The 57,188-nt window shown below is 40.4% G+C and carries 57 protein-coding genes and 9 pseudogenes (2 of these 66 cut by a window edge); 23 read left to right on the top strand and 43 right to left on the bottom strand.

Annotated elements, in window-relative coordinates; genetic code table 11:
• From ACGHVY_RS20365 to ACGHVY_RS20355, 3 genes and pseudogenes are all read right to left on the bottom strand, one after another.
• Positions 1-322: the start of a tyrosine-type recombinase/integrase gene (locus ACGHVY_RS20365; protein WP_390599543.1), read on the bottom strand. It extends 626 nt beyond the left edge of the window; the window shows 322 of its 948 coding nt (coding positions 1-322); it begins with the start codon at positions 320-322; its stop codon lies beyond the left edge, outside the window.
• Entirely contained in the window at positions 319-1,932 is a 1,614-nt protein-coding gene (locus ACGHVY_RS20360; RefSeq protein ID WP_390599544.1) for a tyrosine-type recombinase/integrase, read from the bottom strand. Before ACGHVY_RS20360 ends, ACGHVY_RS20365 begins: the two co-directional genes overlap by 4 nt.
• 233 nt (positions 1,933-2,165) lie before the next feature.
• Positions 2,166-2,981 (bottom strand): annotated as a pseudogene (locus ACGHVY_RS20355) (PDDEXK nuclease domain-containing protein); the annotation flags it as partial.
• Positions 2,982-3,260: 279 nt separating this feature from the next.
• On the opposite strand from ACGHVY_RS20355, the gene tnpA reads away from it, so the two are divergent.
• The 3 genes from tnpA (at position 3,261) to tnpC (ending at position 5,608) form a co-directional block, all read left to right on the top strand.
• Positions 3,261-3,593 carry an IS66 family insertion sequence element accessory protein TnpA gene (gene tnpA, locus ACGHVY_RS20350; protein WP_195473341.1) on the top strand — a complete coding sequence of 111 codons (333 nt, stop codon included), beginning with the start codon at positions 3,261-3,263 and terminating at the stop codon, positions 3,591-3,593.
• Positions 3,577-3,945 (top strand): IS66 family insertion sequence element accessory protein TnpB, encoded by a 369-nt coding sequence (gene tnpB / locus ACGHVY_RS20345; protein ID WP_390601163.1) that lies wholly within the window; start codon positions 3,577-3,579, stop codon positions 3,943-3,945. The genes tnpA and tnpB overlap by 17 nt, the downstream gene beginning before the upstream one ends.
• A gap of 73 nt (positions 3,946-4,018) precedes the next feature.
• Positions 4,019-5,608 carry an IS66 family transposase gene (gene tnpC / locus ACGHVY_RS20340; protein WP_390601160.1) on the top strand — a complete coding sequence of 530 codons (1,590 nt, stop codon included), beginning with the start codon at positions 4,019-4,021 and terminating at the stop codon, positions 5,606-5,608.
• A gap of 383 nt (positions 5,609-5,991) precedes the next feature.
• Here the strand turns inward: tnpC and ACGHVY_RS20335 are convergent, their stop codons facing one another.
• The 13 genes from ACGHVY_RS20335 to ACGHVY_RS20275 all read right to left on the bottom strand — a co-directional run bounded on the left by ACGHVY_RS20335 (position 5,992) and on the right by ACGHVY_RS20275 (position 15,294).
• Positions 5,992-7,914, bottom strand: coding sequence for an AAA family ATPase (locus tag ACGHVY_RS20335; protein WP_117578801.1), 1,923 nt, complete (start codon positions 7,912-7,914; stop codon positions 5,992-5,994).
• On the bottom strand, positions 7,901-8,428 hold the full coding sequence (locus ACGHVY_RS20330; RefSeq protein ID WP_117578802.1) for an ABC-three component system middle component 5: 528 nt from the start codon (positions 8,426-8,428) through the stop codon (positions 7,901-7,903). Before ACGHVY_RS20330 ends, ACGHVY_RS20335 begins: the two co-directional genes overlap by 14 nt.
• Entirely contained in the window at positions 8,416-8,997 is a 582-nt protein-coding gene (locus tag ACGHVY_RS20325; protein ID WP_007656966.1) for an ABC-three component system protein, read from the bottom strand. The genes ACGHVY_RS20330 and ACGHVY_RS20325 overlap by 13 nt, the downstream gene beginning before the upstream one ends.
• A gap of 4 nt (positions 8,998-9,001) precedes the next feature.
• Entirely contained in the window at positions 9,002-9,193 is a 192-nt protein-coding gene (locus ACGHVY_RS20320) for a hypothetical protein (RefSeq protein ID WP_270669332.1), read from the bottom strand.
• A gap of 109 nt (positions 9,194-9,302) precedes the next feature.
• Positions 9,303-10,262, bottom strand: coding sequence for a DUF5712 family protein (locus ACGHVY_RS20315; protein WP_270669331.1), 960 nt, complete (start codon positions 10,260-10,262; stop codon positions 9,303-9,305).
• Between the two features lie 4 nt (positions 10,263-10,266).
• Complete coding sequence (locus ACGHVY_RS20310; protein WP_270669330.1) at positions 10,267-10,851, bottom strand: BfmA/BtgA family mobilization protein; 585 nt, start codon at positions 10,849-10,851, stop codon at positions 10,267-10,269.
• A gap of 284 nt (positions 10,852-11,135) precedes the next feature.
• Complete coding sequence (locus ACGHVY_RS20305; protein ID WP_022011056.1) at positions 11,136-11,468, bottom strand: helix-turn-helix domain-containing protein; 333 nt, start codon at positions 11,466-11,468, stop codon at positions 11,136-11,138.
• Between the two features lie 161 nt (positions 11,469-11,629).
• Positions 11,630-12,052: a hypothetical protein gene (locus ACGHVY_RS20300; RefSeq protein ID WP_007656975.1), complete on the bottom strand. Its 423-nt coding sequence runs from the start codon at positions 12,050-12,052 to the stop codon at positions 11,630-11,632.
• Positions 12,027-12,260: a hypothetical protein gene (locus tag ACGHVY_RS20295; RefSeq protein ID WP_085978836.1), complete on the bottom strand. Its 234-nt coding sequence runs from the start codon at positions 12,258-12,260 to the stop codon at positions 12,027-12,029. The genes ACGHVY_RS20300 and ACGHVY_RS20295 overlap by 26 nt, the downstream gene beginning before the upstream one ends.
• Before the next feature lie 111 nt (positions 12,261-12,371).
• Positions 12,372-12,818, bottom strand: coding sequence for a hypothetical protein (locus tag ACGHVY_RS20290; RefSeq protein ID WP_270669328.1), 447 nt, complete (start codon positions 12,816-12,818; stop codon positions 12,372-12,374).
• A gap of 254 nt (positions 12,819-13,072) precedes the next feature.
• The gene (locus ACGHVY_RS20285; RefSeq protein WP_270669327.1) at positions 13,073-13,735 is read right to left on the bottom strand and encodes an ABC transporter; all 663 of its coding nucleotides are present in this window, start codon (positions 13,733-13,735) and stop codon (positions 13,073-13,075) included.
• Complete coding sequence (locus ACGHVY_RS20280) at positions 13,732-14,580, bottom strand: ABC transporter ATP-binding protein (RefSeq protein ID WP_057328245.1); 849 nt, start codon at positions 14,578-14,580, stop codon at positions 13,732-13,734. The genes ACGHVY_RS20285 and ACGHVY_RS20280 overlap by 4 nt, the downstream gene beginning before the upstream one ends.
• A 123-nt stretch (positions 14,581-14,703) precedes the next feature.
• Positions 14,704-15,294 carry a TetR/AcrR family transcriptional regulator gene (locus tag ACGHVY_RS20275; protein ID WP_022011030.1) on the bottom strand — a complete coding sequence of 197 codons (591 nt, stop codon included), beginning with the start codon at positions 15,292-15,294 and terminating at the stop codon, positions 14,704-14,706.
• 287 nt (positions 15,295-15,581) lie between these two features.
• On the opposite strand from ACGHVY_RS20275, the gene ACGHVY_RS20270 reads away from it, so the two are divergent.
• Positions 15,582-15,896 carry a helix-turn-helix domain-containing protein gene (locus tag ACGHVY_RS20270; RefSeq protein WP_270669326.1) on the top strand — a complete coding sequence of 105 codons (315 nt, stop codon included), beginning with the start codon at positions 15,582-15,584 and terminating at the stop codon, positions 15,894-15,896.
• A complete protein-coding gene (locus ACGHVY_RS20265; protein ID WP_025835670.1) occupies positions 15,883-16,176 on the top strand; it encodes a DUF3876 domain-containing protein in 294 nt (97 codons plus the stop codon). Before ACGHVY_RS20270 ends, ACGHVY_RS20265 begins: the two co-directional genes overlap by 14 nt.
• 54 nt (positions 16,177-16,230) lie before the next feature.
• On the opposite strand, the gene ACGHVY_RS20260 is transcribed toward ACGHVY_RS20265, so the two are convergent.
• On the bottom strand, positions 16,231-17,898 hold the full coding sequence (locus ACGHVY_RS20260) for an ISL3 family transposase (protein WP_390601151.1): 1,668 nt from the start codon (positions 17,896-17,898) through the stop codon (positions 16,231-16,233).
• A gap of 173 nt (positions 17,899-18,071) precedes the next feature.
• Between ACGHVY_RS20260 and ACGHVY_RS20255 the strand changes: the two genes are divergently transcribed.
• Positions 18,072-18,365 carry a helix-turn-helix domain-containing protein gene (locus tag ACGHVY_RS20255; protein WP_057256668.1) on the top strand — a complete coding sequence of 98 codons (294 nt, stop codon included), beginning with the start codon at positions 18,072-18,074 and terminating at the stop codon, positions 18,363-18,365.
• A 280-nt stretch (positions 18,366-18,645) separates the two neighbouring features.
• On the opposite strand, the gene ACGHVY_RS20250 is transcribed toward ACGHVY_RS20255, so the two are convergent.
• The 3 genes and pseudogenes from ACGHVY_RS20250 to ACGHVY_RS20240 all read right to left on the bottom strand — a co-directional run bounded on the left by ACGHVY_RS20250 (position 18,646) and on the right by ACGHVY_RS20240 (position 20,879).
• On the bottom strand, positions 18,646-19,866 hold the full coding sequence (locus ACGHVY_RS20250) for a site-specific integrase (RefSeq protein WP_025835674.1): 1,221 nt from the start codon (positions 19,864-19,866) through the stop codon (positions 18,646-18,648).
• Between the two features lie 515 nt (positions 19,867-20,381).
• Positions 20,382-20,678, bottom strand: a pseudogene (locus tag ACGHVY_RS20245) (helix-turn-helix domain-containing protein).
• A 3-nt stretch (positions 20,679-20,681) separates the two neighbouring features.
• A complete protein-coding gene (locus ACGHVY_RS20240; RefSeq protein ID WP_211737797.1) occupies positions 20,682-20,879 on the bottom strand; it encodes a helix-turn-helix domain-containing protein in 198 nt (65 codons plus the stop codon).
• 368 nt (positions 20,880-21,247) lie between these two features.
• Here ACGHVY_RS20240 and ACGHVY_RS20235 point away from each other — a divergent pair, with 368 nt between their 5' ends.
• The 6 genes from ACGHVY_RS20235 (at position 21,248) to ACGHVY_RS20210 (ending at position 26,247) form a co-directional block, all read left to right on the top strand.
• Positions 21,248-22,435, top strand: a complete 1,188-nt coding sequence (locus ACGHVY_RS20235) for an ATP/GTP-binding protein (protein WP_390601147.1) — start codon at positions 21,248-21,250, stop codon at positions 22,433-22,435.
• Positions 22,436-22,444: 9 nt separating this feature from the next.
• Complete coding sequence (locus ACGHVY_RS20230) at positions 22,445-23,062, top strand: RloB family protein (protein ID WP_390601145.1); 618 nt, start codon at positions 22,445-22,447, stop codon at positions 23,060-23,062.
• A gap of 464 nt (positions 23,063-23,526) precedes the next feature.
• Entirely contained in the window at positions 23,527-23,847 is a 321-nt protein-coding gene (locus ACGHVY_RS20225; protein ID WP_390601143.1) for a helix-turn-helix domain-containing protein, read from the top strand.
• A gap of 12 nt (positions 23,848-23,859) precedes the next feature.
• On the top strand, positions 23,860-24,207 hold the full coding sequence (locus tag ACGHVY_RS20220; protein ID WP_390601142.1) for a hypothetical protein: 348 nt from the start codon (positions 23,860-23,862) through the stop codon (positions 24,205-24,207).
• A 227-nt stretch (positions 24,208-24,434) separates the two neighbouring features.
• Positions 24,435-25,376: a DNA cytosine methyltransferase gene (locus ACGHVY_RS20215; protein ID WP_390602057.1), complete on the top strand. Its 942-nt coding sequence runs from the start codon at positions 24,435-24,437 to the stop codon at positions 25,374-25,376.
• 97 nt (positions 25,377-25,473) lie between these two features.
• Complete coding sequence (locus tag ACGHVY_RS20210; protein ID WP_390601140.1) at positions 25,474-26,247, top strand: phage antirepressor KilAC domain-containing protein; 774 nt, start codon at positions 25,474-25,476, stop codon at positions 26,245-26,247.
• 77 nt (positions 26,248-26,324) lie between these two features.
• Here ACGHVY_RS20210 and ACGHVY_RS20205 read toward each other — a convergent pair whose 3' ends face one another.
• The 19 genes and pseudogenes from ACGHVY_RS20205 to ACGHVY_RS20115 form a co-directional block, all read right to left on the bottom strand.
• Positions 26,325-26,810: a hypothetical protein gene (locus ACGHVY_RS20205; protein WP_390601138.1), complete on the bottom strand. Its 486-nt coding sequence runs from the start codon at positions 26,808-26,810 to the stop codon at positions 26,325-26,327.
• Positions 26,811-26,821: 11 nt separating this feature from the next.
• Entirely contained in the window at positions 26,822-27,280 is a 459-nt protein-coding gene (locus ACGHVY_RS20200) for a TraQ conjugal transfer family protein (protein ID WP_390601136.1), read from the bottom strand.
• Positions 27,281-27,329: 49 nt separating this feature from the next.
• A complete protein-coding gene (locus ACGHVY_RS20195; RefSeq protein ID WP_390601135.1) occupies positions 27,330-27,812 on the bottom strand; it encodes a hypothetical protein in 483 nt (160 codons plus the stop codon).
• Between the two features lie 7 nt (positions 27,813-27,819).
• Positions 27,820-28,404, bottom strand: coding sequence for a conjugal transfer protein TraO (locus tag ACGHVY_RS20190; RefSeq protein ID WP_390601133.1), 585 nt, complete (start codon positions 28,402-28,404; stop codon positions 27,820-27,822).
• A gap of 2 nt (positions 28,405-28,406) precedes the next feature.
• The gene (gene traN / locus ACGHVY_RS20185; RefSeq protein WP_390601131.1) at positions 28,407-29,306 is read right to left on the bottom strand and encodes a conjugative transposon protein TraN; all 900 of its coding nucleotides are present in this window, start codon (positions 29,304-29,306) and stop codon (positions 28,407-28,409) included.
• A 33-nt stretch (positions 29,307-29,339) separates the two neighbouring features.
• Entirely contained in the window at positions 29,340-30,452 is a 1,113-nt protein-coding gene (gene traM / locus ACGHVY_RS20180) for a conjugative transposon protein TraM (RefSeq protein ID WP_390602056.1), read from the bottom strand.
• On the bottom strand, positions 30,453-30,641 hold the full coding sequence (locus ACGHVY_RS20175; RefSeq protein ID WP_390601130.1) for a hypothetical protein: 189 nt from the start codon (positions 30,639-30,641) through the stop codon (positions 30,453-30,455).
• The gene (locus ACGHVY_RS20170) at positions 30,631-30,906 is read right to left on the bottom strand and encodes a hypothetical protein (protein WP_390601127.1); all 276 of its coding nucleotides are present in this window, start codon (positions 30,904-30,906) and stop codon (positions 30,631-30,633) included. Before ACGHVY_RS20170 ends, ACGHVY_RS20175 begins: the two co-directional genes overlap by 11 nt.
• 13 nt (positions 30,907-30,919) lie before the next feature.
• Positions 30,920-31,543: pseudogene (gene traK, locus ACGHVY_RS20165) on the bottom strand (conjugative transposon protein TraK).
• A 22-nt stretch (positions 31,544-31,565) separates the two neighbouring features.
• Positions 31,566-32,585, bottom strand: a pseudogene (gene traJ, locus ACGHVY_RS20160) (conjugative transposon protein TraJ).
• Between the two features lie 24 nt (positions 32,586-32,609).
• Positions 32,610-33,242 carry a DUF4141 domain-containing protein gene (locus ACGHVY_RS20155; RefSeq protein WP_390601125.1) on the bottom strand — a complete coding sequence of 211 codons (633 nt, stop codon included), beginning with the start codon at positions 33,240-33,242 and terminating at the stop codon, positions 32,610-32,612.
• Positions 33,243-33,260: 18 nt separating this feature from the next.
• Positions 33,261-35,762: pseudogene (locus tag ACGHVY_RS20150) on the bottom strand (TraG family conjugative transposon ATPase).
• On the bottom strand, positions 35,725-36,075 hold the full coding sequence (locus tag ACGHVY_RS20145; RefSeq protein WP_390601122.1) for a DUF4133 domain-containing protein: 351 nt from the start codon (positions 36,073-36,075) through the stop codon (positions 35,725-35,727). The pseudogene ACGHVY_RS20150 and the gene ACGHVY_RS20145 overlap by 38 nt, the downstream one beginning before the upstream one ends.
• Positions 36,076-36,086: 11 nt before the next feature.
• Positions 36,087-36,353, bottom strand: a complete 267-nt coding sequence (locus tag ACGHVY_RS20140; RefSeq protein WP_148365342.1) for a DUF4134 domain-containing protein — start codon at positions 36,351-36,353, stop codon at positions 36,087-36,089.
• Between the two features lie 442 nt (positions 36,354-36,795).
• Positions 36,796-37,548, bottom strand: coding sequence for a hypothetical protein (locus ACGHVY_RS20135; protein ID WP_390601119.1), 753 nt, complete (start codon positions 37,546-37,548; stop codon positions 36,796-36,798).
• Positions 37,549-37,552: 4 nt separating this feature from the next.
• Complete coding sequence (locus ACGHVY_RS20130) at positions 37,553-37,966, bottom strand: DUF3408 domain-containing protein (protein ID WP_390601118.1); 414 nt, start codon at positions 37,964-37,966, stop codon at positions 37,553-37,555.
• Between the two features lie 11 nt (positions 37,967-37,977).
• Positions 37,978-38,757 carry a ParA family protein gene (locus ACGHVY_RS20125; protein WP_390601116.1) on the bottom strand — a complete coding sequence of 260 codons (780 nt, stop codon included), beginning with the start codon at positions 38,755-38,757 and terminating at the stop codon, positions 37,978-37,980.
• A gap of 247 nt (positions 38,758-39,004) precedes the next feature.
• Positions 39,005-39,235: a hypothetical protein gene (locus ACGHVY_RS20120; RefSeq protein WP_390601114.1), complete on the bottom strand. Its 231-nt coding sequence runs from the start codon at positions 39,233-39,235 to the stop codon at positions 39,005-39,007.
• Positions 39,232-40,167: pseudogene (locus ACGHVY_RS20115) on the bottom strand (amidoligase family protein). Before ACGHVY_RS20115 ends, ACGHVY_RS20120 begins: the two are co-directional and overlap by 4 nt.
• A 906-nt stretch (positions 40,168-41,073) precedes the next feature.
• On the opposite strand from ACGHVY_RS20115, the pseudogene ACGHVY_RS20110 reads away from it, so the two are divergent.
• Positions 41,074-42,125 (top strand): annotated as a pseudogene (locus ACGHVY_RS20110) (transposase); the annotation flags it as partial.
• Positions 42,126-42,331: 206 nt separating this feature from the next.
• Here the strand turns inward: ACGHVY_RS20110 and ACGHVY_RS20105 are convergent.
• A complete protein-coding gene (locus ACGHVY_RS20105) occupies positions 42,332-42,625 on the bottom strand; it encodes a hypothetical protein (RefSeq protein ID WP_390602074.1) in 294 nt (97 codons plus the stop codon).
• Between ACGHVY_RS20105 and ACGHVY_RS20100 the strand changes: the two genes are divergently transcribed.
• Positions 42,540-43,124, top strand: coding sequence for a group II intron maturase-specific domain-containing protein (locus tag ACGHVY_RS20100; RefSeq protein ID WP_390601112.1), 585 nt, complete (start codon positions 42,540-42,542; stop codon positions 43,122-43,124). The two genes, ACGHVY_RS20105 and ACGHVY_RS20100, sit on opposite strands and share 86 nt — an antisense overlap.
• Before the next feature lie 85 nt (positions 43,125-43,209).
• Positions 43,210-43,455: pseudogene (locus tag ACGHVY_RS20095) on the top strand (transposase domain-containing protein); the annotation flags it as partial.
• 102 nt (positions 43,456-43,557) lie between these two features.
• Here ACGHVY_RS20095 and ACGHVY_RS20090 read toward each other — a convergent pair.
• The 3 genes and pseudogenes from ACGHVY_RS20090 to ACGHVY_RS20080 all read right to left on the bottom strand — a co-directional run.
• A pseudogene (locus ACGHVY_RS20090) lies at positions 43,558-45,854 on the bottom strand (SusC/RagA family TonB-linked outer membrane protein); the annotation flags it as partial.
• A gap of 275 nt (positions 45,855-46,129) precedes the next feature.
• A complete protein-coding gene (locus ACGHVY_RS20085) occupies positions 46,130-47,689 on the bottom strand; it encodes a thiol-activated cytolysin family protein (protein ID WP_390601110.1) in 1,560 nt (519 codons plus the stop codon).
• A gap of 1,617 nt (positions 47,690-49,306) precedes the next feature.
• On the bottom strand, positions 49,307-50,959 hold the full coding sequence (locus tag ACGHVY_RS20080) for a hypothetical protein (RefSeq protein ID WP_390601109.1): 1,653 nt from the start codon (positions 50,957-50,959) through the stop codon (positions 49,307-49,309).
• Positions 50,960-51,415: 456 nt separating this feature from the next.
• Here ACGHVY_RS20080 and ACGHVY_RS20075 point away from each other — a divergent pair, with 456 nt between their 5' ends.
• From ACGHVY_RS20075 to ACGHVY_RS20040, 8 genes are all read left to right on the top strand, one after another.
• A complete protein-coding gene (locus ACGHVY_RS20075) occupies positions 51,416-52,543 on the top strand; it encodes an OmpA family protein (protein ID WP_390601107.1) in 1,128 nt (375 codons plus the stop codon).
• A gap of 444 nt (positions 52,544-52,987) precedes the next feature.
• Positions 52,988-53,149: a hypothetical protein gene (locus ACGHVY_RS20070; RefSeq protein WP_390601105.1), complete on the top strand. Its 162-nt coding sequence runs from the start codon at positions 52,988-52,990 to the stop codon at positions 53,147-53,149.
• A gap of 356 nt (positions 53,150-53,505) precedes the next feature.
• Complete coding sequence (locus ACGHVY_RS20065; RefSeq protein WP_390601104.1) at positions 53,506-53,628, top strand: transposase; 123 nt, start codon at positions 53,506-53,508, stop codon at positions 53,626-53,628.
• A gap of 21 nt (positions 53,629-53,649) precedes the next feature.
• Positions 53,650-53,826, top strand: a complete 177-nt coding sequence (locus ACGHVY_RS20060) for a hypothetical protein (protein ID WP_390601103.1) — start codon at positions 53,650-53,652, stop codon at positions 53,824-53,826.
• Between the two features lie 15 nt (positions 53,827-53,841).
• Entirely contained in the window at positions 53,842-54,099 is a 258-nt protein-coding gene (locus tag ACGHVY_RS20055) for a transposase (protein WP_390601101.1), read from the top strand.
• Positions 54,100-54,503: 404 nt separating this feature from the next.
• A complete protein-coding gene (locus ACGHVY_RS20050) occupies positions 54,504-55,067 on the top strand; it encodes a DUF3575 domain-containing protein (protein WP_390601098.1) in 564 nt (187 codons plus the stop codon).
• Positions 55,068-55,107: 40 nt separating this feature from the next.
• Positions 55,108-56,826 carry a hypothetical protein gene (locus ACGHVY_RS20045; protein WP_390601096.1) on the top strand — a complete coding sequence of 573 codons (1,719 nt, stop codon included), beginning with the start codon at positions 55,108-55,110 and terminating at the stop codon, positions 56,824-56,826.
• A gap of 120 nt (positions 56,827-56,946) precedes the next feature.
• Positions 56,947-57,188, top strand: partial view of a fimbrial protein gene (locus ACGHVY_RS20040; RefSeq protein WP_390601094.1) — the start only. Its footprint extends 898 nt past the window's final position; the window shows 242 of its 1,140 coding nt (coding positions 1-242); its start codon is at positions 56,947-56,949; the stop codon falls past the right edge of the window.

The following is a 57,188-nucleotide window of genomic DNA, read 5'->3' as shown; positions in this document are numbered from 1 at the left end:
GTTTGCTATAAATATAAGGTGTCATGTGCTCCAAACGCTTGGGCAAGTCTGCGGGAAGGGGTACATTGTTCATTATACCCCGTGACATGGCCCATTGGAACATGCCCTTTAAGGCTGTGTGCCTTATGAACCAGCCGGCAGTGACCGTTCCTGTGGGATAATATAAATAGGGTTCGACCTGTCCTACTGTCAGTTCCGCCGGATTCGTATCGCCACCGATATGCTTCATAAAAGAACGCAATGCTTGCGCGTTTGTCTTGAACTTTTCTCCCAAAGCCCGTCTGTAACTTATATAAAGTTCTGTCATTTCATTCAGTTTCATAGCAAGCCCTCCCAATCCATGTCAGCAACCTTACGTAAGTTCTTAATGTCGACTTTGGCATATATGCGTGTGGTATCAAGCCCGATGTGCCCCAGCAAATCTGCGATTTCTTTCAAGGAATGCCCGGTGTTGATAAGGCGTGTGGCACAAGTATGACGCAGGCTGTGCGGCCCGTAATGGCGCAACTCCAGTCCTTTGCCTTTCAGTTCGTCCCTGACCAGCTTGTATATAGTCGAAGTGGAAAGCTGTTCATGAGGGGCACGTCTGCATAAAAAGAGGTATTCGTTTCCGCTTTTATTAAAGCGTGCCTCTTTGATGTATCTGATAATGGCATCGCCAACGATGGGAAGCAAAGGTAGCACTTGTGGCCTGCAGTTCTTGGCCCGTCTTAAATACAGCGTTTCATTCCGCCAGTCTATATCTTTCAACTTCATGTTTGTCACCTCACTGCAACGAAGGCCATAGACAGTCAAAAGAAGCAATATGGCATAATCCCTGACACCTGTCCCGGCGGCATCCTTTTTGGATTGCAGGATATCTTGAACTGTCTCCCAAGGGACAAACGAAGGCAGGTTTTCATGGGCATATACTCTCGGGGCTTTTAAGCTATACACAAGTCCGGGATTACACAGACCTTTTTTTTCTGCGTATCTGAAAAATCCACGAAGGACAGTGACGGTATCGGCTATCGTTCTTCTGTTACAACCGTCCTCATCATGTCTCTTACGTATATAGTCATCAAGAACTGAAGACGTTATATCTTTCAATCCGTCGACTTTTAAGTTCAGCATCATCGTTTTGAGCTGACTGTATCTGCCTTCGGTGGTGCTTGAAGAATAGCCCTTGTTTTGTTCCAGCCAATCAAGATATTCCATCACATGTTCTTTAAAGGGAAACGCATCATCTTCACATATAAGCTGACCCATATAAGATAACCAACTGGTAGTATATGATATAAAACGTCTTCTGGCGTATTTCCCGGATGCATTTCTTACTCCGGGTTTCTGTACAGTCATCCAACTGTCAGCGGATTCTCGGATATCCTCAATACTGACCATACGTCCGTCCTCAACATGCAGATAGTCAATTAAATGAAGTTGGTATGCGGCTATATCCCGTAGTGTTTGTGTAGCCCCACCTTTGTCTTCCCATATTTGAAGATACTCAGCCCGTTCTTTCAACAAAGGATAGGTGAGATAACGTAACTTATGATGTTTACGGGTAAAAAGGCGGTTCAAAATAATAGCATTATTTGTATAGATGCCATCTAATTTGCCTATGTAGGCAAGCCATAAAAAAGCAATATCCATATATTTTCGAACACTGCCGGGAGCGTTGTCCTTTTTCTTCATCGGATGGTTCTTTTTTGTCTTTGACCATGTGATGGCGGCATCCTTGATGCTGCTGATAGGGACCTGTTCAGAGAAGCCATCTTCAAGCTTGAGGCTTGTGACTATCAGTAGTAGATAATCTGCCAAAGAGAGCAGATAATTATGGCTGTAGTTGCGCTTTTCAGCCATGAAAGCAAGATAGTTTTCACGTTCCTTCAATAAAGGGGCGTCGAGGTGCTTTTGCAAGTACCATTTGCGTCGAATGAGTGTTTCAAGCATAATTCTTCTTTTTGAGGTTAATACTTAGGTTGTTTCCTAAATATGAAGAATTAAGGCGAGTTATATGCTTTTTAGAGCAAGTAGTTTGGTCAAATGGAGACTTTTAGCTTTTTTTGTAGCTAAATTTATGTTGTGTAGAAAATGAAGAGATTGTTTATATACAAAGGATTAGAGTTGGAAGCCAACATAAATGGCTATGCAACATATGAGTTGTTATGTTGTGCACAACATAATAATTCTATAACGACATAAGCTCGTAACGGGATATGATAGAACAAGAGATCGCAGAAATATTCTTTATTATTCAAGTTCAAACAATATTGCTCTCCTACAAAAGCGAAGCCTTTACCCAATTCAAGAAGAAATTGAGTGATGTGCGTGACAAGCTGCTTTTCTATATCTCGTTCCCGTGCTTTTTGAGATACAGATACAAAATCAAACCAATACGGGTCTTTTACTACTTCCTGTGCCATATCTGCTGTTAGAGTAGGTAAGGTCTGCAAGAAGTTGGTTTGTCCTTGTCCGTAATGCTCATAGAATTGTTGCTTCAACTGATTCTCTAAAACGCTTCTACTCCAGCCGTTAGATAGGGTTTGGTGCGCATAAAATAATGCTTCTTCTACGTTTTGGGCTTTGCTAATTATCACCTTTTGATGTCCCCAAGGTATATCGAAGATAATTCTATAGTTATCAGTCACTTGTAATTGTCCCTCAACTTGGGGGACAATTACATTATTGGATGAAAAGTGTATTTTCTCTGCGTAGAACTCATAGAAGTTCTTGCTGTAGTATAGGTTCTGACGGGAAAAGCCCTGCATATCAGGAAACTCATTACGCAAATCTACTGAAAGCTTGTTTATTACCTTATCACCCCAATTCTGTTCTTTTAGTTTTTGAGAGATCATTTGTCCCAACCGCCAATAAAAGTGTATCAACTCTGTATTGGCTGTTTTTATCATTCGTATTTTGGTAGAACGAATTTGCTGCTTGATGGCTTTTAGCCATTCTATATATTCGTTATCTATTGCATTAATAGGATACTCCTTCATGTAACTATGTTTTTTGCAAAGGTAAATAAATATATGGTAATATGTTTTTGAAATACATTCTTTTAGCTGGGTTTTAATGCCTATCCGATTGGGAGACACATATCAACTTTGTAGTGCTGGGAAAATAGACTATTACTTTTTGCTTCATACATTTTATAAACATTCCGTAACTACCCCAGATTTTCGGTAAGCATCCGATAAAGTACCCGTTTTCTCTGTCATATTTTCATAGCACCTTTGCCTGTGCAATATTGCATGAACTTCTAACATATTTTCATTATGACAAAAGAACAATTTACCTCTTTACAGGAACTGCATCGTTTAAGCGGTCTGAGTCTTCTGAAATTTCTGCAACGTGAACATGTCAGTTACTCCACGTACAATTATTGGAAACGTAAATCTTCCAGTGTTCCCGATCACGAGACATCTGCTCCCCAATCAGTCTTAGCCCCCATCAGCCTGAAGTCCCCCTGTATTGCTTCCTCCTCTTCCGTTTCCGGAATGACCCTGTTGTTTCCTAATGGCGTCCGTGCCCATTTGGGTGCCGGTATGGAAGAGGCCGCTTCCCGTTTGATTAACCAATACGCCTGTTGCCATGTTCTGCCTGAATGATACGATGCGGTATTTTCTCTGCCCCGGCAGGACTGATATGCGCAAGGGTATCAGTTCTCTCTGCGGTGTGGTACACGAGCGTATGGGCTGCAGTGTCAGGAATGGTGATGTATTCATCTTCATTGGCAGCAGCCGTAAATTGATGAAGCTTCTCCATGCCGAGGATGGCGGTCTGGTGATGTATGTCAAGCGCCTTGAAGCCGGTCATTTCAAGGTTCCCGAATATGACGAGAAATCGCGCAGCTATCCGATGGAATGGCGCGATCTTGTCATTATGGTGGAAGGAATCCAGGAATCTCCCGGGCAGCGTTTGAGACGTCTGAGGGCGGAACGAAATGTATATACTGTATAAAAATAGATGTCGTATTCCTTGTCTGTCCGGGATATATTTTGTACATTTATAGTGTAATTAAAAGAAACGGATTATGACCCAGGAAGAGATGCTTTCACAGATGAACTCAATGCTGCAGTCCCTGCAGCAGGTGAATGCATCCCAGGCTGAGACCATTATCAGGCTTACCCGGCAGAATGAATCCTTACAGAACCGTCTCAATGAGCTGACGGCTCAAGTCGCATGGCTGAACCGCCAGCTTTTCGGTCACAAGTCAGAGAAACTCCCGTCTCTTGATTCCAACCAGCCTGACCTGTTCGGTGACTTTCTTCCTGATAACGCGGCTGAACTGGAAAAAGCGCGTGAAGTAGCGGTGCAGACAATCACAAAAGAAACGGTGGAGAGCAAGAAACGGGAACGGAATAACCGCAGGATAATGGAAGGCCTTCCCGTACTTGAAAGGGTAATCATCGAGCCGGAAGACATTGACCTGGAACTGTACAGGAAGATTGGTGAGGAAGTGACCCGTGTGGTGGAACATAAGCCCGGACAACTTTATATAAAGGAGATTGTACGGCCCAAGTATGCCCTTAAAGACAACACTTCACTTCCACCGGTCGGCAGAAAAGGAGTGGAGATAGCCGCCATGCCGCTGTTGCCTATATACAAAGGAATAGCGGGACCTACACTTTTGGCGGAGATACTCCTGCAGAAATATGAGTATCATCTTCCCTTCTACCGCCAGGTGAAACAGTTGCATCACCTAGGCTTCAAAGCTAGTGAAAGTACCATAGACGGATGGTTCAAGCCTGCGGTTGAACTTCTCAAGCCACTTTACGAGGTACTCAGGCAGGAAATCATGAAATCCGACTACATACAGGGGGATGAAACGACCGTACCTGTACTGGACAAGACAGGACATCAGACCAACAAGGAATACTTGTGGATGGTCAGGGCGGTAGTCGAACGACTGGTGCTTTTCCATTATGACAAAGGCTCACGGTCAGGTACGGTGATAGGGCAACTGGCTAAAGACTTCAAGGGTTATTTCCAATGTGACGGCTTTGAGGGTTACGAATCGGCTTTCAAGGTCAACCCGAATGTGCGCCTTGTTAACTGCATGGCTCATATACGCAGGTATTTTAAGCAGGCACTTGCTGAAAACAGGCAGATGGCGGAACATGCCTTAAAAGAAATACAGCTTCTATATCGCATAGAACATGACTGTGACCAGAAGCAGCTTACAGAAAATGAACGGATGGGAAAACGTCAGGAACTTGCCAGACCTATTATGGATGCCTTGAAGCTATGGATGGAAACAGAAGGGATAAAATACAGCCCAAACAGCCTGACCGGAAAGGCGATAACCTATGCCTATACCCGCTGGGAGAATATGATGAGGTATCTGCAGGATGGACGTATCCATATTGATAACAATCTGGCGGAAAATGCCATCCGACCAATCACATTGGGTAGAAAGAACTACTTGTTCTGTGGAGACCATCAGGCGGCCGTCAGCATGAGTGTCGTCTGTTCGTTACTGGCTACGTGCAAAGCGCATAAAGTAAATCCGCGCACTTATCTGAATGACGTTATAGCAAGAATGCCATATATGCAGAAGGCAAATTATGAGGAACTGCTACAAATGTTGCCACACAAATGGAAGGAAAAGAATAAAGAATGATGGAGATACAACTATAGATGGCTGCTTACCTGGAAAGGAGATATAGCCATTTTTTATAGTGTACTTTATCGGATGCTTACGATTTTCGGACTGATCCCTTTTTTGTCTTTTAGGCAAGACTGAAACAATAAAAAAAGTCCTACAATACGTTGATATTGTAGGACTTGTCTCTTTTTTATCGCCGTTTGGCTTTGTTCTTATGTGATCCGCATGGGATTCTCCTTACAGAGTTACCACGCTGATATTTAAAACTTTATATTTTTTGCTTCAAGCATATCCCATGATTTATCCCACTAATTTGCTACGTGTTTTTGCGGTAGTTTGCTCATGGAGAATACTGAATACAAAGATAGTGGTTTTCTCTGAACCTTGCAATACTTTAATTAGACAAATTCAGATACATATTTTAGGCTCTTATTTGTTTCTGTATAAAAATCTCCGACACAATAATCAGGAGTGTCAAGTTCTTTGAGTATATGAGATGTAGTATAAATTAGTTGATAGCTTGATTTATCATTTTGCTCAACCATATCAACCAATACACGCTGAAAATTGTGCGCACGTTCTGGCTCTATCCCTTTGTCCTCCATATTATCGCAAAAAATGAAACGAGGATAGCGCATTTGATCAATATGTAATGAAGCTAAAAAGATGGCATATCTAGCAGATGTTTTCAAATAGAAATTAGAACTAGATGAATATCTTTCATTTTTATCCGTAATAAATGCTATATTATTTCTATAATCTATATTAAAAGTATCAGCTTTGAAAAACTCCTCTTGTCTATCTAAATCTTTTTTTAGTAACTTTAATGCAAACTGTTCTATTTCTCGATTCGTTTTTTCTTTGTTTTTTTCTTGTTCTCTATGTAAATGTGTAATAATATATTCGCAATGAACTTTTTCGTCTTTTAGAGATTGTTCTTTCTGCAACAAACTATTATATATTTCTGCATTTTCCAGCATTGTTTTAAATTGAAGAATTTCTCCTTCACATTTTCCTTTTTCAACTAATAAACTCTCAACTCTTTCATTTGCAATAGATTTAACATCTTTAAGACTGTTATTTACTTGTCCTTGTATTTGGAATAGCTTCACTTTTTCCGCTTCATAATAGGCTTTTAAATCTATTAGTTTTCTTTCTTTTATAATTAAGAGATTAGATGATTCTTTTAGCTGGAAACATATCTCTTGTTCTATTTTTTTTGCTTGTGTAATCCCGTAACTCTCATCAACACTCTGTTTGCATAATCTACAAGTCTGTTTGTTATCATGCTTCTCTAAGGGGGATAAACACTCAGGACAATATTCCAAAGAAAATCCCCCAATAAAATCCCTTGTTGCAACAGAGTTTTTGATACTTTTCAATTTTCTTTCTAACTCTATTATAAAATCTTTTGAGTCTTCTATTTCAAATTCGAGATCTCGAATCTGGTCATTCAATTTATTTACAATTGATCTTTGTTGTATTGCTTCTTGATTCAAAACCTCAAATTCTAGTTGTGTCTTTTTTGTAAAACGTATTGATTTCTCTTCATTTTTAAGAGCTTGAATTGTTAAATTGATTTTTTCAATTTCTTTTTCTTTATTTTCTATTTGAGTTCTCACATGACTAGGTATTAGCATGTAAGGAGCGTCTATGAATTTTTTTATAGCTTTTATTTCTTGGCTGAGGTTTATTAATTCTTTATCAATAGCCTCTTTTCTTTGTTTTTTATCATACAATTCCTGATTGTATATCCCTAGTAATAATTCTGCTACAGTTTCTCTGGTTAGCATTGTGTCAAAATGTTCATATAAAAAAAGAGAACTAGTAGGGGATTCTTGATCTATATATATTAATCTAAGAATCTGGTGCATTGTGATATTGCTGTCACCTTTTACTATTGGAATTTCTAAAGTATTAAATAACACGTTAGAGAAACTAATACTGTTAGGAGTAGTATTAAAGCCATATTTTTTCCAATTATCATCAGATACATCTTCCATCTTTCCCCAATGGATATACATTGGTTCCATTCCATTGGCTCTTCCTTCGTCATTGAAATTCAGTTCTCGTTTCAGAACAAGGGTTGCTCCATTAACTTCAACTTCTACTATTACCCGTGAGCATTGCTTTGCTTCTTTTACCCATTCATTAAAGGCTCCACCTAGAGCATAAAACAAGAAGTGAGTTATGGTCGATTTTCCACTACTATTTTTACCTCGAATGATATTAACTCCTTTATGAAAAGTTTCATCATAAGCAACTTTGTTATTTTTCGTATATATGATTAGTCGATTGACAAATAAATTATTGTGCATCATATTTATTTTCAATAAGATTTGTTTTTTCTTTCAACACGCTTAAAGACATTAAATAGTAATGAGAAGTGAGCAACTTAATCGCATTTTGTTCACTAATAGATAAAGGTTCAAATTGGGGAGAATGTTTCTCTATTATCTCCGTTGAAATAGGTGTTACATACCCCGATGTAATATAATCAATATTAATAATGCCATATGATGCTAAGCTTTTTAAAGCCGCCATTTGATATGGCTTTATTTTTTCAAACATTTTACGACTATCAAATATTATCTCATATGAATTTTCTTTTCGGTTTTTAGTTATGAATGTTTTAATATGCTCCTTAATCTCTTTCTCATTTAGTGAAAATTTAATGCGTTGCATTTCTATTGGAAATAGTAAATAGTAATCCCAAATGCGTAAACGCTCGATTTCTACAGACTCCCCACGCTTAAAGTAGGTAAGAAGTTGTATTATTCTATATGCTGTATGGTATAAATCGAAAGCTTGATGATAAATGATCATAATTTCCATTTTATATGGCATCTGCCGGTTAAAAAATAAATCATCCCCTCAATATCTCTGTATGTTAGTCCCATAATGTCATTACACCCTTGTTCCATTATGATTTTCATAATAGGATCAATGATCTCAGAAGAGATAAGTCTTGCTATCTCTTCTTGTGGAGTACTTTTCTTAATTAATGGGTATATTAACCATCTAAATTTATTACATATTATACCTAATATATAAGTATGTATTTCTTGAGCAGGTTCATATAATTGATATCTATATAGTTTTCTTGCATATGCTTCCTTCAGCAAACTAGCATCCTCAAACAAATATTCCAAATCCCCATCCTTTAGTTTTTGTTCTAGCCCAATTGTATCTCTATCTGTTTGATAAAATTTTAATTCCTCTGATATACAATCAGTTTGCTCTTCTTGCTCAAATTTTCTTTTTAGTGAGTCAAAAAGAACTGATAGCTTAGTTTGTGTTACTGGATGATTATGAGTTTCTGTTTTTATATGCACAGAATTATCATCTCCACCCACAAGCTTTCCGCCATTCGTGACTTCTGCATCACGTATAGATACCCCCATTATTCTATGTTGGGTTTATTGTATTATCAGAAATGTGAGTGGAATTGTCATATCCGGCTACGACTTTTCCACTTCCATGAATTGTTACGTTTTTGATATTAACATTCTTGCTCTTGCTTTTTTTGTATGTAAAAATAGCTCCCCCTGCGACTGCAATAGCGACTATACCTGCTATGATTATTTCAAGTGTTTCCATAATGATTATTGTTTTTTGCAAAAATATTAATTAATATTTGAAATATCAACATGTTATACGGTTTTTATGAACATAAGAGTGATAAGTTGGAATATCTTTACTTATTGTATTATAGTCTGCGTCCTTTTTTCTTTTTCTTCTTAGATTTTGGTGTTTGATCCTCGTTGTTGAATGTTAAGTCTATCCTTGATGTTGTTAAGGAAATAACCACATCAGATGTTTGATTATTATTTTGATTGACAGATGTTTCGCATTCTTGTTTGGTGACAATATTCTCATCTGTATTAAAAGCCTTACTATTTTCTTTCTTGTTTTCAGAATTGTTAGAAAGCATATTTTCTTGATTGCTATTCTGGTTGACTTCCATTTTTCTTTCACAGGATTGAATATTTGCCTCTTGTTGTTTAAGTTGCTCTGATATGGAGTTGTTCTTCATTGTGTTGTGATAGTCAAATGATTCAGATTGTTGGCGATTATATCTAAATAGTTTATCAAATCCTCGCTCTGCCTGTTGGAATAGGCTTACACGATCAAAGCCACCTGTTATTGCTCCGTTCTTGGTGTTCTTATGATTAGTCAATGGTGATAGTTTCTTTTTATTGGCTTGGTCTTTTCGGCTCACAATCAAATGACAGTGCATATTTAGTTCATTATCTGAACGACTACGGTCAAAATGGATCTTACCGTAAAACTTTATATCCGAAGCGGATAGCTCTTTATTGAAATTTTTAGCATATTCAGGAATAAATACTTCACGAATATATCTTTTCATTGCTTCGGCTTTTTCCTGCTCTGTGCTACCCATTGCTCTAAGTTCCTTTTCCGATGGGCTGACATGGATAGCATAAAACTTTGCATCCGTTTTTAGGAGTTGTCCGATATTGCTATCTATATCTTTTGTGACCTTTGATTTATAGATGTTATCATCTGCCAGATTGAAAAAGCCTTCGGTATAGATGCCTTTCTCCATCCTTTCTAAATCCTCGTGTTCCATGTAATTAGCTAGCTTTCGGCAGCTCCCGGAATTATTATATGTTCCGTTTGATGGTGGGGCAAGGTCTATGTGCATAATTCTATGTATTTATGAGATTGCTAATTTCAGCTTTCAGGTTCTCTTTGCGTTTGCTATCCATCATTCCGCAAGCGGATAGTTCCGAATAGAGCTGTATCAGGTTCAGTAACTTTTTATAATCCCGTTGATGTATCAGGTAGAGTGCATTGATCTGTTTTGACTGATTGTTAATCACATCGACATGATTGCCGAACTGTTCGCTTAACTTTTTCAGCACGGCTGTTTGTCTTTCCTGACTGGCTTCCAGTTGAGAGAGAATAAGAGCTTCCAGAGTTTTGCCGATAGCATCGAAGCGCAAAGCGATTGAATTTGTTGCCCGTATCATTGGATTCAGTTGCTCTTCCTCATAGTGACGGATGAAACGAATAATATCATCCTGTCTCTTATTTATTTTCGCCAGTTCTGATTTTACAGATTCTGGTGCTTCGGATGGGTTGATATGTGCTTTATCTATATACCCAAACGCCAATTTTACAACTTCACTCTTTTTCAGTGAATAGCGTTTGCATATCTTCTCTACCAAAGCTGCCGTTTCCTTGTCTATGGAAATGGTAGTGAATATCGTTTTTCGACTGCCGTTTGGCATGGTAATTACTTTTTTATAGAAATATGAATAGATAAATATCTGATAATAAGCATTGCAAAGAAAATGCTTATTACAGGTGTCATTACAGCGTGTTCTTGTAACACGCTAAAGCCGAAGGCTTTGCCCCGCAGGGCAAGAGGGAAGAACAGGACTTGTCCAGTTCCCTCTTGCTCGATTTAGTGAAATGGGCTGAACCGATAGGTGAAGCGGTTTCTACTAAATCGGGGTGGTTACACAAAGTGATAGCTTAAACACAAGCTTCTTTCCTCTGCTGCATTTTGCTGTCAGAGTTTGTTTTCTAATTGATTGGCTTTTTCAAACTGTTTATAAGTTTGATAATCGGCTCGTTCACGTACAAAAGCTCTAATATCGCTAGCCCGATAGTAGGTTTTATGCCCAATAGTAAAGTAGGGGAGCTTACCTTTTAGTCGATAGCGTTGTAAAGTTCTGAAAGACACTTTTAACAGAAATGCTAAATCCTGATTATCAAGTAATCGTTCATTTTCTTCTAATACCTGATCGGTATTGATAAGGGATTTTAAGTCTTGTCCTATCTCAGTGAGTTTCTTAGATAGCTTCTCCATCCATTTATCGAAGTTCTCGTTGTCTATATACATTTTGCTTCATTTTTAGTTTAACATTATTGTTCTCAATCGATTGATGAAGCAAAATTCAGTAAAACAATGTAACAGAAAAAGAGGAGTAGTTACCTACTCCCCGAAATGAAAATTTCAAATCTCTGGAAATTAATAGTTTACACAAGTATCTTTTTTGATCTTTATCGGTTCTTACGTTTTCGATCCTCTTTAATGATAGCATTTCGTAAGGCATCCAATGTTTTGGTAAGGTTGTACGGCTTGCGGGTAAATACTTCACCTACCTTATCGTAAATACTTCCGAATTTTAGATTGAAAAGCTGCTCAAAGCCACGAGCTAAACGAACTTCTGGGACAGGTTTTCCATCTTCGCCAACGATTTGCCCCTGTAGAAACAGAGCTAATACGATTTCTGCAATGCCAATAATCCCCAAGTCTTTTGACTTAGGGATTACATATAGGTCGGACTTGAATGCTGTAGGAATAGATAACTTAAATTGTTCTGGATGGTTAATTTTTAAGTTGATTAATTGTAGCTCGGCATCAATTGTCGATAACGCTTTGTGGACATAGAGAATTTTAAGCGCATTTTTCCCCCTGCCCACATTGATATAACTCTTTTAGGGGTACTATCTCAATACGGGTGAGATTTAGCATCCGAAAGATATAGGAATAATCTTCTGAATTGCTAATAGCGACTATGTGCTTGACAAATTCTCCATAGGCATCTTGCATTTCTGTGTTAGTAACTTCTTGTGAAGTTTTAGACAATAGCTCAAAAAACTTCATTTTCAATAACTCATTCATAAGCATAATTTTTAGATAGTGAATAATATTAATTCGTATAATCGTAAATTCAATATGCTTATTTAGGGGGCTATATTTTTATATATTCGGTATTAATAGTATCGATTTTAGAAGAAACTATATTTTTGTGCTGTATCTATTATATAATATGTAAATCAGTCCGCCAGAAAGAAAGGTCGTTGGTAGAATAAACCAATAGTTATTACTTATTAGAAACTTGGCTATCCAAAAAGAAGGGAGAAATGAAAATATATATTGGGTACTATCTGTAATAACAAAAGGTATAATTAGCCCAACCATAACTAAAGCAGATACTTTTGCAAGTGCCATACCTTCCACTTTATTTCCCGCGTATGCCAAAATAATCATAGCAGCCACAACGCTTAGTATTGTAGCCAATATTGATATTATAAATGTAGTCCATAATGACATACCTGATACAGAACAAAAAGAAAGCAGCACAAAAGAAACAATAGCTGCAAATAAAACAGGAATAAGCAATCTTGATATAAGATAACCCTTCTTCCCAAGTGGAGTAATTGTGATATACCTGTTGATTTTCATATCTGTTTCATCTAATACCACTAAGACCGAAGCGAAGCAAATCATGTAAGGACACATAATTGCAAGGAATAAATCCAATATCGGATAATATAGACTGAAATCCTTTAGCATCGGATAATGCTGTACAATTAAGGGGAAAACAAACCTATATATTGCCGCTAATATTAGCGGAATACATATTATTGCAGATAACATACCATCTGAGAATATGTTTCTGATAAACATTTTGAAAGAAATAATATTCTGATTCATAATTATATCGTCATCATTTTTTTTACTGACAGACAAGAAAAAATATACATCGCAATGTACCAAATGCTTATTGCCATTAGAGATATGACACTGATATTTCCAGACATAAGTTCTATCAGACTTATACTTGGATGTAATAGCATAACTCCCGATTTATAGCCCATTGTATAAACAGATATGGGAGCTACGGATATTATTAAAGTGGGAACCATAATCAGCATAAAGTTATTCATGGTTGAAATGAAAGCGGAAAGTGATATTCCAACCAGTGTGAATAATGCTGAACCTAACATAATTCCAACAGCAAGATGTATGTAAGAATGTTCCATGCCTGAGAACAATGCGATGAGAACTCCACTTAGCAAAGAAATTAGTCCAATGGAAATTACCTTTGACAAAATGTATGCGTGTATCGATATGGGCGAAACAGCTAATGCCTGCATTACTTTTTCGCTTTTCTCGAATAATATTATTGCTCCCATAAACATTAATCCGATCAGTACGGGATCTGAAAATATAAGGGTAGTTGTACATAGTTCTTTCCACGGCATAGGAAGAATGCGCAATACTGTAATATACACTAGTGTAAATAACGTATATAGGGCATAAAAACCATATTTGTATTGTTGCCGAATATCGCCTAGTATTAAACTTTTAAACTTCATAGTAATTTCCTCCCTGTTATTTCTGAGAATATATTGTCTAATGTTGGCTCATTGCTATGTATTGATAATAAGGCATTAGCTTGAATCAGAGATTGTAGCTTTTTATCTGTACTTATTTTGTCAAGTGCGATTGTAGTATTTAATTCTTTTTGATTCTCCAAATATGAATATGTTACCTCATTATAACGCCTTGACATGATAAGATTATGAGGAGTGTCCATAGCTTTAATGTTGCCATCAACAATAAATGCTACACGATCACAAAGTTCGGTTGCATCGTGCATATTGTGAGTAGTCAGAATGATTGTTACTCCTTTATTTTTAAGATCAAGAATAATGTTTTTCATCACTTGGGAGTTTGAAGGATCTAAACCAGATGTTGGCTCATCCAAAAATAACACTTTGGGTTGATGAATAATTGATCGGGCAAAGTTTAATCTGGATTTCATACCTTTAGAAAAACCTGCCACTTTCTTATTGGCATGTTGTGAGAGTCCAACCATTTCTAATAATTGTTCGACAGGAATCAGCTTACAGTCATATAAAGAACCAAAGAATTTTAAGTTCTCCAATGCGGTGAATTTCTCATAAAAACTAGGGAATTCAAAATCGACACCAATACTCTCATAGAACTGGTCAGACTTATTTCTAATTTCATTATTATTAATAGAAACACTCCCCTTATATTTAGGGAGCATACCTATTAATATCTTTTGAAGAGTGCTTTTTCCTGCTCCAGAAGGTCCTAAGAAGCCAAATATTTCTCCGCTTCTTACTTGAAAATTCATATTCTCAATAAATGGTAGTTGAGAATAACTAAACGATAAGTTTTTTACTGTAATCATAATTTTTAAATTTTATATCGTATGACTAAAATTGTTTATATAGTCATATTGTAAATTCAAAGTATCGCTATGTAACATATTTGCACATAGTCAGTTGATATTATATAATCTTGTTGTATTGGATTAGTCTTTAAATAGTTGCTGTACTATTCCCCTAACTATAAACTTGAAAACTTCATTGTAAATATCTGTTCCAATTGTTTTCTCGTTTAGAATAGTCAAGAATGCAGCTCTTAAAGCCCCTGCAAATACTTTTGTATCAATTGATTTACTTTCTGGAATAAAATTCAGTAATTCGTTTGCTAACATGACATCATCATCTACGTGTTTTGAAAGTACTTCTTGAGGGAGCTTTCTATTTAGATATTCCACATCACTATTAACGAAGATAGATACAAAGTATGGTTTGTTGTTGATTAGCAAATCAGATATAATATCTGTCAATGTATCAACCGTAATATTATTGGTATGCTTATTTATGGCATTAAGAAATTCTTTTTCCAATTTCTTATGATAGTCTATTATTGTATCGAAAAAAAGAAGTTCTTTTGATGTATAGAATAGATAAAATGCTCCTTTAGAAATATTGGCATATTTAACAAGCTCATCTACAGAAGTTTTACGTACCCCTTGTTGCTGGATAAATAGCAAAGCTCCTTCTTTGAGTTTATCCTTTATAAGTTTTCTTTCGTTGTCATCAAATGCTTTTGCCATACCGTGTGACTATTTTATTATTATTGGTCACTGCAAACATAAGCGTTATTTTTGAATTGACAAAGAAATATCGGTTTATTTTTCTTTGTTTCTATATGATCTGCCTAAATCAATGAGTATTTCGTCTATAAATCATTGTATTATGTTGCCACGATAAGTACATATTAAGTCATTAAGAACTTTACTTCGCCACTTTCGGACAGTTTTGAAAACGGCTCATGATTCTTCTTTTATTTGCCGATGAAAATAAAATCGACACGTTTTATAAACCTTTTAAAATTGAAAGTATGGAAGTAGTAACTATTGAAAAGAGAACCTTTTCGTATGTCTGCGAGAGGTTCACGGAGTTTGTCAAACGGATAGAAAGTTTGTGCAGCACTCATACCCAGAAAGTAGAAAACTGGCTGGATAGTCAGGAAGTGTGCCTGTTGTTAGGCGTTAGTAAGCGAACTTTGCAGTATTACAGAAGTAGCGGAAGATTGGCTTATTCTCAAATTGGTAGTAAGATTTATTATAAGACTTCCGATATTGAAAGAATTATTGCAGACAGTGAAACGCAAAATCAATCACCCAAACACCCCACGTCTTATGAAAAGAATTAAAAAAGATTATCCGTTTTTCAACCTGTTTTCCATTGTTGGCACATGGGAAAGCATTAATCTGAATCCTACGGTTATCATCTATCGGAGCGACAAAGAGTACCTTCTTTCTATTATATATGTATCGGAAACAACCAAACAGGCTTCACCTGCTACTTATGAGATACAGCAAGATGGTAGCCAGTATTTTATTGCCCCTGCATCCAAACGGCTCTATGTAGATTATGATCCGGCAAAAGACGTACTTAACATTTCGTCTTTGGGTCACTATCTGCGTAACTAACCGGCTATCTAGCCATCTTAAAATGGTTCTTCGTCAAATTTGGTGGTACTTCTTCTATTGTGAATAAAGAATCTTGGCTCTCAGTAGTTTAGTTCCTGCCCTATTGTACATCTGTCTTTTTACCGCTTTAATTTTATTCACTGTCCCCTCCAATAATCCGTTACTGAAGGGGATATCAATAGCTGCCTGTACTGCCTCCCAGTCTTTTTCAATACCATATGCAAAGTTCGTCAGTGCCATATTCCGTGTTGCCTTCGCTTTTTCAATCCACTTTCTAATATCCTTATCATAAGTATTCCCATTAATCATATCTCTGAAATTCTGACACACGCTTAAGAGTTCTTTAATCTGTGGTGAGGATTTATACAGTTCCGCTAGTTTAGGATTATCCGATTTTCCCTTTAGAATGTATTTGCGTATCTGATTCTGTGAAACTCTTTGTGTTTTACTTCCGTTTTCAATGCTCTCATTATGCTCCTTGACTTCCTTCCTCTTTTGTTGATACATTTTTCGCAAGCTGGATGTTATCCTTCCAATAAGTGCGCCACTGATTTTACTCCCCATTTTTTGTGCCAATATTTTTCGGGTAATACAGCCCGCACTAATGATTGTAGCCAGTTCGGATACATATTTAAGAGCTGTCTTCTGTTGCTCATTCAAGTATGCCCCTATTCTCCTGTTGTGAATGAGCTTATAAATGTAGCGACTTTTCTTGCCCAAATGTGTGGCTGTCTGCTCAATGGTCATCCCCTGCATTTTTAAGTTCAGGCTTTCCCTGTATATCTTCAATTTTTCTCTGTGTCGGACATCTCCCATGTTAAATATGTCCTGAAGAATTAACGAAGAAGCCGTGTCTCTGTCAGGATATTCGTACTTGAGCTTTTTCTTGGTCTGACGAATCATTTTCTCTATTTCCGGTATCATCGTGTCCGTCATATTCTTGGTTAGATGGAACCGGTCGCAGATTTGTGTAACACCAGGGATTATTCTGTTTATAGCCTCTGTGAAACATCTTCCACGGTCTCTCGTTATATATTGTATCTGAGGATTCCGGGTGAGCCAGTTATCAAGCGCTTCTCCGCTTCTATCCTCTAACAAAGCAATAGGCATGTGTGTCATCTGGTCTACGACCACACTCATATAATCCTTACCTTTTTTATAGGCAAAATCATCAATACCTACATAAATACTTTTATTATGCATAGGATTATGTTGCCCGTACTGTTGTAGGATGCGTAAGCAGGAAGAGCTACTGGCCGTTATATGGAACAGTTGCAAAAGAGAAGAGGCCTTTCGGGAAGTAAGTTCCAAGCTTATCGATCTGATGCGTTCCTCAACAAGATAGCTCCGTCTACCATACCGACGAGCCAGAAAAGACAACGGTTCGCAGAATATTTTTTGCGGACAAGAAACATTGTCACAATAATATTTACCAACCTTGATGACTAACTCCAAACTATGACCGTAAACTTCAAGATCCTGAATATGACGGGAGTAGTAACTGTGCAACCGGTGACTGAAATGTCCGCAATAAGGACAGGAAGCCCCCTTGCCAGCCGTATGTAAAAAGACCGTCAATGAGCCAACAGCTTCAGAGATACCATCTTGTTGCAGATTATCGTAGCCAAGACTGAATCTGAAATCATGGAATAATCCCCTATTTGTAGGAGTATTTTCTTTTTTTGATGTATATTTGTACGTTGTAGATATGGCTTGTTGCATGGTAACTCTTAATGATGTGGTGTCTTTAAAGTTACTAAAAAGCAAACATATCTACAACTTTTTATAGGATTAAGGAAGAAGAAGAGGAAAACCATCGAAATAAAAAAGAGATTACCACCAAATTTGACGAAGAACCCTTAAAATCAATATTTCAATAAAACAATCTTTCAATCATGGAACTAATAAATAAAGATACCCCACAAGTCAAAGAATTTATTTCTTCGCTCGATTCGATGCTGAATGGTATTGAATCTATTGTAAAGCACTACAAGCCCCACCTGAATGGGGAACGCTTTCTTTCTAATAATGAGGTTTCCAAGAAACTGAATGTCAGTTTGCGAACCCTGCAAGAATGGCGAGATATAGGACTAATTCCCTTTATCCAGATAAAAGGTAAAATCATCTACCGTCAGAGTGATATTGATAAACTGCTCCAAAAGCACTACTTTGAAAGTTGGAAAGAGTAACCTGCCAAGCCCAAAACATTGTTTTTCGGAATTTAGTTTGAATCATTGACTTTCCCAGTGAAGTATTTAGTCTGTGCAAGTCTTTAGATGAAAATACGCTCGAACATAGTGAGAGGAAGATTTTCATCTAAACCGAAGGCTCGGACTTGAACAGACTGAATACGGAACTTACCTTTGTCAATACTTCATATTAAGTTTTGAAAAATTTACCTTAAAAAAAGGATTGAGAAAATGAAATTCATTCTTCCCAATCCTTTTTCTATATTGGCTACTACCTTTATTATATAGCTAATTCCGACAGACAGCTATTTACTTTTTGCATATCCTTGAAAATATTCTGATCCAATACCCTTGCATAGTGTTTTGTTACGCTTGTATCTGCATGACCTAACATCTTAGCAACATTCTCCATACTTACGCCATTTGCAAGGCAAATGCTTGTAGCATAGCTATGACGGGCGGTATGTGTGCTAAGATTTTTATGAATTCCGCACACATCGGCAATCTCCTTCAAATAACTGTTCATGCGTTGATTACACAATACAGGTAAAAGTTTTCCGGTACACTCTGCCACATCCTTATATTTATCAAGTATAGAAGCTGCCACAGGCAGCACAGGAATGTTACACATGATTTTTGTCTTTTGCCGGTTCTTCCTTATCCAAAGTTCCCCTTTGTTGTCTTTTACCAAGTGTTCGGGTGATAAATCTTTTACATCGCTGAACGCCAAGCCAGTAAAAATGCAAAAGACAAAAACGTCACGTACCTGTTCTACTCGTTTAATTGTAAACTCTTTGGCGAGAATGATTTTAATCTCGTCCATCGTCAGAAATTCAGGATCGGTTTCTTCCAATTTGAAACGGTAGTAAGCAAACGGATCTTTCTTTATCCAGTCGTTTTCCAAAGCAATACGGATAATTTTCTTTAAGTTTTTCAATCGGGTTATAGCCGAATTCTGTGCACAACCCTTTTCAATCTTCAAAAAAGCATCGAACTTAGAAATGAAGTTGGCTTCCAAGTTGTTCAGAGCAATATCCGATAGCTGGTATTCTTTTTTAATGAATTCTTCCAAATATCGGGTAGTGGTTTCATACCGTTGAACGGTTTTACTAACAAAGTCTTTGCCGATCAGCTTACGACTTTGTTCGTTGTGTTCTCTGAATACTTGCAAAAGGGTTTTGCTTTCTTCATCCACACCATAATACAGTTTTCTCACAAGATCAACGGTGATAACCTTGTCGGAAGTTTCCAGTTCCCTATAAATTTGGTGTATGCGTGAGCGTGTGATTTCCAAGTAGTGGTTCAGTTCCACCGACATACGGTCTTTTCCTTTTGAATTCTCTTTTGCTTGATTCCATAGGTTTACGGGACAACTTCTTTTGATAGAAATATCTACCATACAGCCGTTTACAGTGATTCTCATGCACACAGGTGCTTCTCCGTTCTTTAATAACTTGGCTTTTTTGATAAAGAACAAAACAGAAAATGATTTTCGAGCCATTTTTACATCGTTTTTTAAGTTACAAAACTATGTATTCTCTTCCAAAGTAAGTCTATGCAAAATGTTATGAATCAGTGAGAAAGATGCAAACTCGTGGGACTTTTTAGAACTAAATTTTAGTCCCACGATTTATCCACCGATAATATGCTTGAAACGGCTATTTTCTGCTACCTGCCAGAAAAAAGAAATCCCTGATAATGTCTGATTATCAGGGATTTGCTTGATTTTTCTTTTGTTTTCAGTGATCCGCCTGGGGCTCGAACGCTTTATATTATGCTTCTGTAACCGTTTGATTATCAGTATTTCTAAGACATCAGGTTTGTGAAGTCCTCCGATTTCACCCTGTATTACCTGCTGCATTTTACAGTGGTATTCATCCTTCTATCATATTACAAAGTTACGAAATTTCTATTTGATATGCTAATTTGTGAGCCATTAATTGAACGTAGTACTATTATAATCAGATGAATATTATACATAATACCTTTGATAATATTTCAGACCAGATAGAGAATCTACTCTTGAAAAGCCTTACGATAATTATCTTCCAATAACTTTTCCACATCTGATTCTTTATACAAGATCTTCCCTCCTAACTGATAATAAGGAAGCATTCCATTGTTACGATACTCCTGCAAAGTTCTTCTGCTAATTTTCAATCATTGGGCTAACTCCTTATCTGTAATATATCGCTCTCCATTCAATGGAGGACGGCTATTATCTGTGATCTTGTTCATTTTCACAAGCATACTCTCCAATGCCTTGAAAAAAGCAACAACCTGTTTGTTGTGTTTCATTATAATACCTTCCATGACCTATTGATTTATATTTTTTGATTTTAAAATTTTTTCTTTCCGTTGAAGCCCGACAAAAGTCAATAATGCCTCTACATCCTCCGGTTTATAGAAAATCTTGTGCTGAATTTGTGAATAAGGTAATTTACCGTTATCTCTTAGGGTTTGTAATGTCCGGGGAGAAATATTCAATCTCAAACATACATCTTGGCTATCCATTCATGCACTAAGATTTTTGACATCAACTTTTTGACAAAGCGAATCTACTTGTTTTGTAAAAGCGTTGAATTGATTCATCATCTTTTCAAACAACTTGGTTTCAATGTAAATGACTTCCATAATAATGATATTTTTTAAGTTGCACCACAATTTTGATGCAAGATAGGGCGTATTTGCATGATTTAGATTATAGTGTCATTTATTGTCACGGAAAGTCAGCTCTTTTCATAAAGAATGGAATTGATCAACTGGTGATGATACGAAATTACCCCAAAAGATAAAAAAGTAAAATAAGAGCAAGAAAAGTGTATTTTGCGCAGATTATTTGTTATTTTTGTAGGAAAATTACGAAATGAAAGGATGAATGTATGATTAGAGAACTCAGTATAGAAAATTTTATGTCAATACGAAAAGAGCAGGTGTTATCTTTCGAGGCTACCAAAGACAAGACCTCTCATGAGTTATTGACTATCGAAATCAAACCAGGGATGCGGTTAAATCGTATGCTTATACTTTATGGGGCTAATGCTTCCGGAAAAAGTAATATTCTCTATGCCTATGAAACAATATGGAGAATGTTGGTGTCTCCCTATACTAATAAGCTGCAGGCTATACCTTTTTATCCGTTTGCTTTGGATAAGGATAAAAATACACGATTGTCCGTGTCCTTTTATATAGGGCAAGTACGATACGACTATTCAGTGGAGTATAATAACCGCTATATCATTTCTGAGAAAATGGAATATGCTCCTAATGGAGTATTATCTTTATTTTATAGTCGGAAGTTTGTTCATGAAGATGTAGTACCGGATATTGAATTTGGTCGTACAGTCGGTTTGCATTTGAAAAGTAAGAAAACAATTGTAGACAATACTTTGAATAACCATACTGTACTGTCTACTTTCGCAAAAGTATCTCTAAATGAAGATGCAAAGATATTCCGTGATACCTATAACTGGATTGTTCGGTATGTGCATGGTATGAAGGGAAATACACTTTTGGATATTGCCCAGCAGTTGATTGATAATAAAGAGAAAAAAGATTATTTTATATCGGCTATGCGAAAGGCTGATTTTAATATTTCTAATATAAGTATTGACAATGAAGCAAGAATGCAAAGTGGCAAAGATGTTTTTTTTACTCATCACACCATAGACGGATCTGATTTTACTTTATCTTCTATTGACCAATCATTGGGGACATTACGCTATTTTCAGTTACAGGAATGTATGTTCAATATGTTACGTGAAGATCATATATATAGTTTTGATGAAATAGAAAGTAATTTGCATTATGATCTTTTGCTCCATTTTCTGACGACTTTTATGATGAATACAGCCAATTCACAAATACTGTTCACGACACAAGACCAGCAGTTATTGGATGAAGAATTTATACGTCGGGATATGGTTTGGTTTACTGAGAAATCAAAGGAAGATGCCTCTACTGAACTTTATTGTGCTTCTGAATTTGGATTGCACAAAAATCTATCTCTTTATAAGGCATATAGAACAGGAAAACTTGGTGCAAAACCGGAATTAGGTTCCATTTTTTAAAGAAGTGATATGAAAACGCGGAAAACAAGAACTACAATAGCTGTTATCGGTGAAGGACCGACTGAAAAGTATTATTTGAAGTCATTAGAAGGTGTTATTCATGCACAAGTGAAACCTGTAGTTCCAAATCATGCCACCAGCATGGCTGAATTAGAACGTCGGATAGAGCAATGCATTGATGACGGATATAACATGATTTTCTGTTTAATTGATATGGATAATATAAAGGAAGGGCGTAATCGAGAGAATTATTTGAGGCTGAAAACAAGATATCATCAAAAAACGGTCATTAAGAAACGGCAAGGTACGGAAAGTCTAATACGTTTTTTTGAGAACGAGCGCTGTTTGGAAATATGGTTCTTATATCATTTCAAATATACGACACAACAATTTAATAACTCAAATGAACTAGCAAAGGAATTGGAGCGAATTTGTAATTATGAAAAGACCGAGGATTTTTTGAGCAGAAAATGCAGAGGATTACATAATTTCTTGCTTGCTAATGGAGGGGATCTTGATAAAGCAATTGAAAATTCAGAAAAATCTATATTATCTAAATTAAAGGAAGGACGTGAACATACTTATAGTGAAATGGCAGATTTCTTTTATGAGGTAATGAAGAAATAGTCAGATTTTATAAAATTAAAAAAGTGTAGTTCGTTTTAATCTTTTATAAATCAGCGATTAAAAGTACTTTTATAAAGATGCAGATTACGATATAGTAGTGGAAGTCCAGCTACACATTGCATTGCTCTGCATAATTTCAAATATCTCTTTGACACAAAGGTAAGCAATGTTTTTGATGCTTACAAGTTAATCAGAACATATTTAGAGAAGGGTTGGTTATAAATTGTCAACCCTTTTTTGTCTAATATTCTCTATCATTTTTCCTTTTTTTAAAAAGGAAAATTCCGAGTCTTTTCCCTTTTATACCAATGAAGAAAAAAGTCTTCTAAAATCCACATTGATATTAAGTGAGTTAGAAAGAAAATGTGGGGCTGACGGTTACCGTCAGCCCTATTTTTTCATGCCCATTTTTTTAAACTTTGCAGCCGAAGATAAGCAACTCACTCAAACAAAGGAATATCCGTATGGAAGAGAACAGCAATGATATTGAAAAGCTCAAAGCGATGATCAAAGAGAACTTTGAGGAACAACGAAAACTGATAAGCAAGCTGGAAACAGCGCTGGAAGCGGTAACCAGTTTTAATGGCAAACAGATGCTGGACAGCCGGGACATGCGCCTGATGTTGAAAGTATGCGACCGGACACTGATCCGCTGGCGCAACTCCGGCAAGCTGCCTTATTTCAAACTCAGCGGCAAGATTTACTTCTGGGCCTCGGACGTACACAAGTTCCTGAGAGAAGAATGCAAACAAAAAGATTTTATATCCGATTCTATTAACTCATAAATAACAACTCATATGGAAAATCAAAGTAAAGTAATCGTCATTGAACGAAACAAATTTGCGGCACTTGTCAAATCCCACCGTAAATGTATCCAGATACTGGACATCCTGACCTACATCTATACTGTCAAACAAATAAGTCTGACCTTGACTTTGCAGGAAATCTGTGAAGTTTTACAGATGACTCCCGAAGAAGTGGAGATACAGCGGCAGAAGGGATATATCCGCTTCACAACGCACAAAGGCATGACTGTCTATGAAATCACCGACCTGCTCCGACTGAAGAACATGTTGGAAATGGGGAATGTCTACCGCAAGATAGATGCGAAAGCCATGAATATTGAACCTTTAAATAATGAATAACAATGAAAGAAGAAAAGCAAAGTACTAAAAAAGAGAAGCGTTTGGTACACGCTTCCCTTTTCAGCGGATTCGGTGCCCCTGATCTGGCAGCTGAATGAATGGGATGGCAGAACGCTTTCCATTGTGAGATAGATGATTTTTGTAACACGGTTTTAAATTACTGGTTTAAAGATGCGAAAAGTTATACAGACATCACAAAAACAGACTTCAAACAGTGAAGAGGAAAAATTAATGTCCTTACAGGAGGTTTTCCTTGTCAACCCTTTTCCGTCGCAGGCCAAAGAAAGGGAGCGGACGACAACCGCTATCTCTGGCCTCACATGCTCCGGGCCATACATGAAATCAGGCCCGATTGGGTCATTGGTGAGAACGTTGCTGGCATCCTCACGATGGTACAGTCCGGCCAGGAGACTGAGGTGGGAAGTCAACCCACTCTGTTCGGAGAGAGTAACCCTGTATATAAAAGACAACAGGAATATGTCGTTGAAACCATTTGCCGTGATCTTGAACGTGAAGGATATTCCGTCCAGCCGGTACTTATACCGGCTTGCGCCGTCGGTGCGCCCCACAGGAGGGACCGGATTTGGTTTATTGCCCACCGTGACAGCCCAAGATTACAAGCTGAGGGGACCGAACAGCAGCCAGCAGGGACTGCCGGAGATCATCCGTGCGATGCTTCTTCCTACTCCGCTGGCCACGGAAATACACCATCCGGAGAGAGTCCACAAATGGAAGCAGGCTCATGCGCCATCCCTGCACAGCCAGCTCAACGGGGAGAAGAAGCCCAACGGCCTGAGCGACTTTCTGGACTTTTACGGGATGCTGCTGCCCACTCCGGTGGCCAGCGATGCCGGCGTGGGGGCTGTAATGGGGAAAAACGACAGGATTATTGTGACATCGAAAGGGAAGATACGGAAGATCAATCAGAAAGGGCATGTCTGGAGTGTAGGGCTTGGAAGGATGGCCGAACTTCTGCCCACGCCAACGGCGAGGGATTGGAAGGGTGCGGCAAGCCTGGAGAGTCTGGAGAAGAGAGGCCGGATACCGGAAAAGAACAGCCTTCCCGATTTCTTCGCCCGGACTGGAAAGAGTTTCCAACTCAACCCCCTGTTTGTAGCCGAGATGATGGGGTTTCCGCCAAGTTGGACGGTGTCTCCTTTTCTCAGTGAAGAGATAAATCCATCAAAGGATACGGAAACGCCATTGTCCCCCAGGTAGTCTACGAGATATTCAAAGCAATAGAAGAAACCTATAAATTAAACAGTCATGAATAAAGTATCAATATTTGAACATCCTGAGTTCGGACGCGTCCGGACACTGGAAATTGACGGGAAAATATGGTTCTGCGCCTCGGACGTTGCCTCCGCGCTTGGCTATTCCAATCCACGGGATGCCGTCGCAAGGCACTGTAAACCAATGGGCGTCGTGGTTTACGACACCCCCACACGCAGTGCCGTCCAGAAAATCAAGTACATCAGCGAAGGGAACATATACCGGCTGATTGCCGGCAGCAAGCTGCCTTCCGCCGAGAAATTCGAAAGCTGGATATTCGATGAACTTGTGCCAGAAACGCTAAAGAACGGAGGCTATCTTCTGGGGAAGAAGGGCGAAACGGACAATGAACTGCTTGCCCGTGCCGTATTGCTCGCACAGAAGCGCCTAAAAGAGCGCGACAGCCTTATTTCCGCGTTGGAAAAGGAAAACAACCTTGTCTTCCTGAAACTGAAGCTACAGGCCCCTAAAGTCACTTATTACGACAAAGTCCTGCAATCCCAAAGCACCTACACAACCACACAGATAGCCAAAGAATTGGGAATGACTGCCGGTATGCTGAACAAGCGGCTCCGATGGGCAGGCATCCAGTTCCGCCAATCCGGTCAGTGGCTACTCAAAGCTCCTTACCAGAATCAAGGCTATACGGCAACCCGAACCCATGTATGGGAAAGCCGTACAGGAGAAACCGGAACGGCTATGTTGACCGTTTGGACGGAAAAGGGCCGGTTATTCATACATTATCTTTTAGAGTCTTATCTGGTATAACCGGAATTGTAAGACTGTGATAAATAAAAAGCTACTGAATTTTGTTTCAGTAGCTTTTTTATTGCTTTTAATTGATATTATCTCAACCGTGGTCCCGTTCTCTTTTTTTCTTTCACAGGCACAATCTCTTGTCGCGGTGCTTCTTGCGGCCTCATTCTTTCACTGACAGTCTCACTCTGAAGAATTCTATTTAATTTCCGGAGGTCCTTGAGTAATTCCTGTTTGCATTCCATCTCCAGAGAATGGGCCATATTTGACATCGGACTGGTACTCCTTGCAACAAGCGGACCGTGCAGGAGATCATCTTCTATATACAGGGTACAACGCTTCAAAATCCCTTCAATGTCCTTCGGCGTTTCAGCGGCATCAATCGACTCCTGAATAGCCTTATAATTTTTATCCATATAATAGGCCTTATACAAGTCATCGGCATGCCAACCAAAGAAGTAAAGATAGTTGCTTTTCAGTTGTGCGCTATACTCTTTTATATTGCTTTCCACAACACCTTTTTTCTTGTCAAGATATTGCTGTAACTGTTCGATCCTTAAATCACTTTTATCCATCGTTGCCCCGTTTATTGTTTTGTGTCCGTTTCGCTCTGAAAAGACACATCCAGTTCTCTTTTCTGGTGGAAATTATCCGTCACCACAAACTTAATCTCCGCATTCTTGCTGCTCCGGTTACGATAGAAGAGTGTGAATACCTGCCGGCAAGGATCGCTGCCGTCCAATTCCGCAATCGAATCCAACGGTTGCATCTCTCGGTTCATCAGCCGGACATTCTTTTTGTCGTATACCTCACCGCTACCCTCCATCTGTATATAACCGATTTGATAGCGGGCTTCCTCATAGTTTCCACTACGATTGAGTGTCAGACGAATCTCCACGGTTTCATCCGGGGAGATGGTTTTCTGAAGATACCACGAGGTAAGGGAGAAATCATAAGCCTGCTGCACTTCCAGTTTATCGTCACAGCTACCCAGCAGGCAAAGTAATGTGAGCATGATACTACTTGCAATTAATTTTATCTTCATGACTTTACGTATTACTAAATTGATAATTTACTTGAATTCGGCGGCATGGCTAACGCCTGATGCCCCGTTTTGTCTTCTTTTCAGGCGGTCCTTCTTTCTTTCCGGTTTTATGTGCCTGCTGCTGATTCTCTTTAGGAGGCGTTACTGAAAGAATATTTGCAAATTTCCGGTAATCCTTTATCAGCTGCTGCATGCATTCCAGTCTCATGGAATGGGCCATGTTCGCCCCCCGGCTGGAACTTCGGCAATCCAATTGGCCGTCCAGCAGTTTCTTCTCACAGCAGGCGGCATTCTCTTTGAGGATATTCCAGATTTCGTCGGTATCTTTTACCCCGTCCAGCGCTTGGCGGAGTTTCTTATAACAGTCTGACACAAAGTGGGATTTGTACAGGCTCTCCGCATTCCACTCGAAATGGTACAAAAAATCCCCGTCCATCTGTTTCTCTAGCTTGGCTATGTCCCGGTTTTCCCGTTCTATTTTTATGTCCAGCCAGTGCAGCATCTGGTCTATATTCCAATTATTTTTTTCCATGCTATCCCTAATTAAAAATGTACTTGAATCCGGCGGCGACCACCGTGTGGAAATGTCCAACGGACGAACCGAAGAATATCCTTTGGCGGACACTGAAAAGAAAAACCAACCTGTCCGAAAAGAACGCCTCCATCTCGAAAGCTGGAGCAAAACCGTAGATAAAGCATCCGTCATTCTTAAGTGTTGCCCCGTCATAGAGCAGCTTCCCGTTCCAGTTGGTTGTCTCATAACCGGCCAGAGTGGAAAGACCGGCAGAGAAGAACACGTTCTTGCCACGGTCCGAGAAGAACGGCACGAAATAACCCGCTTCCCCGGTAAACTGAGCTTTGGGTATTGCAATCTCCTTATAGGAATAGTGTTTCTTCACATAATCCACCCCAAACAGCCACCGGGAATGGTTTCGGTTATACTGGCTCAAAGCCAGGTCCACCTGAAAGTTACCGCCTAAATGCTTTACATTGGAACCGAAGTTGTCTACACCGCCAAGCGTAAGCTGGATGCCCTGTTGTCCCGGCAAATAGCGTTGGGCAAAGGATTTGTCCGCCGCAAAGGGCAGACAAATACATAACATAATAAATAAAACCCTTTTCATGATTACTCCTTGATTAATTCATTCATGACACGCGCATCCACCAGATCACTATTCTCAATATAGAACCGCTGGTGGCGGCCTCCTGCTTTCTCGTAGATTTCCACTTCCAATAACTTGTCATCAGGAATAATTATCTTCGGGAAAGCATACACGATACGTCCCGTACCTTTTCCCTCGATGCGTGTCAGGGCATTGAGCGTGCGTACCGGTTCGATATAGGTTTCCTGCTGCGCCGTCCGTTTGGCTATCTTCTTATCTACTATTTTAAACCGCACGAAATCCACATCGAAAGGCACGTGGGAATTATTCGTCAGGGAAACGTGGAAGAAGAGCAGGTCCTTATGCACATAAATACCTTTCAGAAGAACCTGCATCCCGAACTGGCGGCAGCCGATATGCTTCACGTCCCTGTGGTCCAGCCGGTGGATGGTGTACATCACGCTGGCGATGACCGTCGGATCTTCTTCACCCAGCTCCGTGACACGGATGGAACTGCCTCCTTTCTTTTCCCCTTCGTCCGGGTTCATCCATTGGTCCATATTGATATTCAGCGTTGAAGGCTCCTCTTTATAAACCACATTGAAAGAAAAAAAGGAACCGTCGCCTGTAATAACCGAGAAGTTTGTCTCACCCGGGAACTCTTTTACCGCCGCTTTTACACGTACCACATTCTCCACCCCGTCGGCTTTGCCCGCAATGATATTGTTACTGCCTAGGTCTACATAGCGTACTTCGGCAGGAAAAAGGATATGCACTGTCTTGCTGAAAGTGACCTCAATTTTATAAGGGGTGATATGCTGGCCCGCCGTCAGAATTCTGATTGGATTTACCTGTCTTTCCTCCTGTGAAAAACCGGATACCGAGGCCAGAACAGCCATCAAGAATGCTATAACTATTTTCATTGTCTTATCTTTTTTATTAAAGTGAATAATCCGTTATTGTTTCTTTGTGACCAGCAGCACCTTATATCCGACTTTCAGTGTCACCTTGACCGCGCGAACCCGTCCGGCGATCAACCTTGTGCCGCCCTGCATGACTCCGCGCGTCAGGTCCATCACCACCTGCTGCCCGGCGGAACGTGCAAACGATACGCTGTTTCCCATGCTCTCGCTGACCGTCCCCGCCGCATCCTTTGCCGCACTGCGGGTATCGGAGCCGGGAACAAAGATTCCCTTCTGCCCATCCACATCATAGGCCGCTAGCTGCACGGGAATGATATTCCCCGCATATTCGATGCTGCTGATCAGGATATCCAGCCGTTCCCCCTGGATTACCGCCGCACCCGTTATCAGGCTGTTGACAGGAACGGTGATGTTTCCGGCTTGCAGGGGTTGGAGCAGCCTGAGTCTTACCCTGCCTCCCTGTTCGACAGTCTGGTTTTCCGAGATGCAGGCGGCAATGGTATTCGTTCCCATCCGGTAACTGCTGCCTACGGCTGTATTGAAACCGTAATTCCTTTCAACGGCGAGCGAAGCGATAAAGGCGGAATCCGTAACCGGCTGTGAAAGGCCGGAGGTGGTCTGGTACTCCGCCCGCTGTACCGGAACAGCTTCCGGCAGTTCTTCTCCGGTTGTTTCTTCTTTTATGGTATCCTTATCCGGATTCAGATACTTTGCCGCCATCTTGTAGGAACGTTCCATCAGTTCCTCACGGGAAGCCGTCCGGTCCTTTTCTTTTTCCACTTCTTCCAGCTTTTTATTCAACTCCTCCACTTTTCTCTCCAGATCACTTTTTACAGTTTTTTCGGGAGTCTCATAGAAATCATCCAGCTGGCTGGAAATTTGCTCGTAGGTCTTGACTGACTGTTGCAGCCTGTCTCCGTCTTTTTCGTTCGCATCGGGGGGTATTTTTCCACCATCCAGCAACGTCCCGGCAAGCTGTTCTAACGATTTCATCCGGCTTTCTTCCTCCACTTCCGCCTGCTGCTTCTCGTAAGCGGCGGTCTTCTTATCCAACAGCTTGGCCGTGGTAGGCTCCGGGACATTCACGTTGAACCCGAAGTTGCTGGGAACTTCCATCCCGTTCTCCTTACCGGACGGGGCAAATATTCAGTACATGACTCCCAGGAATACCAGTACAAAGGTCGGAATCACAATAAACTTCCTTCTTTTCTCAATCTCTTCCGGGGCAAGCACCCTCTTCTCTTTCCCCGACTCGTTCTGCAAGGCTCTGCCGGTTTCCGGCTGTATCGCCGTTTCTTCTATCGCTTCGGGTTTTTCCAATTCTTTATCTTCCATTATCCATTGATTTAGAATGATACATTATACTGTCTTTATCTGTCCGGTGGAGTGAATCTACCGGAATATGCTTGCCAAACGGCAGCTCCTTTTGTGTGCCGTGAAAAAGAAAACGTCCGAAAGCACGTGCTACCGTGACACCACACAAGATCGTGCTGATAACCAGCATGCCGACAAGCACTCCCTTACGTTCTTTCTCCGACAGGCTTTCACAAACGCCCTTCAGCTTTTCACCAATTTCTGTTTTTATCTTTTTACTTTTCATTATCCTGTTCTTTTTAGCGTTCAACGGTCCTTATGTCCCTGTTCTCCAGAATCTCGAAACGCTCCGCCATAAAGCCTTGCGGATTATTATCCGACCGGGTTACACTCTGCAGGAAACAACGGGTGACGAGGGAACGCTCGGTGATATTGCTGCTGCGGACAACCATCTGCCGGGCAAAGGTGATGATCCGGTAGGGATAGTTACCGAAGTCACACTGTATGCTGTCCACCAGGACGGTCTGGTTGATATTGCCGCTGATCAGCCGGTTATAATATCCTTTTTCATTCCAATCCCTGTAATAACCGTAAAGGCTCTTGTCCGCCAGATACATGGCACGATTGATGTTGGATTCGATGGCAGCCTTGTCTGGAGCCAGCGTAAAGAATAGCTCATGCATCCTGCGTACATGCTCGCGGGCTTCCACCGGACGGTTCAATGCCGCATCCTGTGACAATGCCAGCATCAATGACTTACCCTGATCCAGCACATACACCTTCTCCCGCTGCTGGTTAGCGAACAGGTAGGACTTTCAGATGGCATAGGTCGTAAGCGAAGCGCAAATTCCCAGAAAGACCAACGTGAACAAGCGTATCTGCCTGAACGAGGATTCGATGTTCTTAAAACTCTTGAATTCCATAATTCTTATACTTTTTACATTCCTACTTTTTCAATAATACTGCTCCGACATTACCCGTTGAAGCACCTGCCGCGGCACCCGCCACATTGGTCACTTTGGATGCCGTATTGTTTACATTCCGGTTATAGGCACTCATGCCTCCGGCCTGAACGATCCAGTTTGAAACCGTCGGGACACAGAAATATCCAATAATACCAATGAGCATAAAAATCAGATAGATGCCCGAGGAACCGCCCACATCGATGATGCTCATCGGATTAGCCATCAGGTTCATCTCCTCCTGCAGGATAAGCATCTGTATCTTGGCGAGCATCGCCCCGAAGAGGTCTGATACCGGCAGCCAGAGGTAGACACTGATATAGCGTGCCAGTCACTGGACGAGTGTATTCTGCAGACCGTCAAATACACTCAAGGCAAAAGCTATCGGCCCAAGAATACTCAATACAATCAAAAAGAAGGTGCGGATCGTGTCGATGACCAGCGTAGCGGACTGGAAAAGGATCTCCAGCAGTTTGCGCATGATCATCTGGGTGATCCCCTGTAGGGAGAAAGAATAGGAAACCTCATACATTGTTTGCAAAGCCGTATGCTCCTCCTCGCTCCAGCCCATGTTCTCCAGTTCGGCATCCAGCTCCTCGTTTGAGGCAAAGACGCTTCCGGTCATCATGGTTTTTGCCAGCATATCCGCCCGGAGCTTGTCCTTCTCCTGCTGGTATTTCTGCAAATCGAAAGTCTGGTCCCGGAGCAGAGTGCCGGTTCCTTGGACAATGGGACTGAAGATACCGTTAAGGGTTCCCAGCACCATTATATCGAAAAAGAGGATACAGATACCCAGTACGAAAGGTCGGAGCATCGAAAAAACATCTATCGGCTCGGCACGGGAAAGGGACTGCCATACCCGGTAAGCGATGTAGAACAAGGCTCCCAGTGCGGCCAGTGCCATTCCCATATCCATCATCGGCTGGCAGAGCTTGGTCATCGTATCGTACAGATTTCGGAGAATCTGGTGTAAGTTTTCAAATGAAATAGACATTAGCAACATACTGTTCTTATTTTAATTGAATGATTACCAGTAACGCTCGTCTTTGCCATACAAATCAAATACCTGCTGTTGTTCATTTTTCTGTTTGGCACGCAGGTAGGATACATGCAGGTTCTTTCGGGTATAATAGTTCGCAAGCTTCTTGTAATGCGCCATTTCCCCATATACCCGGTTTACCAGGTCGATGCGCTCCTTGTCGTTCATGGACATGCCGGTGGGATTGATGATATTCTTCAGTTCGGCAATGCTGCGGCTGCTTTTCTTCATGATCGTATTATAACCGGAGGCTATCGCGTCCAATTCCCGCTGGCTGAAATTCTTGTCGGTCAGCATCTTGCCGAAATTGTTCACATAAATCTCGGAAATATCGCCCAGCATCAGGACGGACTCCTTGACTTTCTCGCTGCCGCTGATCAGGTCGTTCACCTTGCGCAGCTTCTCGTAATACTCCCGTCCCTGTTCGAATATTTTCGAGGTTTCCTTCCATGTGGAAAGGGCATTCTGCGCCGTTTGTGAGGTTTCCACCATCTCATTCACACTGTTCACGATACCTTGGACCAAGTTGCCCGGATCGGACACCACCCACTGCGCCTGCACGCTTGCCGGCACAATTAAAGCCGGCAGGACAAACAATAGACTTAAAACTTTCTTTTTCATTACTTCTTGATTTTAACCTTATTTTTTCTTTTTCTTCTCACTTGCCAGCATACGGATGGCCTGCTCCATATTGCCGCCCAGCTTCTCCGTCATTTGCGTGACTTCGAGTTTCTCAGTTTCCTCCGTGGTATAAGTGAGGTACTCCTCAACCGAGGTCTCCGTGGCGTAGACCGCAGACCGGACTCCGCCCAAGCCAATTCAAACTTCCTTATATTTTCTTGCCGGATCATTGGCCTGGTTGATGGACAGAATCTGTCCTTTCTCCTTGTCGGTCAGTCCCAGCAAGGATTGTACAGAATCGAACTTGTTGATATACTTTCGCTGGTCCAACAAAATCTTGCAATCGGCATTGTTAATGATGGTATCTTTGATAATAGGACTTGACACGATGTCATCCAACTCCTGCGTAACGACGATGGCTTCTCCGAAATGTTTACGGACGGTTTTATAAAGGTAGCGGATGTAATCCGCCATACCCTCTCGTGCAATTGCCTTTCATGCCTCTTCCACAACTATCATCTTTCGAACCCCATGCAACCGCCTCATTTTGTTGATGAAAGCCTCCATGATAATGACGGTGACGACCGGGAACAGGATTTTATGATCCTTCAGTTGGTCGATTTCAAATACCACAAAACGCTTGTTCAACAGGTCGAGCTGCTCGTCCGAGTTCAGCAGGTAATCGTACTCCCCGCCACGATAGTAGGGAGCCAGTACGTTAAGAAAATTGGTGAGGTCGAAATCCTTCTCCCGGTAGTGTTTCTCTTCCAATACTTGTCTGAATTCCCCCTGCACGAACTCATAAAAAGTATTGAAAGAAGGAATCAGCGTCTTGTCTTCTTTTATCCTTTCGATGAACAGGTTGACCGCCATCGAAAGGGCTACTTCCTCGGCACGGCTAATGGCATCCGTATCCCTTTTCCAAAGGGACATAATCAGCGTTTTAATGGACTCTTTCTTCTCCAGGTCAAAGACCTTGTCGTCGGTGAAAAAAGGATTAAAGGCTATCGGACGTTCTTCACTATATGTATAGTAAATTCCGTCCTCCCCGTTTGTGCGTTGGTGTATCAATTCGCATAACCCCTTGTAACTGTTCCCGATATCAATCAGTAATACATGAGTATTCTGTTCCCAATACTGCCTCACAAGGTGGTTCATGAAAAATGACTTGCCCGAACCGGAAGGACCGATGACCAGCTTGTTACGGTTCGTAATGATACCCCGGCGCATCGGCTCGTCCGAGATGTCCAAATGCAGCGGTTTCCCGTTTGTCCGGTCTGCCATCTTGATGCCGAAAGGCGACAGGGAATCCGCATAGTTGGTCTCCCCGGTAAAGAAGCAGACTCCCTGCTCGATGAACGTATAGAAGGACTCCTCGGCAGGGAAATCACCTTCACCGCCGGGAATACCCGCCCAATACAGGGTAGGCGCGTCAATGGTATTGTAACGGGGCTTGCATCCCATCAGTGCCAAGGCCGAACCGGTATCGTTCTTTATCACCTTGAGCTTCTCCCGGCTGTCTGACCATGACATGACATTACAATGGCAACGGATAGCTGTCAGCCCGAAAGAGTGCGCCTCGTCCAGGTAAGCGTCGATCCACTGCTTGTTGAGCTGGTTGGCACGGCTGTACTTGGAAAGCGAATGCATATTGCGTGCTGTCTTCTCGAAGCGTTGCAGGATTTCCGCCGAATCGTCTATGAACAAATATTGGTTGTAGATATGGTCACAGGAAAGCATAAGCCCCACTGGAGCAGCAAAACTCAGACGGCAGTCGCTACGGTCGGTGGAGTATTTCTCATACCGGATATCCGTTCGGACAGAACCGGGTAGATCGTCCACATCGGAAAGGGTGTGTACACAGAGGATATTGTCCCCGATGCGCATCTTTGACGCGCTCATCTGTATATCCTTCAGTGTGGTCGTGTCCTGTTGTGAAAGGGAGAAATATTTCTCGATCAGCCCGGCCCGCTGCGGCGTGCCGACAATCTTATCGGTGGTCAGCCGTTCCAGACGGATGAAGACCGAGTCATTCAGGATACGTTCGAACTGGTCGACACTCTCCAGAAAGCGGCTGACCGCATCCTTGTCCCGGACTTCCTTCGGGATGATGTTCCCCCGGCAGAGAATGGAGAAGTTGCTCTCTTTGCGGCTCCGTTCTTTGGTTGTCTTGGTGATGAACAGGTAGGCAAAATGGTTCAGGAAAGGCCGTTCATTGAAATGGAGCTCAAAGGAACGGTCCAGAAAGCTCATTTCGTCTTTCTGCGTGTCGGCCTTATAATTCTCTTTCAGGAACCAGTCCTGCCGGTGCACTATCGTGTAATTCGGCAGTACCTTGATTGCCTTTGTTCATGTGCCGTGCATGGATTCATAGTCTGCGGAAGTGACCGTGAACAGCTCCGGCAAGAAGACCTTGAAGCCGATGGTCACGTCCGCATCCTTGGAAAGGATGCATCCTTCTTCCACCGACAGGATAGGGAACTTACTTTCCAGCGTTGCGGCTTTTAATATATTTCTCATGAATACGTTTTTTTAATAAGGAAGATATACGTTTGCGATTGATGATATAAAACGGGTGGTATTTGACTGCTGCCAGCTTCATCAAGCCATTGGGACCGTACTTCTTGTTCAGGTGGAACACCCCGAAGACCAGCCCGAAAGCGGAGAGGACACCGAAGCCGATGCAGAACCACCGGTCAATACCTATCATATAAAAGACGACGAATAACAGGAAGACGGCAAGTAAGCCGCCTACAAAGAAGTACAAATATTGCGCCTGCAAGCCGTTAAACTCCACGCTGCGTCCGATCCCTTTGTTGATATTGTATTCCATAACCGTCTATATTACAGGAAGAATGAACGCAGGACGGTCGCGGCGACAATCAGGAAAACACAGGCTCCAAACCAGGATCCGGCAGTTTTTCCGGTATCGGGGTCTCCTGAAGAAAACTTGGAATAAACTTTTATCGCGCCTATCAGCCCTACAATGGCTCCTGCGGCATATATCAACTTTGTGGCCGGATCGAAATAGCTGGCAAGCATGGATGTGGCCTTTGTGATACCGGCACTTCCGTCCCCCTCGGCATAGGCACTCAGGGTGGAAACAGCTATTCATGCGATAAGCGCAACCGTCTTTTTAAAATGTCTTTTCATATACAATCTACTAATTAAATGTGAATAAAAAACTCCTTTCAAATGAACCGCAGGAAACTTCCTGCGGTCACTGCTTGCAACCACGATGTCTTTTTTAGGATCAACCTGAGTCATAATAACCAATCATAGGTACCTCCGTTTTTAAGGGGTTAATTACTTGTTTTGAATGTCCGCTTTGGTAAAGGGAAAGAATCAACCTGAATCATAGAAGCCAGTCATATCTTCTTTTTTAAAGGGTTATACACTACGTTTCAAAAACTCGCCATGCCCGGGATCAACCGGAGTCAAAGAAATCTCTCATGCTTTTTCGTTTTAAAAATTATACACTTCATTTTAAAGGCTCACAGCACCCGGATCAACCGGAATCAAAATATGGTCTCATATTCCTTACTTTTTCTATTTATTCAGGCACATACTCGGTTATATCAAATTCCCGGAGAATGTCGTTCTTGTTTTTTCCTGTCAATAAATGGGGCTCGCCCTTATCCACATACAAGCGCATATACCGTTTCAGTCTATCGCTGCTTCCCAGGACACTCGCTTGCAGAACCCTTTCCATGTTCGTGCCTTCCAGCTTTCGGAAGGTCTGCCGGGCTTGTTCCTGTTCCGTTTCCGTAGGCCTGTCCGATGTCATCACTTTCTCAATAATGTCCAAATCGTCAAAGGTGACACCGGTTGCCCGGTGGGGATTGCTCCGCTGTACGTATCCCGTAATCTCATAGCGTTCGGGTATCTCTTTTTTTTCTTCACCGGAAGAAGGGGAAGCCTCTTGCATATAGTCGGTTTCAGGATAATTCAGCCTTTGAAAAGGAATCGGATCTTCCGGGAATTTCGTATGCTTGTCAAGGGGCTCGTGCGCCCGGAGAACCGACCCTGTTTCCTTTTCGGGAGTAAAGGTACCACTCTTTTCCATGCCCGGTTCAAGCTGTCCGTTATTGTCATCTATTGTCAGTGGTTGTCGCATCCGGTACCGGCTTTTGCCTATGATCTCCACCCCGGACATGGGGATTTCCGGATGATTTGTGGCAGGCGCGGCCGGACGTTCCTTCCTGTCTTTCCTGCCTCTCCATGTGAAAATGCCGCCTGTATGGACATACTTTTCAATACTCAGGTAAGAGGCATAAAGGAACAGGATAATAAAAAGGTATTCCATGTCCTTATGATTTTAGCGATTGGTAATATTTTTCCAGCACGGCGTTTATCAATTTGCCGTTCTCTTCGAAATGATGCGCCAGCACCTGGTTCACAAAACCAGCTACGGTCACTTCCCCACGCCCGACCGCCCATACCAGGGAAGAGATACGGCGGTGCAGCCCGGCATCAATATGTAATGATTTACGGGATTTGGATCTGGTCGTATTCAGGAAGGACGCCCTGTAAGCATTGATCTCCCCGGTGGTAAAGACCGGAGCTTCACTGCTCCCGGCAATCTCCTCTTCCGTATCCTCCGGTTTCCGAGACGCAGCCGTTGCAGGGGATTCCGGCCGTATCGTCCCTTTCCGGGCTACAATATCCAATATAGCCTTCTCATCGATACTCCGGGGATCAAACTTCTTCTTTCCGCTATCCATGGTTCCTCTTGTTATAAGGAATGACAATCACCCAGATGCGTCACGGCACATAACTCGTCTACCAGTTCACAGAGGCCCGAACCTTTTATCTGGCGGTTGTCGGGAGGGAACAGCGTGGAACGGAAGATACTGTTCTTCAGAGGGCTCAACTCCTTGTTGTAGCGTTTGGTATCCGGAATTCGTGACTCCAGCAGGTGCAAATCCGCTTTTTGTATGACACGGTTCCAGGACTCGTAAGTCTCCTGCCGTTCACGTTTGTCTATCATATTCCAGAAAAGATAAATACCTTTCAGGTTACAGTTGTGCCTGGCGATCAGTTCTTCCTCCACCACCTCGGCAAACTGGAGGGAACTCTGCATGACGACATTGTCCGCCTTTAAAGGGATGAAGATGTAATCTATCGCTGAAATAGTATGGACAACCCCTTCGCTGCGGAGGGTTCCCGGAAGATCGAACAGTACGACATCAAAGACGGCATCCTGCTCTTCGATGTAGCGATGCAGGTCTTCTATCGCTTTCTCCGGATTGCTTTTGATTACCGGATAGGAGCGTTTCCGGATTTGTTCATGCTGCCGGTAAAGGGACACTTTGAGAAAATCGCTTTCCTGTACGCTTTCTATGTCCCGGTCACGCATCCGGGAGATGCTGTGTTGGGGGGAGTCGCAATCCACGACACCCACCCTCAGGCCTTTCCGGTAGTGAAGGATACTGGCCGCCAGAACAGTGAAGGCAGACTTTCCGACTCCTCCTTTCTGGCTGGCAAAGGCAATTAATAACGGTTCTTTTTTCATACGCTTTTTTATAATCAGATAAAAATAGAATGCTGTAAAACTGTAATGCTTATAACTGTATATCGTTCTACATTGCAAAAGAAAGGAATGGCGGGAAGAGATGAAATACCTTGTCACGGATAGTCACGGATAGTCAGGAATTGACAGGGGGAAGTACCGGGAGGCAGACAGGAAAGGTTGCAATGAAAGAAAAAAAATCCCTGCTTCGTGTTTGAGGCAGGGACTAATAATAAAGGAGCGATACCGGTTACTTCAGAACGTAACCGGCAGCCTGTAAGTCTGTCAGGAAATGTGCAGGGGTGTCAGTAGCGACAGCCACACCATGCAGTTCCCCGTAACGTCGGGCAAAATTCTTCATATACTCCTGATCCGTGCAATCATAGTCGAACCGGCTCCCCTCACGGAGCAGCCGGACGAACTCTTCCGGGCTGGAGGCGGTTATCTGACCGCCGTCCAGCAAATGATAAGTCTGTATCATACCGCTAACTTTTTAGTTCTAAGTTTAAAAAATAATTTCTGTTTCCCGTTCAGGAAAGGCAATCCCTCCAATGTCATCCTGCTTGGAAGGCTGGAGCTTTTCGCAAAGATAACTAATCCGTTCAAAAATCTGATCCAATTCTCCATCTTTGTGAAATTGGTCGTACCGGAATGCTGGCGGAACTCAACGGTCCGATGTCTGGAATAAGCCTCAAAATTGACCTTATGGTACCGGTCATTGTTAAAGACCGCCCGCAGGTCGTCTACCGTTCCGACTGACTTAATTCTCTCGTCGGAAACACCGGAAAGGCTCTTACAGTAGGTATTGCTCCGGCGTGATCCTGGCATAAAGGCATCAATCAGGTGTTCGAGATACTTGTAGGTCATAGCAAGGTTCTTCCATGTATCCAGATCGAAGCCTGCGGCATCCATATGGACATGGAATCCGCAACTGTCATTCACTTTCGCATTACAGATGTCAAGCACCCAGCACACTGTCTCCAGTTCTTTCAGACCATTCTCACCCACCAGTATCGGGCTGACCAGTTCGAAAGTATTATTTCCCTGCAGGCTGCTGTCCGTTACCAGCTTCCAGTGTTCTCTGGTCGTATGGTTGTAACCCTCAACGGCAACCTGGATACCGACCTCCTTCAATTCGCGTGCCAATCTTTCCATATTACAATTATAGGCTTCAATCTCAATGCCGAACTTGTGGGTGAAGGTGTAATCCTACAGGACGGATGCAGCCCTGTTCCGCAAGGTTCCGCCTTCTCTTTCAAGCATTTTCTTCTCAACGTTATATACAAAACCATAGTTGCCGCGTGTCACCAAATCGGCAATCTCCCTGCGTGTCAAGCCCAGACGGAGCAACTGCTCGATCTTGCTCGTCTTGGTGGTACTCTGTTCTAAGATATTTCTAACTTGCTCGTTCATAGCTTTTTATCCTTTATTATTATACCACTAAGGTAGCGAAATAGTCTCACATATCATAATCTTACACTGCTTATTATCAGTGTATTAGCTTAGTTTGACTAAGGCTAAATATCCTTATTAAGTGTATCCGGTTATAACATTGCAGCAATCTACATTTTGACGGGAAATGTATAGTGGTAGCTGTTTATAATGTTATCTTCTTATAAATGTAGCCTTTTATAATGGTGCATTATTATCTTAGTATCGAAATACAACAATATCCCAAACGCCAATTATTCAATTATCATCATATAACGTTCCATGAGGGTAGAAATATAATAGTTCCCAGTTATCCGATTATCTGAATATCCAGTTCTCCGATTATTCAATTATCATAAAAGAAAAGCCTGCCAAATGAACTGATAGCTGTAGAAGGCTCTACTATTATAGGAAACTACAGCCCCTTTTGCATCCGGAATACCGATAAAAACAGCCAACTTTCCCGAAGAAACGGGTTGGAATCGGGAGATGGCAGCGGCGGGAGGAAGGCATTAGGCGGAGCAATCTACAGTTCTACTAAAAAACGTTGTCCCCATTAGGGGACAGCAAGTTGTGTTTTCGTTAAACGAAAACCGAACGGTTTAACAACATATTTCGCTGCCAAACCATTATCCAGTTCATGCTCCGAGGTCGCACAGAATCATAAAACCTAACCGATATCTGGCTTTGAATTATTTATTCCTACAAATTCGCTATTAGATTCTCATATCATACGAAAAAAGGATATCCAAAGACTTTTACAGTATATGGGATGTATACAATCGGCTAATGTTCGGTATATCACAGCAGACACTCAATCCATACTTTAATACCGTCATCCAATGCTAACACATCACCTCTGTTTTTCGATCAATCCATTCAAGTATTATAAATCCTCTTCATCCGCTAGCCAATCCTAAAATCGTTAGTGCAATTCGTCAGGAACTGGCGGATCGTCTTGATATTGAGTCTCTCCAGCTTATTCTGGCCGAGCATTGGAGACCTTATCTTGAGAATCTTCATGTCTGTATGACCGAGGCCAACTGTTATGAAAGTCATCTGCGCTTTTCTAGTGATGTCAAACTTTTATGGGAAGGTATTATATGGCTTCATCGTCATCTGTGCAAACATTGCCGAACATTGCACATACAACGCCCCCGTAACAAGTATCTTGATGTAAGCCGTGCCTACCTTACTTACAGTAAACTACATAAACGCAGGAAATCACAGACTCGTATGATTAAACGCAGACTACTTCAGTTATTGGAAAAATTACTTGACCAGACGGATCAGCTTCATTCATCCTACAGGAACATGCTTACACTATCCTCTGATTACCAAAGACGTTTCTCGGTCATACAGACGGTCCTTGAGCAAGGGAAGAATTTATTTGCAGGCAAAAAAGTGTCCAACCGTATTGTGAGTATTGACCGGCATTACCTTCGCCCCATTATCAGAGGCAAGGATACCAAATCCGTTGAATTCGGAGCCAAAATCAACAATATACAGATAGATGGAATCTCTTTCATAGAGCATATCTCTTTTAAGGCTTTTAACGAAGGAGTACGTTTGAAAGACTGTATTCATCTGCAACAACAACTGACCAAGGTTAGAGTTAAGGCGCTTGCAGCGGATTCAATCTATGCTAATAATGCCAACTGGAAATTTTGTACTAAATATCATATAAGTACTTCCTTTAAGCGTAAGGGCAGAGCTGCCAAAGATGATCCGTTTCGTAAGATCTTACGCTCGGAACTCAGTCGTGAAAGAGCTACCCGTCTGGAAGGAAGCTTTGGAACACAGAAACAACGTTACTCACTGGCCAGAATTAAAACCAGAAACAGGAAAACGGAAATGCTTTGGATTTTTTTGGAATACATATAGCTAATGCGGTATGTATGATAGAAAAGGTCGAAAAGAAAAAAAGAACGGTAGCATAATCGGACTAAAATAAGAGGAAAACAGGAGAGGTTTTAATTTCCCCTGAAAAAGACATGTACATAATATATAGTTGGGAAGAAAAAAATAAGAATATGTAAATAATATTCTATAAAAAGATAGAAGATTGAGGATTTGCCCGAAAAAATGAAGAGAAAAGCTCGCGTAAAGTAAAACTTTTCTCTTCATTTATAAGAAAGAGGAACATTTACGGAATATCCCTAGCTAATGGAAAGTATGGGGTGGATATGAGGCACAGGCCATCACCGAATGTGTTACATTCAAGGAAGGCCTGTTTGAAAGTGATACTTATGGCCTTTTTCAGAAAGGCTGGAACCATGTTGTGGAGAACTTCGTCATAGTTAGCTTTCTGTCCTTTGTTATTTTTGATTTCAAGTTGTTTACCATCTGTAAAAATGGCAGTGCGTTGCCGATCGTTAGGTGTTACAATCGAACGAGTAGCAAAGCGTGCGGCAGACCTAGTGGTGGTTGCTTTTGTCATGCTTGGATTACTCATGAGAGGAGAATCAGCATTAAAAATGAGCAGTCGTTCATCAGAGCACTATCATTGTACTTCTTTTGATTACTTAGGCTTTACTTTCAGACCAAGAGCGACAAAAGATAAACGCAACAATGTCTTATTCACAAGTTATTTGCCTGCTATAAGCAAGAAATCGGTAAGTAGCATACATGAAACAATAAAATCCTGGAATCTCAAATGTCTCCATAATCGAAGCCTACGATTTGTGGCATCATATATCAATGATGTCGTAAGAGGATGGATAAACTATTATGGCAAATTTGGTAAAACAGAATTTTGGAAAGTAATGTTCCACCTGAACCGCTCTATTGCCTATTGGGCAAAGACAAAATATAAAAGACTTCGTCGTCGTGGTGTCATATCTGCTCATTATTGGTTAGCCGGCATCTCTCAGAAAGCCCCCAATCTGTTTTATCATTGGCAAGTAGGATATGTACCCTATGCACATCGAAAGAAATGATTTGAATGCGAAGAGTCGTATGAAGGGAGACTTTCACGTACGGTTCCGAGAGAGGCTGAGGGTGAAATTTCCTTGGTCTACTCGACAAAATGCAATCCGGCCAATAGCTTTATCGAGAAAAAACTTCTTGTTTTGCGGGAATCATGAGGCAGCAGAAAACACAGCTGTTATATGTTCATTACTGGCATCATGCAAAGTATCGCAAGTTAACCCCTGAGAATGGCTTACCGATATAATTGCTTGGTTGCCATATTACACAAGGGATAAGGGAAAAGACCTAGAAGAGTTACTACCCAATTACTGGAAACTGAGAAACTCCAAAGAAATCTAACAATACTCTAATGAAAAGCATATTATAAACAGAGAATCACTATAAACTTTTTAGATGTATATAGCGATTCTATAATTGATACGGGTACTTTATTGGGAGCTTACGGATATTTTTGGTAGAAAGTGTAAACTCTATATCTTGTGATTGCATGGAAGCAATATTGGCATATTTTAGAATTTGACCGCCTACTCCCTGTGTGTTTACAATACTGATGAGATCGTAGTTGTTACGTGTATACCAGTCGACTGCAAAGTTGATGCGGTTGTCCAAAAATCCCATATCGGCACCGATATTCAATTTGTGTTTCTTCTCATAGGTCAGTTCACTGTTCTCGAGTTCTTTGATATACAGTCCCGCTTCCTGAATATCCGTAAACGGACGGTAAGGAGAATAGCTTGTGATGATGGCTTGCGAATTAGCCACATCGGCAGGTCATCGGTCGGCTGTCAGCGAGTAGGATGCTTTCAGCGTGAAGTGGGAGAGAGCGGGTTGTAATGATTCGAAAAAGGCCTCTTCGTGTGCGTTCCATGCACCGGACACGTTCCATGTGGGCAACTAACGGGCGGAGCGGCTTCTACCCATTCGATTGGTTCCTTCGTAACGTGCGGTTCCGTTCAGGGTGTACTTTCCTTTGTAAGAATAAGTGGCGTTGGCAAAGAATGCTGCACTACGGTTTCTTGTCCGGTTCAGTGAAAAGTAACTGTTGCCGTTCTCGATTCCTTTCTTAAAGTATTGGTATACATAGTAAGGAATCTCGCCCATACCATATTGCATACCCCATCCTTGTGAGTAGCTTCTGTTACGGTCGGTGGAGTTGATCTCCGTACCGGCAAAGAAGTTGGTAATGTGGTCTTCTTTGAATACTTTATTCCAACTGAGCGTAGCTCTGAAATCATACCCTAGCATTTTATAATCACGGCGTTGATAAATACCGCCTTCTGGCAAGATAGAGATAGGTAGAGCATACGGATTGTCGGGGTCGGTATAGAGGAATGGGTTCCGGTCCATGATTGTTTTGTCATTAAGCCCTGCGCGGTAAGCTTCTGCCTGGTTCGATTCATCTTTGATGTTATGTTCTTGCGATGTACTTTGGTATTTCACAGCTCCCAATCGCTCAATTCCAAACCTTGGATAATTTTCCATTTCAGTTCTCCCTGAAACTTTACGTCTGCAATATTCAGGTCCATATAGTTGTTTTCCAGTTCGTGGAGGATGTTGAATGGTGAGTAGTTGCTTGTATAATACTCGTTTACATCAAATGTACGCGAGGTATTTAGTGCATATGCGTATGGGGTGATATCAAAATCGTGTTTTACTTGTCCGCTGACTACATCTACATCTTGTCCTAGGGTTCCCGGAACTTTTTGTTTACGGTAAGAAGAATTGGAAAACAAATTGATACTTAGATTCTTGAGGATGTTGTACGTGGTGTTCAGATTGGCTGTATAGCGGTTTACCGAGCTCTGTTTGTACCATCCCGGGTCGTGCATGGCGCTTAATGAGGCATAGAACGATGATTTGTCTGTTCCCGTGCTGATGCTGACAGAGTGATTCTGGCTGAGTGAATTGGAGAACAATTCGGAGAACCAGTCAGTGTTTCTCATTTCTGCAGATTGCAATATTGATTGATAGCTTTTTCGGTATTATCAAGCAAATATTTTCCGATAGTTGGGGCGTATGTGTTAAGTAACTGATACATTTTACCGTATACACCACTTTCTGCGTTACGTGATGTTTCCGAAAAATTAAGCCATCCTTTTTCCTACATCTCTTTGTATATTCCCATTTGCTCTTGTGAGTTCATGATGTTGAAATCATTGTAGCTGGGTATCAAACGGGTAGTAAATTCACCGGTATAACTGATTTTGCTGACACCAGCTCTACCTTTCTTTGTAGTAACAACAATCACACCTGCCATAGCACGTGCACCATAGATAGAGGTTGCCGAACCGTCTTTCAAAATCTGGTAACTTTCAATGTCGTCGGCATTCAGACCGGCAATAGCGGATGAAATCAAGGTTTCTGCATCACCTGAGGATAGTTGGTCTGCACTTACTTCCACGGTATCTTCCATGATTACTCCGTCTACTACCCACAAGGGTTTGGAACTACCGTAAATGGATGTGGCCCCATGCATGCAAATCTTGGGGGCTGTACCGAATGTTCCTGACACATTTTGAACGGATACACCAGCAGCACGTCCTTCCAAACCACGGCTGATATCTGCCATACCATCCAATTTGACACCTTCAGCGGATAGTTTGCAGGATGCTCCTGTAAATAGTCGTTGTCCATTTTTTTTGCATACCGGTGACTACTACTTCTTCGAGTACTTCTGTGGCTGGTTTTAATACAATTTTTATGCTTCCAGCTTTGATGGCAACTTCTTGGGATTTTATTCCAATGTAGCTGACTTTCAAAGTTCTTGCAGAACTTGATTCGTAGACTCAAAAGAACCGTAGTTAATCTATAGAAGTTGCATTGTGTAAGCTAGATATTGTGATTGAATGAAAACGATTATCTGCATGGTTTCCTAAAAGAGGAGAAACTATGTAATTTTTTGACGAAATCCCTGATCTTCTATTTTATATTAGAGAATCCTCAAAAATAGGAGGTAAACCTTCCACTTTTGTTTTCCTCCTATTTAATTGAGTATTTCTATTATATGTAATGGTTAGTTTGTCATTTTCAGATTTTCTATGCCTAAATCGATAACAAAATTTCCTGTTGTATCTCGTATTTTCAAAGGTTTCTTTATTCTATCATAAAGTTTAAAAGAGGAAGATGCTTTTTCCTTTGCTCTGATCAATGATTCAAACATGGGGATTTCAAAAATACAACCGTCTTTGTTTATATATGTAGTGAAAATAATAGATAATTTATCTTTGCTTTTATAGCTGGGGATATTGTACCTTGCAACATATGCATTCTCTTCCCATACAGAAAATTGAAATCCATTTTTCTTTTCCTTAGAATCTCCATACTGTATATATCCCTTACCTGTCTCTACTTTTTTCCCCGATAAAGTTCTTAAATCGTCTGGAATAATTAAGTCAAAACTCATTTGAGAAAATTCTCCAATATATGGATCATTTTTCATATACTTGGAGTAAATTACCGTTTTAAACGTTTTGTTTGTGCCCAATTCTTTTAATTTGTATGCTACTGGAGCTCCTGGATTGTTCACATCAAATTTAGCTCCATCTTCAATAAACTTCTTTACGTTTTCTAAACTAATAGAAGCTATCGCCCCCAATTTGGCATTCCCTCCGAGTACCCTGCCTTTTATTGTAGATTCTTTCAACAGATCATTATAAGCAGCTTCTGCATTTACTCCTATTTTTCCACTAAGAATAGAAGCTTGTAATTTTGTTTCCGCTTCTCGCTTTGTCATTGTAGTCTCTATACCTAAAAGTAAAACTCGACCATATTTCACAGAAGAAACATATAATGGCTTGTCTTTGCCAAGTTCTTTCTTATAATCAAATTCTTTGGCAAAAAAACTTGAGGGCATTTTGGGCTCATCGATACTTAGCTCATAAAAAATTTGTTGTACTTTTACCAAAAAACGATTTCTTTCTTTATCAAAACTAAAACCGGCACTAGCTTCTACTGTATTGGCTACTCCTTTATAATTACCTCCCATTGCTATTTTTAAATGATTTTTATCATATACTTCTTCAATAGAATAAGTAATATTGGCTGCGGGAGAATTGAAATCACGTTCGAGTAATTCATTTATTCCTTTCCTCACATTAGAGAGTGACGGACTCTGAATAGTAATTGTTGGATCTCCTTTTCCTTGCAAATCTGTAGAAATAACAATTGGTTGTCGTTCAGTAATAATTGCAGTATAGTTTCCTTCTATAACACTTTTAGCTTGTAGTAATGCACCAGGATAAAAAATACTTTTATCATCAGAGAAAAGTAATTGTTCTTCAAACTCTTTAGCTTGTTCATAGAATTCTTTATTAGCAGATGCCCTTGATTCCAAAGCTGCTAAGGAAAATGTATTGGAAACCGGTTTGTTGTTTTCAGCTTTTCTTTCAGCAAAAGGAGGTATCTGCTGGACAGAAGGAAGCTGTGTGATATATGTATTAATCTCTGAAGAAAAACTTCCATTCTTATTTTTTTCCATCTCTTTACCTATTTCTTCGCTATCGCCACAAGAATAAAAGAAAGTGGTGGTAAGTAATAAAAGAAAGCAGCGCTTACTCAAATTTTTTTTTTTCATCTTATTTTTATTATTTAATTAAACAAAAATACCCAACTAGGGGTATGCAAAGGATTTATAGTCTCATTTTGCAAATACATATTATACTATGTTTAAACAAAAAACTGCTAATAGAAAAGATTCCATTGATTTTGCAAATATAAGGGAATGGGAGCCTCTTCGGGTTACCGAATATATATCAATTTATAACAATTTTATTTGTATATGTCTGATAGTCAGTGTTTTTGGGTTTTGATGTAATAAAATTATCTAACATCAATCTAACATCTATGTTTTGAACACTGTAGTATGAACGAAATATTAGCCTAAATCGTAAAAATTTAATATATTAATATTTAAAAAGGTATAATTGACATGTTATTCTTAAATACATCCAATTCAATATCACAAAATAAAGATTATATATTACTAGCTATAAATTTTGACAATATCTAATTATTGATGAAATATTGCTATGTTTGCCATAAAATAGGAAAGCCGGCTAAAAAGAATGGCTGAGACTGACAGACAGGTTATGAATCATTTCATGTCTACAAATAAATGATTCTCTTGTTCGGGGAAGTGTCTATATGACTGAGAAACATCTTTGATAATCAGAGGATAATGTAAGTCTGCTCCTGTAGAATATAAATGAAGATGTACCATCTAGTCAAGTAATTTTTCCAATGACTGAAGTAGTCTGCGTTTAATTATACGAGTCTGTGATTTCTGCGTTTATGCAGTTATTTGTAAGCAAAGTAGATCTTATGGTAGATACTTATTACATTGACGTTGTATGTGCGTTGTCCAATACTGTTTACACAGGTGACGATGAAGCCATACAAAACCTTCCCATAAGAGTTTGATATCAGTAGGAAACGCAGATGACTTTCATAATAGACAGCATCGGTCATACAGATATGAAGATTCTCAAGATAAGGTTTTCAATGGTGGTTAGTCAGAATAAATGAAGGGATTCACTATCAATACGCCCCGCTAATTCTTGACGAATCGTATTAATAATTTTAGAATTGGTTAGTGAATGAAGAGGAGCAATCTGAACGCTACAAAATAACTGGTAATGAATAGTACCGTTTTAATGTTCAATCAAGTGTGGGCTTGAAAAGTTGGCATAGGACTTCAAGGTTATCAAGACTATTTTGTTTTTGGGGAGTAAAATAACTTTTACGCCCTAGAGGAGAAGACTTCAAATGCACCCTGTTTGTCAGTTCCAAGAAAGGAAACAGAGAATGGAAGCAACCTAATTCACTCGTTGCAAAACTTAGGCGATATTTTTTAAGCATATCGAACTCAGTAAAACCTAAACAATAATTTAGATTTCTGAGATTTTTTATATCTTTCTCATGTGCTTTTTAGATTCCCTTCGCTTTGGTTATCAAACTGTTTTTTTGGGGGTATTTAAAGGCACAGAAAAAACAGCTAATTTGCAAAGAATTAGCTAGTTCCCATTTTTTTATTTTATATTATTTTTTTTGCTTGCAATATCTTATTTTATAAGACGATTAAATAATGTAAAATTATTTCACCCGTCAACGTATTTTTTTTATTTTGTCCATAATTTACTAAAATATGGATTGTTTGTTAAAATGTATTACTATTTTTAGCTAAAATATCGTTTTATCCAAAAAGATTTAAGAATAGTTCTTTATTAGCTGTTTCTGTAGATTTAATACGTGATTTGAGCCGTGACTTGCGGGCGTATACATTAGCCACTGTATCTCTCATGAATAGGCTTATTACCTGCGGTGAGAATCCTACAAAAATATAGCATAGCAACCTAGTGTCGGAAGTTTTCATTGTTGGAAAATCTTCCTTGAGCTTGTACATGGCATTGTCATGGCAAGTATTTACAATCATTTCCAGCTCTTGCATTATTTCATTGTTTTCTGCAAAATCCGTAATTATCTGCTTTACTTCATTAAATATGACTGACTGTTGTGATGTTGTATTTTCACGTTCGTAGTAAGTTTTTCCAAGTTTATCAACGATGTCAAAGCGTGAAGCAAGCAGTCCTTTTAAAAAACTTTCTGTGTTCTGTTGCTCTTTCAAGCGTTCAGTAAGATTCTTATATTCGGAATTGGCTTTCTCTACTAATAACCAATAATGATTGGTATGCTCACGTTGTATACGTAAACGTTGACGGACGATATACCAGGCAATTCCAGTAATAAAAAGAGCAGCGACTGCTATGGCGATTTCCCAAATAGTCCGGTTTCTCATTCTATATTGGGCAAATCTCGTTCGCTCTTTAAAATAGTCACGTTCGACCATACCGGCGGAGAACTGCATGTTTGAGCGCATTATTGAATCGTTCAAGTAGATATAGCGATGTATATTGTCTGTTGCTTTTTCAAAGTTTTTGGCCTGTGCTTCGATATGGTATGCAGTGTATTGTAGTTCTGTCATGTCGTAAATGTCTGTGGTGTGCGCCTTTGCAAGCTCTAAATAATACCGTGCGCTGTCTATCTGGTTTTTTAGAAGACATACATCTATTAATGTGTGATATCCATATGCCGTATCCTGTTTGGCGGAAAGTTCAATGCGCTTTAGCAAATCTTTGGATATATGTCGTTTAGATATCACATATAGTGATGCAAGATTAGTAAGGCTGATTTCTATCAGATTACTGTTATTTTGTTCATCTGCCAAATCAAGAGCCGCCGAATACAGCCTCATTGCTTTTTCTATATCTTTTGAGTGGAAAGTAGCGGCTGCCATATCAAGAGTTGCCTTTGTTTCCTCCTGAATATCATTTGATTGGCGGAAATTATTTCTAGCCTCGTGGAAATAATGATATGCCCGGCTGTAGTTCATTTGTTTATAATATACTTCACCGATCTGTCTGTATAAAAGTCCTTTGTAATAAGATTCATTGGTGTCTGTCAGCTTCTCTTCTATTTTGAGAAAAAGACGTAATGCTCCCGGTTTATCCCCTATGCGTAATTTAATTCTTCCCCAATAATATAGGGTTTTGCATTGGTGGCGTAAATCTTTAGGGTAATGTTTATAATATTGCCAAGCCTGGCGGATTAATGAATCGTCAGTAACTTTCATTTGTTTTTTTTCCTGAGCTTCGGAATAGAGCAATGCATATCTGGCCTGTTCAGCCCGGTTGCCTCCTGATTTGAATTTTTGTAGTATTGCTAACGCACTGTCCGGGTTGTACTGCATTAGCTTTTCCGCCTCACTAAGGAGAGGGGGCTGTTCTCTGTTATAACATCCTGTAAAATAGAGAATAACTAATAGTCCAATTATAATTCTGCATTTCATATTGCGAATATAATGATGTGTTTTATTTCTTGTATGGACGGTTAGAAATATTTTACTAATATAAATTATTATTTAGTTGTATTTTGATATTTTATCTTATATATTTTTATTGAATTTAATAATACGTAATTAGCAGATTGCTGGTGTACTGCATGGTAATGTAATGCCCATAGAAATATAATATTGTAGCAAGATACTGCTGTACAAAGTATCACTTCGCTAGTTGTTATTTAAAAAGCAAGCTTGACTGATAAGAAAATATTAGTGTAAGTCCTTATTTTTGTGTTTTATTATGATGTGTTAGATATATGTTGGATTGTTGTCTGAATTACTTTTGTAAAATCCTGATTATAAGGCGTATATAAGTTTTAATGTTAGATTTATGTGTTTGTTTTGCAATTAAGAAACTATGTAATCTTTTTATTTTTGCATCCGGAAAAATAAAAATAATAGATTATGAAGAAGATTACTATTTTATTTGTTTTTGTATTGGGGACGCTTATTGCGAACGCCCAGTCAATTGTAGAAGGAACAAAGTTTATGGACAATTGGTCTGTAGGAGTGAATGCAGGAGCAATTACCCCTCTCACTCACGCCTCTTTCTTTAAAGGGATGCGTTCCGGTTTCGGAGTCGGAGTTTCCAAACAATTAACTCCTATTTTCGGTTTGGAATTCCAAGGAATGGGATATATCAATTCTGCTCCGAGTAAAACAGCTTTTGATGTTTCGGATGTCAGTTTATTGAGTAAAGTTAACTTGATGAATCTGTTTGCAAGCTATCGGGACAAACCCCGTTTGTTTGAGATGGAAGCTGTTGTTGGAATAGGGTGGTTGCATTATTATGTAAATGGTAAGAGGGATGACAATTCATGGTCTACGCGTCTCGGGTTGAATCTAAATTTCAATCTCAGTAAAACAAAAGCATGGACATTGGGAATTAAGCCCGCTGTCGTATATGATATGCAAGGTGATTTTAATCAGGCAAAGAGTCGTTTCAATGCGAACAATGCAGCATTTGAACTGACTGCCGGATTGACTTATCACTTCAAGATGAGTACCGGAAACCATTACTTCACTAAAGTAAAAGTCTACAATCAGAGCGAAATTGATGATTTAAATGTTGCTATTAATGCACTTCGCGGACAGGTGAGCAGTCGTGACAGAGAACTAAACAATGCTAACCAAAGAATTAGCGGTTTGCATAAAGAGTTGGAAGAATGTCGTACAAAGGTCGTTCCCGTTGAAACAGTAGTCAAGACTGCCCGCGTTCCGGAATCTATTATTACTTTCAGACAAGGCCGCTCATCAGTGGATGTATCACAGTTACCGAATGTGGAACGTGTAGCTTCCTACATGAAGAAATATCCTGATTCAAAAGTTGTTATTAAAGGGTATGCTTCTCCGGAAGGTAATGTTGATGTCAACGCAAGAATTGCTGCTGCACGTGCGGAAGCTGTCAAAACAATCCTTGTTAATAAATACAAGATTAATGCATCTCGTATCACTGCCGGAGGTCAGGGAGTAGGTGATATGTTTACCGAACCGGATTGGAACCGTGTAAGTATATGTACTATCGAAGAATGATATAGTATAGTAGGAATACTTGGGACTGGATTAAAAAGGGTTGTCCGAAATCAGAGGCACTGATAGGACTTTTTTTTTTCTGTTAGCTCCTCTTTTTATGAATTAACTACCAAAGTTGCATGTCGTATGATTAGATTTCATTCGCATGCAACTTTTTTTATTGCTGGTGAGTATTCGCCTATTGCGCAACTGTTTGGAACATAACTTCATTATGTCAGTTATTATTGTGCCCCCCCTCCGTGTGTGTACTCTAGCTCTACAATCTCTAATTGTTGTATCTTTGCATTACAATAAGAACAATCTATAATATGAATTCCAGCAAAAGCCTACATAAGTTGTTAAGCGTTATCTTTGGATTATTTTTCCATTACAGGTTGGCAAGAGTACGAATTAAAGATTGAAATTTGGTTGGATGAGAAAGAGTTTATGTAACGTGACGGTTATATGAAAGGCACTGTTATATCTCATGGTTTTATCCAAGAAAAAGTAATTCTGGATTTTCCTTTGCGTGGCAAATCAGTCTATTTTTATGTAAGAAGTCGTCGTTGGTATGATAAGGAAACATTTTCCTATAGCTACGATGATCTGACTTCAGAAGGCGCTTAAAAGAAGAAGATTGAAACTACATCTGCGAGTATTAGTTCTATAGCTGGTGGTTATTACGGAGTTAAAGGTTAGCTGCTATCGGCTCAGTGTAAAGACTTCATTAGTGACTTTCATCAATGGAATCAATTGGAACATGCATCCGAATATGTTCTTTTTAAAGATAACTGAGGTTCGAGCCTGTGCATAGATGAGCCCTCATTGAGTTGCAGTGAACTTTATACAGTAGTAATCAATTAGAATGGCATGGTGGCAATGATACGCAGGACGAAATCGGAAGATGTGATCAAGGTGCTTGAAAAGATCCGTTTATCAAAATGAAAAAATGGAAAGAAAGGAACTTTTGATCTCTCGCCTCGATGATGAAGATTGTTCGCTCTGCATTTCTTAATGCAACTCGGACAAAAGACCGTTTTCATGTACAGAAACTTTTTTATGAGCCTATTGACGAACTTCGTGTCACTTATCGCTGGATGGCTTGAGACCTTAAAAATGAGAAGATTTTGCGATGTCGTGAACAGAATGTAGAGTATGTTCCTTTTCGCTATGCCAATGGAGACACACGTAAGCAATTGTTGGCAAGGGCGAAATATGTACTTACCAGAAACTTCTCCAAATGGCCGGAATCCCAACGGATACGTGCTGAAATCATTTTTGAATATAATGCGGAGTTAAAGTAGGTTTATGATTTGGCTATGGAGCTGACTACAATTTATAACAAGCATTACAATAAGGATATAGCACATGCTAAACTAACCTTATGGTACAACAAGATTGAAAAACTGGGATATGGATGTTTTAGAACTGTGACAAACACAATGCAAAACAACTATGAAACAATTTTCAATTACTTTATTAATAGAAAGACTAATGTTTTTGCAGGATCATTCAATGCCAAAATCAAAGGATTCAGAGCGCAATTAAGAGGTGTTAGAGATATTCCCATTCTTTAAGGCTGTGTAAACTGACTGCATGAACTTTTGAACGTACCCACCGGGTTTTCGGATTGATCCGTTATTATCTTTATAAATTGTCGGAAACTTATTGGTTATACTCTGTTTTTGGGGCATATAAAGCATCTGTTAGTTAGATGTTAGAAAAATAAGAACTTGCTCTTTGTATTATATTGAATATTAATAACATACAATCTTTTATGTTAGTTTTATGATTTCATTTTGTAACTCGATAATTGCGTGTTGTTCTTATTTTTGCAACCAATAAAAAATGAAAAAACGGGATGATATGAAAATTACTATTTTACTTGAATGTCGCGTTTTTTAGTTTTTATGTTTATAGAAATGTTCGTTTATAGATCAATTGTTCTTAATCAATTATTTTTTGTTTAAACAATTACCTTATGATTTTTACAAAGAAGAATTTATTCTGTTTAGCTTTTACCCTGTTTTGCCTGATACGCTCCGGTGAGGTGTCTGCACAGTTTTATTCCGTGCGTACTAATCTTGTGGGCTTGTCAACAGGTAATGTAAACATAGAAGGCTCGATGGCTTTGTCTTCCCACTGGTCTGTCCATCTTCCGTTACAGTACAATCCGTTTAATTTATGGAATGACGGCAAGCTAAAGAATATAACCGTTTCTCCTGGCGTCCGCTATTGGATGCGTGAAACTTATGGTCGCGGATGTTTTTGGGGGCTTTACGGTGTTTTTTCTCATTTTAATGCCGGCGGCCTTTTCGGCCACAGATATCGTTACCAAGGTACTGCCTGGGGTGGCGGTATTTCCGTGGGGCTGGTACATCCCCTTTCCCGGCGTTGGAATCTGGAGTTTGAACTAGGCGGCGGTGTAGTCTGGGCAGATTGGGAACGTTTTCGCTGTACCCGTTGTGGACGCCGCACCGGTAAGGGTAATGGTATCCATGTTTTACCGACTCGTGCGGCAGTCAATCTTGTTTATTTATTTTAATATTAAGTTTCAATAGAAGATAAATTAAATAACCCGAACAATGAATCGAACTTTTAAATATCTGATATTACCTGCCTTCTTGTGTATAGGAATGTTTCTAATAATCTCCTGTTCTACTTCTCGTACCCCGAAGACTATGCGTTTGTTTTTGCAGGCAAAACGTCCTAATATTCTGCTTCCTTATGGAGAAAATACTGGTTCCGGCATATTAAGTCAACAAGTGGAGTTTTCCACAGCGCTCGATACGGTAGTCGCTGTGTCAGCGGAAACTACCGATAGCTCCGATATCTGGCGGACTGTGCATTTGGACCGGGTTGATGTTGTTGCCGCCCGTACGGTAGTCAAGCAGGTGACTATGCGCCGGGGCTTCGTTCGTCTTGAATTTGACGTGCAAGTTCCCGGTGTATTAATGGATAGTTGCTGGCGACTCGTGCTTACTCCTGTTTTGAGCGGGCTTGACAGTACTGACACCTCTCTGCGTCCTGTGGTATTATCCGGAAGTGATTTCCAGCGGATGCAGGAGGCTCATTATAAATCGTATGATCAATTTCTCAAAGGTATCATTGACCCTTCCGCTTACGACAGCATTTATCTGGATCGTAAAAGCATAGCCCGTGATATTTTCCGTCGGCAGAAGTTCTTTTATGACCTTTATGATAAAGAACGTGATCGTCAACTGGCCTATGAGAAATGGAAACGCCTCGCACTTGACCGCCAAAATTTCTGGAACATGCGCGTGCAGGCTAACCGTACAGACTTGCATCATCGTTTGGAACGTAAAAAAATAAAGGAGAGTGTACGCTCCTATGTCGCAGGCCGTGACACTTTTGGTCTGTCTTCCAGTTACAGCCATAAGTACCGTCGTATTGCTAACTTTTGGCCTATGTACCGTATGGAGCGTAAAATGAGCCTGTCCAGCGTCCCTTCTAAATATCAGGACCTTTATTCCGGCGGTCGCAGTTTGTCAGATATACGGAATTATGTACTGTCCTCCTCCGATTCTACGGAGATTTCCCGTCATCGTTATTTTTTTGACCGCATAGCGGAGAATGAAATGAATAACCGTAATCGTGACCAGATTCGTGAGCGTATGATTCCTTTTCCGTATATTGATTCTGCTATGGTCCGTCAGACAGCCGTGCCGGGTGAGGACTATATTTACAATTATGTATATTCTCTACCGGTTAAAGAAGGAATGAAGAAACTCCGTTTGCATCTTGAATCTATTGTCGAGGCTACTGACCGTAGTACGTGGCGCCCCGCTCCTTCGGATACCCTGCTTTTTGTGGTAGCGTCTTTGAGCGATCTGGTGGATTACTCACTGTTACAAAAGTTTGCTATATCATCCTCCTTGGAATCAGATTCTGATTCAACCCTTGCAATTTCCTATACTCCCGAAGGAGAATCCTACGCCGAAGGCCTGCGGCTTTTACAAGAACGTGAATATCATAAGGCGCTGCCCCTGTTACAGGCTCATCCGGATTATAATACTGCCCTTTGTCTTATTTCATTGGGCTACCATAGTGAGGCGGCAGATCTTTTGGCACAGCTTCCCCGTACAGCCAATAGGGAATATTTGTACGCCGTGGTTTGTGCACGTATGGAGAATGCGACGGAAGCTGTCGAGCACATGCTTGAAGCCTGTCGCTTGAACCCTGACCTTGTCCTGCGCATTGCTCTTGATCCGGAGTTGTCCGATCTTATACCACAGTTCGTCGGTCTTCGTCAGGAACTGGATAAGATAGGTTTCGGAGAATAATCATTCAAATATGATGACCGTTTTATTTAATTGCTCATTTTATCATGAGCTAGTTTACAATAATTTATTAATTTATTTTTTAACTTTATGAGAAAGATTTTTTTTAAAGGTTTATTAACCATGTGTACATTAGCCGTTACATTGGCTTCGTGTGATAATGAAAATGAGGTGCCTGAAGCTCCCCAAAAGACAGGCAATGTATTTATGAAACTGAATTTGGGCCAGAAGGCTGATACACGTGTTAATGAGGCGCCGCTTGCCACCGGTACTACTGCTACGGTAAATAGCCTGCATGTCTATTTCTACAAAGATAGCGATAAGAGTATCCAGAAATACTTGAAAGTGGATAATACCACCACGCC

Origin of the sequence: Bacteroides sp. f07, from assembly GCF_042854785.1 — a bacterium.
In the GTDB taxonomy this organism is placed as follows: domain Bacteria; phylum Bacteroidota; class Bacteroidia; order Bacteroidales; family Bacteroidaceae; genus Bacteroides.
The sequence above is the reverse complement of the archived record's forward strand: the minus strand, read 5'-3'. Positions and strand labels throughout refer to the sequence as shown.

Excerpts from the sequence above, each read along its gene's own strand:
- ACGHVY_RS20360 (WP_390599544.1), bottom strand. The coding sequence starts at position 1,932 with ATGCTTGAAACACTCATTCGACGCAAATGGTACTTGCAAAAGCACCTC.
- tnpA (WP_195473341.1), top strand. The coding sequence starts at position 3,261 with ATGACAAAAGAACAATTTACCTCTTTACAGGAACTGCATCGTTTAAGC.
- tnpB (WP_390601163.1), top strand. The coding sequence starts at position 3,577 with ATGTTCTGCCTGAATGATACGATGCGGTATTTTCTCTGCCCCGGCAGG.
- tnpC (WP_390601160.1), top strand. The coding sequence starts at position 4,019 with ATGACCCAGGAAGAGATGCTTTCACAGATGAACTCAATGCTGCAGTCC.
- ACGHVY_RS20335 (WP_117578801.1), bottom strand. The coding sequence starts at position 7,914 with ATGATGCACAATAATTTATTTGTCAATCGACTAATCATATATACGAAA.
- ACGHVY_RS20330 (WP_117578802.1), bottom strand. The coding sequence starts at position 8,428 with ATGGAAATTATGATCATTTATCATCAAGCTTTCGATTTATACCATACA.
- ACGHVY_RS20325 (WP_007656966.1), bottom strand. The coding sequence starts at position 8,997 with ATGGGGGTATCTATACGTGATGCAGAAGTCACGAATGGCGGAAAGCTT.
- ACGHVY_RS20320 (WP_270669332.1), bottom strand. The coding sequence starts at position 9,193 with ATGGAAACACTTGAAATAATCATAGCAGGTATAGTCGCTATTGCAGTC.
- ACGHVY_RS20315 (WP_270669331.1), bottom strand. The coding sequence starts at position 10,262 with ATGCACATAGACCTTGCCCCACCATCAAACGGAACATATAATAATTCC.
- ACGHVY_RS20310 (WP_270669330.1), bottom strand. The coding sequence starts at position 10,851 with ATGCCAAACGGCAGTCGAAAAACGATATTCACTACCATTTCCATAGAC.
- ACGHVY_RS20305 (WP_022011056.1), bottom strand. The coding sequence starts at position 11,468 with ATGTATATAGACAACGAGAACTTCGATAAATGGATGGAGAAGCTATCT.
- ACGHVY_RS20295 (WP_085978836.1), bottom strand. The coding sequence starts at position 12,260 with ATGCTTATGAATGAGTTATTGAAAATGAAGTTTTTTGAGCTATTGTCT.
- ACGHVY_RS20290 (WP_270669328.1), bottom strand. The coding sequence starts at position 12,818 with ATGAAAATCAACAGGTATATCACAATTACTCCACTTGGGAAGAAGGGT.
- ACGHVY_RS20285 (WP_270669327.1), bottom strand. The coding sequence starts at position 13,735 with ATGAAGTTTAAAAGTTTAATACTAGGCGATATTCGGCAACAATACAAA.
- ACGHVY_RS20280 (WP_057328245.1), bottom strand. The coding sequence starts at position 14,580 with ATGATTACAGTAAAAAACTTATCGTTTAGTTATTCTCAACTACCATTT.
- ACGHVY_RS20275 (WP_022011030.1), bottom strand. The coding sequence starts at position 15,294 with ATGGCAAAAGCATTTGATGACAACGAAAGAAAACTTATAAAGGATAAA.
- ACGHVY_RS20270 (WP_270669326.1), top strand. The coding sequence starts at position 15,582 with ATGGAAGTAGTAACTATTGAAAAGAGAACCTTTTCGTATGTCTGCGAG.
- ACGHVY_RS20265 (WP_025835670.1), top strand. The coding sequence starts at position 15,883 with ATGAAAAGAATTAAAAAAGATTATCCGTTTTTCAACCTGTTTTCCATT.
- ACGHVY_RS20260 (WP_390601151.1), bottom strand. The coding sequence starts at position 17,898 with ATGCAACAAGCCATATCTACAACGTACAAATATACATCAAAAAAAGAA.
- ACGHVY_RS20255 (WP_057256668.1), top strand. The coding sequence starts at position 18,072 with ATGGAACTAATAAATAAAGATACCCCACAAGTCAAAGAATTTATTTCT.
- ACGHVY_RS20250 (WP_025835674.1), bottom strand. The coding sequence starts at position 19,866 with ATGGCTCGAAAATCATTTTCTGTTTTGTTCTTTATCAAAAAAGCCAAG.
- ACGHVY_RS20240 (WP_211737797.1), bottom strand. The coding sequence starts at position 20,879 with ATGGATAGCCAAGATGTATGTTTGAGATTGAATATTTCTCCCCGGACA.
- ACGHVY_RS20235 (WP_390601147.1), top strand. The coding sequence starts at position 21,248 with ATGATTAGAGAACTCAGTATAGAAAATTTTATGTCAATACGAAAAGAG.
- ACGHVY_RS20230 (WP_390601145.1), top strand. The coding sequence starts at position 22,445 with ATGAAAACGCGGAAAACAAGAACTACAATAGCTGTTATCGGTGAAGGA.
- ACGHVY_RS20225 (WP_390601143.1), top strand. The coding sequence starts at position 23,527 with ATGGAAGAGAACAGCAATGATATTGAAAAGCTCAAAGCGATGATCAAA.
- ACGHVY_RS20220 (WP_390601142.1), top strand. The coding sequence starts at position 23,860 with ATGGAAAATCAAAGTAAAGTAATCGTCATTGAACGAAACAAATTTGCG.
- ACGHVY_RS20210 (WP_390601140.1), top strand. The coding sequence starts at position 25,474 with ATGAATAAAGTATCAATATTTGAACATCCTGAGTTCGGACGCGTCCGG.
- ACGHVY_RS20205 (WP_390601138.1), bottom strand. The coding sequence starts at position 26,810 with ATGGATAAAAGTGATTTAAGGATCGAACAGTTACAGCAATATCTTGAC.
- ACGHVY_RS20200 (WP_390601136.1), bottom strand. The coding sequence starts at position 27,280 with ATGAAGATAAAATTAATTGCAAGTAGTATCATGCTCACATTACTTTGC.
- ACGHVY_RS20195 (WP_390601135.1), bottom strand. The coding sequence starts at position 27,812 with ATGGAAAAAAATAATTGGAATATAGACCAGATGCTGCACTGGCTGGAC.
- ACGHVY_RS20190 (WP_390601133.1), bottom strand. The coding sequence starts at position 28,404 with ATGAAAAGGGTTTTATTTATTATGTTATGTATTTGTCTGCCCTTTGCG.
- traN (WP_390601131.1), bottom strand. The coding sequence starts at position 29,306 with ATGAAAATAGTTATAGCATTCTTGATGGCTGTTCTGGCCTCGGTATCC.
- ACGHVY_RS20175 (WP_390601130.1), bottom strand. The coding sequence starts at position 30,641 with ATGGAAGATAAAGAATTGGAAAAACCCGAAGCGATAGAAGAAACGGCG.
- ACGHVY_RS20170 (WP_390601127.1), bottom strand. The coding sequence starts at position 30,906 with ATGAAAAGTAAAAAGATAAAAACAGAAATTGGTGAAAAGCTGAAGGGC.
- ACGHVY_RS20155 (WP_390601125.1), bottom strand. The coding sequence starts at position 33,242 with ATGAAAAAGAAAGTTTTAAGTCTATTGTTTGTCCTGCCGGCTTTAATT.
- ACGHVY_RS20145 (WP_390601122.1), bottom strand. The coding sequence starts at position 36,075 with ATGGAATACAATATCAACAAAGGGATCGGACGCAGCGTGGAGTTTAAC.
- ACGHVY_RS20135 (WP_390601119.1), bottom strand. The coding sequence starts at position 37,548 with ATGGAATACCTTTTTATTATCCTGTTCCTTTATGCCTCTTACCTGAGT.
- ACGHVY_RS20130 (WP_390601118.1), bottom strand. The coding sequence starts at position 37,966 with ATGGATAGCGGAAAGAAGAAGTTTGATCCCCGGAGTATCGATGAGAAG.
- ACGHVY_RS20125 (WP_390601116.1), bottom strand. The coding sequence starts at position 38,757 with ATGAAAAAAGAACCGTTATTAATTGCCTTTGCCAGCCAGAAAGGAGGA.
- ACGHVY_RS20120 (WP_390601114.1), bottom strand. The coding sequence starts at position 39,235 with ATGATACAGACTTATCATTTGCTGGACGGCGGTCAGATAACCGCCTCC.
- ACGHVY_RS20100 (WP_390601112.1), top strand. The coding sequence starts at position 42,540 with ATGGCAGTGCGTTGCCGATCGTTAGGTGTTACAATCGAACGAGTAGCA.
- ACGHVY_RS20105 (WP_390602074.1), bottom strand. The coding sequence starts at position 42,625 with ATGACAAAAGCAACCACCACTAGGTCTGCCGCACGCTTTGCTACTCGT.
- ACGHVY_RS20085 (WP_390601110.1), bottom strand. The coding sequence starts at position 47,689 with ATGAAAAAAAAAAATTTGAGTAAGCGCTGCTTTCTTTTATTACTTACC.
- ACGHVY_RS20080 (WP_390601109.1), bottom strand. The coding sequence starts at position 50,959 with ATGAAATGCAGAATTATAATTGGACTATTAGTTATTCTCTATTTTACA.
- ACGHVY_RS20075 (WP_390601107.1), top strand. The coding sequence starts at position 51,416 with ATGAAGAAGATTACTATTTTATTTGTTTTTGTATTGGGGACGCTTATT.
- ACGHVY_RS20070 (WP_390601105.1), top strand. The coding sequence starts at position 52,988 with ATGAAAGGCACTGTTATATCTCATGGTTTTATCCAAGAAAAAGTAATT.
- ACGHVY_RS20065 (WP_390601104.1), top strand. The coding sequence starts at position 53,506 with ATGATGAAGATTGTTCGCTCTGCATTTCTTAATGCAACTCGGACAAAA.
- ACGHVY_RS20055 (WP_390601101.1), top strand. The coding sequence starts at position 53,842 with ATGGAGCTGACTACAATTTATAACAAGCATTACAATAAGGATATAGCA.
- ACGHVY_RS20050 (WP_390601098.1), top strand. The coding sequence starts at position 54,504 with ATGATTTTTACAAAGAAGAATTTATTCTGTTTAGCTTTTACCCTGTTT.
- ACGHVY_RS20045 (WP_390601096.1), top strand. The coding sequence starts at position 55,108 with ATGAATCGAACTTTTAAATATCTGATATTACCTGCCTTCTTGTGTATA.